The organism is Roseibium sediminis, assembly GCF_008711325.1.
GTDB classification, from domain to species: domain Bacteria; phylum Pseudomonadota; class Alphaproteobacteria; order Rhizobiales; family Stappiaceae; genus Roseibium; species Roseibium sediminis.
In genome coordinates this window covers 1-57492 of sequence record NZ_VXDB01000019.1, presented here as the reverse complement: position 1 = coordinate 57492, position 57492 = coordinate 1, and the positions used below count along the sequence as shown (strand labels likewise).

At 56.5% G+C, this 57492-nt stretch carries 53 protein-coding genes and 1 tRNA gene (1 of these 54 only partly in view); 17 read left to right on the top strand and 37 right to left on the bottom strand.

Going from position 1 to position 57492, the window contains the following annotated elements:
* The 15 genes from F0155_RS17575 to F0155_RS17505 all read right to left on the bottom strand — a co-directional run.
* Positions 1-1671, bottom strand: partial view of a putative bifunctional diguanylate cyclase/phosphodiesterase gene (locus tag F0155_RS17575; RefSeq protein WP_150525855.1) — the 5' portion only. Its footprint begins 240 nt before the window's first position; 1671 of the gene's 1911 nt are visible here — the first part of the coding sequence; it begins with the start codon at positions 1669-1671; its stop codon lies off the left edge, out of view.
* Positions 1672-1902: 231 nt separating this feature from the next.
* The gene (locus F0155_RS17570) at positions 1903-3855 is read right to left on the bottom strand and encodes a putative bifunctional diguanylate cyclase/phosphodiesterase (protein ID WP_150525854.1); all 1953 of its coding nucleotides are present in this window, start codon (positions 3853-3855) and stop codon (positions 1903-1905) included.
* An 18-nt stretch (positions 3856-3873) separates the two neighbouring features.
* Entirely contained in the window at positions 3874-4359 is a 486-nt protein-coding gene (locus F0155_RS17565; RefSeq protein ID WP_150525853.1) for a putative pterin-binding protein, read from the bottom strand.
* 237 nt (positions 4360-4596) lie between these two features.
* Positions 4597-5661 (bottom strand): BMP family ABC transporter substrate-binding protein, encoded by a 1065-nt coding sequence (locus F0155_RS17560; RefSeq protein WP_150525852.1) that lies wholly within the window; start codon positions 5659-5661, stop codon positions 4597-4599.
* 59 nt (positions 5662-5720) lie between these two features.
* Positions 5721-6635 carry an ABC transporter permease gene (locus F0155_RS17555; RefSeq protein WP_150525851.1) on the bottom strand — a complete coding sequence of 305 codons (915 nt, stop codon included), beginning with the start codon at positions 6633-6635 and terminating at the stop codon, positions 5721-5723.
* Positions 6628-7722 (bottom strand): ABC transporter permease, encoded by a 1095-nt coding sequence (locus F0155_RS17550; RefSeq protein ID WP_150525850.1) that lies wholly within the window; start codon positions 7720-7722, stop codon positions 6628-6630. Before F0155_RS17550 ends, F0155_RS17555 begins: the two co-directional genes overlap by 8 nt.
* On the bottom strand, positions 7722-9296 hold the full coding sequence (locus F0155_RS17545; RefSeq protein WP_208999343.1) for an ABC transporter ATP-binding protein: 1575 nt from the start codon (positions 9294-9296) through the stop codon (positions 7722-7724). Before F0155_RS17545 ends, F0155_RS17550 begins: the two co-directional genes overlap by 1 nt.
* Before the next feature lie 35 nt (positions 9297-9331).
* Positions 9332-10324 carry a xanthine dehydrogenase accessory protein XdhC gene (gene xdhC / locus F0155_RS17540; protein ID WP_150525849.1) on the bottom strand — a complete coding sequence of 331 codons (993 nt, stop codon included), beginning with the start codon at positions 10322-10324 and terminating at the stop codon, positions 9332-9334.
* On the bottom strand, positions 10324-12684 hold the full coding sequence (gene xdhB, locus F0155_RS17535; protein WP_150525848.1) for a xanthine dehydrogenase molybdopterin binding subunit: 2361 nt from the start codon (positions 12682-12684) through the stop codon (positions 10324-10326). The genes xdhC and xdhB overlap by 1 nt, the downstream gene beginning before the upstream one ends.
* Positions 12668-14149: a xanthine dehydrogenase small subunit gene (gene xdhA / locus F0155_RS17530; RefSeq protein ID WP_150525847.1), complete on the bottom strand. Its 1482-nt coding sequence runs from the start codon at positions 14147-14149 to the stop codon at positions 12668-12670. The genes xdhB and xdhA overlap by 17 nt, the downstream gene beginning before the upstream one ends.
* 3 nt (positions 14150-14152) lie before the next feature.
* Positions 14153-14503, bottom strand: coding sequence for a hydroxyisourate hydrolase (gene uraH, locus F0155_RS17525; RefSeq protein WP_150525846.1), 351 nt, complete (start codon positions 14501-14503; stop codon positions 14153-14155).
* 214 nt (positions 14504-14717) lie between these two features.
* On the bottom strand, positions 14718-15674 hold the full coding sequence (locus F0155_RS17520; protein ID WP_150525845.1) for a LysR family transcriptional regulator: 957 nt from the start codon (positions 15672-15674) through the stop codon (positions 14718-14720).
* Between the two features lie 5 nt (positions 15675-15679).
* Positions 15680-16657 (bottom strand): quinone oxidoreductase family protein, encoded by a 978-nt coding sequence (locus F0155_RS17515; protein ID WP_150525844.1) that lies wholly within the window; start codon positions 16655-16657, stop codon positions 15680-15682.
* Positions 16658-16790: 133 nt separating this feature from the next.
* The gene (locus F0155_RS17510; protein ID WP_150525843.1) at positions 16791-17507 is read right to left on the bottom strand and encodes a CDP-alcohol phosphatidyltransferase family protein; all 717 of its coding nucleotides are present in this window, start codon (positions 17505-17507) and stop codon (positions 16791-16793) included.
* A 237-nt stretch (positions 17508-17744) separates the two neighbouring features.
* A complete protein-coding gene (locus F0155_RS17505) occupies positions 17745-18695 on the bottom strand; it encodes a DUF2182 domain-containing protein (RefSeq protein WP_208999341.1) in 951 nt (316 codons plus the stop codon).
* 197 nt (positions 18696-18892) lie between these two features.
* Between F0155_RS17505 and F0155_RS17500 the strand changes: the two genes are divergently transcribed.
* Positions 18893-20107: a UbiH/UbiF family hydroxylase gene (locus tag F0155_RS17500; RefSeq protein ID WP_150525842.1), complete on the top strand. Its 1215-nt coding sequence runs from the start codon at positions 18893-18895 to the stop codon at positions 20105-20107.
* Between the two features lie 55 nt (positions 20108-20162).
* Here F0155_RS17500 and F0155_RS17495 read toward each other — a convergent pair whose 3' ends face one another.
* Both F0155_RS17495 and F0155_RS23450 read right to left on the bottom strand, forming a co-directional pair.
* On the bottom strand, positions 20163-21107 hold the full coding sequence (locus F0155_RS17495) for an AEC family transporter (protein WP_150525841.1): 945 nt from the start codon (positions 21105-21107) through the stop codon (positions 20163-20165).
* Positions 21108-21124: 17 nt separating this feature from the next.
* Positions 21125-21268, bottom strand: a complete 144-nt coding sequence (locus F0155_RS23450) for a hypothetical protein (RefSeq protein ID WP_161599830.1) — start codon at positions 21266-21268, stop codon at positions 21125-21127.
* Positions 21269-21421: 153 nt separating this feature from the next.
* Here F0155_RS23450 and F0155_RS17490 point away from each other — a divergent pair, with 153 nt between their 5' ends.
* The 3 genes from F0155_RS17490 (at position 21422) to hspQ (ending at position 23879) form a co-directional block, all read left to right on the top strand.
* Entirely contained in the window at positions 21422-22312 is an 891-nt protein-coding gene (locus F0155_RS17490; protein WP_150525840.1) for an LpxL/LpxP family acyltransferase, read from the top strand.
* Positions 22313-22411: 99 nt separating this feature from the next.
* Positions 22412-23452, top strand: a complete 1041-nt coding sequence (locus tag F0155_RS17485) for an HpcH/HpaI aldolase/citrate lyase family protein (protein WP_150525839.1) — start codon at positions 22412-22414, stop codon at positions 23450-23452.
* 103 nt (positions 23453-23555) lie between these two features.
* Positions 23556-23879 carry a heat shock protein HspQ gene (gene hspQ, locus F0155_RS17480; protein ID WP_150525838.1) on the top strand — a complete coding sequence of 108 codons (324 nt, stop codon included), beginning with the start codon at positions 23556-23558 and terminating at the stop codon, positions 23877-23879.
* A 74-nt stretch (positions 23880-23953) separates the two neighbouring features.
* Here hspQ and F0155_RS17475 read toward each other — a convergent pair whose 3' ends face one another.
* The gene (locus F0155_RS17475; protein WP_150525837.1) at positions 23954-24559 is read right to left on the bottom strand and encodes an invasion associated locus B family protein; all 606 of its coding nucleotides are present in this window, start codon (positions 24557-24559) and stop codon (positions 23954-23956) included.
* Positions 24560-24822: 263 nt separating this feature from the next.
* On the opposite strand from F0155_RS17475, the gene F0155_RS17470 reads away from it, so the two are divergent.
* The 4 genes from F0155_RS17470 (at position 24823) to F0155_RS17455 (ending at position 30287) form a co-directional block, all read left to right on the top strand.
* Positions 24823-26685, top strand: a complete 1863-nt coding sequence (locus tag F0155_RS17470) for an extracellular solute-binding protein (RefSeq protein ID WP_150525836.1) — start codon at positions 24823-24825, stop codon at positions 26683-26685.
* 20 nt (positions 26686-26705) lie between these two features.
* Positions 26706-28334 (top strand): class I adenylate-forming enzyme family protein, encoded by a 1629-nt coding sequence (locus tag F0155_RS17465; protein WP_150525835.1) that lies wholly within the window; start codon positions 26706-26708, stop codon positions 28332-28334.
* Between the two features lie 13 nt (positions 28335-28347).
* Positions 28348-29529 carry a PleD family two-component system response regulator gene (locus F0155_RS17460; RefSeq protein WP_150525834.1) on the top strand — a complete coding sequence of 394 codons (1182 nt, stop codon included), beginning with the start codon at positions 28348-28350 and terminating at the stop codon, positions 29527-29529.
* Positions 29530-29624: 95 nt separating this feature from the next.
* Positions 29625-30287 (top strand): DsbA family oxidoreductase, encoded by a 663-nt coding sequence (locus tag F0155_RS17455; RefSeq protein WP_150525833.1) that lies wholly within the window; start codon positions 29625-29627, stop codon positions 30285-30287.
* An 87-nt stretch (positions 30288-30374) separates the two neighbouring features.
* Here F0155_RS17455 and eno read toward each other — a convergent pair whose 3' ends face one another.
* Both eno and kdsA read right to left on the bottom strand, forming a co-directional pair.
* On the bottom strand, positions 30375-31649 hold the full coding sequence (gene eno / locus F0155_RS17450) for a phosphopyruvate hydratase (protein WP_150525832.1): 1275 nt from the start codon (positions 31647-31649) through the stop codon (positions 30375-30377).
* A gap of 122 nt (positions 31650-31771) precedes the next feature.
* A complete protein-coding gene (gene kdsA / locus F0155_RS17445) occupies positions 31772-32620 on the bottom strand; it encodes a 3-deoxy-8-phosphooctulonate synthase (protein ID WP_150525831.1) in 849 nt (282 codons plus the stop codon).
* A 322-nt stretch (positions 32621-32942) separates the two neighbouring features.
* On the opposite strand from kdsA, the gene galU reads away from it, so the two are divergent.
* The 3 genes from galU to F0155_RS17430 all read left to right on the top strand — a co-directional run bounded on the left by galU (position 32943) and on the right by F0155_RS17430 (position 35769).
* Positions 32943-33836, top strand: coding sequence for a UTP--glucose-1-phosphate uridylyltransferase GalU (galU, locus tag F0155_RS17440; RefSeq protein WP_150525830.1), 894 nt, complete (start codon positions 32943-32945; stop codon positions 33834-33836).
* A gap of 82 nt (positions 33837-33918) precedes the next feature.
* Positions 33919-35220, top strand: a complete 1302-nt coding sequence (locus F0155_RS17435; protein WP_150525829.1) for a nucleotide sugar dehydrogenase — start codon at positions 33919-33921, stop codon at positions 35218-35220.
* Positions 35221-35316: 96 nt separating this feature from the next.
* Positions 35317-35769, top strand: a complete 453-nt coding sequence (locus F0155_RS17430; protein ID WP_150525828.1) for a DUF4864 domain-containing protein — start codon at positions 35317-35319, stop codon at positions 35767-35769.
* A 3-nt stretch (positions 35770-35772) separates the two neighbouring features.
* Here the strand turns inward: F0155_RS17430 and tgt are convergent, their stop codons facing one another.
* The 6 genes from tgt to gyrA form a co-directional block, all read right to left on the bottom strand.
* Positions 35773-36924, bottom strand: a complete 1152-nt coding sequence (gene tgt / locus F0155_RS17425) for a tRNA guanosine(34) transglycosylase Tgt (RefSeq protein WP_150525827.1) — start codon at positions 36922-36924, stop codon at positions 35773-35775.
* A 17-nt stretch (positions 36925-36941) separates the two neighbouring features.
* Entirely contained in the window at positions 36942-38009 is a 1068-nt protein-coding gene (gene queA / locus F0155_RS17420) for a tRNA preQ1(34) S-adenosylmethionine ribosyltransferase-isomerase QueA (protein WP_150525826.1), read from the bottom strand.
* 168 nt (positions 38010-38177) lie between these two features.
* Entirely contained in the window at positions 38178-38651 is a 474-nt protein-coding gene (locus tag F0155_RS17415; RefSeq protein WP_150525825.1) for a peptidylprolyl isomerase, read from the bottom strand.
* Between the two features lie 42 nt (positions 38652-38693).
* The gene (locus tag F0155_RS17410) at positions 38694-39233 is read right to left on the bottom strand and encodes a peptidylprolyl isomerase (protein WP_150525824.1); all 540 of its coding nucleotides are present in this window, start codon (positions 39231-39233) and stop codon (positions 38694-38696) included.
* A gap of 48 nt (positions 39234-39281) precedes the next feature.
* A complete protein-coding gene (gene coaD, locus F0155_RS17405; RefSeq protein ID WP_150525823.1) occupies positions 39282-39782 on the bottom strand; it encodes a pantetheine-phosphate adenylyltransferase in 501 nt (166 codons plus the stop codon).
* A gap of 145 nt (positions 39783-39927) precedes the next feature.
* Positions 39928-42642 (bottom strand): DNA gyrase subunit A, encoded by a 2715-nt coding sequence (gene gyrA, locus F0155_RS17400; RefSeq protein WP_244303540.1) that lies wholly within the window; start codon positions 42640-42642, stop codon positions 39928-39930.
* Positions 42643-42942: 300 nt separating this feature from the next.
* Here gyrA and F0155_RS17395 point away from each other — a divergent pair, with 300 nt between their 5' ends.
* The gene (locus F0155_RS17395; RefSeq protein ID WP_150525821.1) at positions 42943-43581 is read left to right on the top strand and encodes a MarC family protein; all 639 of its coding nucleotides are present in this window, start codon (positions 42943-42945) and stop codon (positions 43579-43581) included.
* Positions 43582-43592: 11 nt separating this feature from the next.
* On the opposite strand, the gene F0155_RS17390 is transcribed toward F0155_RS17395, so the two are convergent.
* Entirely contained in the window at positions 43593-43958 is a 366-nt protein-coding gene (locus F0155_RS17390) for a hypothetical protein (RefSeq protein ID WP_192913835.1), read from the bottom strand.
* A 157-nt stretch (positions 43959-44115) separates the two neighbouring features.
* Here F0155_RS17390 and F0155_RS17385 point away from each other — a divergent pair, with 157 nt between their 5' ends.
* Entirely contained in the window at positions 44116-44442 is a 327-nt protein-coding gene (locus F0155_RS17385) for a TraR/DksA family transcriptional regulator (protein WP_150525820.1), read from the top strand.
* 6 nt (positions 44443-44448) lie between these two features.
* Here F0155_RS17385 and F0155_RS17380 read toward each other — a convergent pair whose 3' ends face one another.
* The 6 genes from F0155_RS17380 to guaA all read right to left on the bottom strand — a co-directional run bounded on the left by F0155_RS17380 (position 44449) and on the right by guaA (position 49596).
* Entirely contained in the window at positions 44449-44961 is a 513-nt protein-coding gene (locus tag F0155_RS17380) for a hypothetical protein (RefSeq protein ID WP_208999339.1), read from the bottom strand.
* 32 nt (positions 44962-44993) lie between these two features.
* A complete protein-coding gene (locus tag F0155_RS17375) occupies positions 44994-45470 on the bottom strand; it encodes a GNAT family acetyltransferase (RefSeq protein ID WP_208999338.1) in 477 nt (158 codons plus the stop codon).
* Between the two features lie 82 nt (positions 45471-45552).
* Positions 45553-46221 carry a phytanoyl-CoA dioxygenase family protein gene (locus F0155_RS17370; protein ID WP_150525819.1) on the bottom strand — a complete coding sequence of 223 codons (669 nt, stop codon included), beginning with the start codon at positions 46219-46221 and terminating at the stop codon, positions 45553-45555.
* 17 nt (positions 46222-46238) lie between these two features.
* Complete coding sequence (locus tag F0155_RS17365; RefSeq protein WP_161599829.1) at positions 46239-47015, bottom strand: TylF/MycF/NovP-related O-methyltransferase; 777 nt, start codon at positions 47013-47015, stop codon at positions 46239-46241.
* A gap of 171 nt (positions 47016-47186) precedes the next feature.
* A complete protein-coding gene (locus tag F0155_RS17360; RefSeq protein WP_150525817.1) occupies positions 47187-47972 on the bottom strand; it encodes an FkbM family methyltransferase in 786 nt (261 codons plus the stop codon).
* A 73-nt stretch (positions 47973-48045) separates the two neighbouring features.
* Positions 48046-49596: a glutamine-hydrolyzing GMP synthase gene (gene guaA, locus F0155_RS17355; protein ID WP_150525816.1), complete on the bottom strand. Its 1551-nt coding sequence runs from the start codon at positions 49594-49596 to the stop codon at positions 48046-48048.
* Positions 49597-49857: 261 nt separating this feature from the next.
* Between guaA and F0155_RS17350 the strand changes: the two genes are divergently transcribed.
* A complete protein-coding gene (locus F0155_RS17350; RefSeq protein WP_150525815.1) occupies positions 49858-50970 on the top strand; it encodes a tetratricopeptide repeat protein in 1113 nt (370 codons plus the stop codon).
* Between the two features lie 9 nt (positions 50971-50979).
* Here F0155_RS17350 and F0155_RS17345 read toward each other — a convergent pair whose 3' ends face one another.
* The 4 genes from F0155_RS17345 to F0155_RS17330 all read right to left on the bottom strand — a co-directional run bounded on the left by F0155_RS17345 (position 50980) and on the right by F0155_RS17330 (position 56231).
* Positions 50980-52272, bottom strand: coding sequence for an RsmB/NOP family class I SAM-dependent RNA methyltransferase (locus F0155_RS17345; protein WP_150525814.1), 1293 nt, complete (start codon positions 52270-52272; stop codon positions 50980-50982).
* Positions 52273-52321: 49 nt separating this feature from the next.
* Positions 52322-53824: an IMP dehydrogenase gene (guaB, locus tag F0155_RS17340; protein ID WP_150525813.1), complete on the bottom strand. Its 1503-nt coding sequence runs from the start codon at positions 53822-53824 to the stop codon at positions 52322-52324.
* 173 nt (positions 53825-53997) lie between these two features.
* On the bottom strand, positions 53998-54699 hold the full coding sequence (locus F0155_RS17335; protein ID WP_150525812.1) for an RlmE family RNA methyltransferase: 702 nt from the start codon (positions 54697-54699) through the stop codon (positions 53998-54000).
* Positions 54696-56231 (bottom strand): Ppx/GppA phosphatase family protein, encoded by a 1536-nt coding sequence (locus tag F0155_RS17330; RefSeq protein WP_425299984.1) that lies wholly within the window; start codon positions 56229-56231, stop codon positions 54696-54698. The genes F0155_RS17335 and F0155_RS17330 overlap by 4 nt, the downstream gene beginning before the upstream one ends.
* Before the next feature lie 477 nt (positions 56232-56708).
* Between F0155_RS17330 and F0155_RS17325 the strand changes: the two genes are divergently transcribed.
* The 3 genes from F0155_RS17325 to F0155_RS24120 all read left to right on the top strand — a co-directional run.
* Positions 56709-56782, top strand: a tRNA-Gln gene (locus F0155_RS17325).
* Between the two features lie 112 nt (positions 56783-56894).
* A complete protein-coding gene (locus tag F0155_RS17320; RefSeq protein WP_342212483.1) occupies positions 56895-57248 on the top strand; it encodes a DUF6538 domain-containing protein in 354 nt (117 codons plus the stop codon).
* A 51-nt stretch (positions 57249-57299) separates the two neighbouring features.
* The coding region (locus tag F0155_RS24120) for a transposase (RefSeq protein WP_425299983.1) at positions 57300-57492 on the top strand (193 nt) is incomplete at its 3' end.

Here is a 57492-nt window from a genome sequence, read left to right as displayed (position 1 = left end):
ATTCCAACGGATCTGCAGGATATCTCTTATCCGTCCAGCCCCGGTTCCAAAATCCCCAAGCGAAATCTGAACCCCAAGGGCCTGAAGAGATGACAGCACATGGCGCGCATTGAACGGATCACTCAGCAACGACTGTTCCTGAATTTCCAGCGTCAGGCGGGAAGCGGGCAAACCGTTCCGGACAAGAGCATCACGTACGACGCTGACAAAGTCGCTTTCCATGAGCTGGGCAAATGAAACATTCACCGTCATCACGAGGTCTGGGCGCATCTGTGCAGCATCAGCGCAGGCCTGTTCCAGAATAAGCTTCCCAAGCTTGACGATGTCGCCACTTGCTTCCGCGACCGGAATAAACTCCTCAGCCGCCACCTGTCCGAAGTCGGGATGGTTCCATCGAGCCAGAGCTTCAGCGCCAATGAGGCGTCCCGTGGCGAGGTCAAACTGGGGCTGATAAAATGGCAGGATATGCCTGTGTTCAATTGCGATTTCGAGATCGGACTCAATTTTTAGCCGCCGCTTTAATCCCTCCATCATGGTTGGATGAAACGCACGCGCAGCTCCCGTACCGGAGCGTTTGGCATCCATCAAAGCAAGGTCCGCCTCGGTGAGCAGAACGGCAGGTTCGCGATGTTCAGAGCTTACGACCGTATATCCGACAGACCCTCCCGCCTTGATGTGACCGAATTCGGTCTCAAATGGCCTTTGCAATTCTGAACACAGTCGAGATGCAATGCGGCGCGGGTCTGCAACGCCGGTCTGAAGATGAAGCAGAATGACGAATTCATCGCCACCGGTTCTAGCGACGATGTTTCGGCTATCCAGGTTCCTGACTATGTTCTTCAGGCGCCCGGCAATCGATTTCAGCAGGGCATCTCCGCCATCATGACCGAGTGTATCATTCACTGCCTTGAACCCGTCGAGATCAAGCGCAAGAACCACGAGGGTCTCGTCTTCGTCCCAAGCAATCAGCGCAGACGACAGAATTTCCTCAAAATGCAGCCGATTTGCCAAACCCGTAAGAGAATCCCGCCGCGCAAGCCGAGAATACATTTGAGCGTTTTCGGTTATTTTCGCATTCGCCGCCAACAGCCAATTGTTCTGCAGCAGCGTCATCACGATCAAGCCGGACGCAACGGTCAGGATGACGAAGAAAATTGCATTCTTTGCTTGCCCGCGCGAAACGAAATCGGATCTAACCTCGGCGAGCCGCTGGACACCGCTGGTCTCCAGTTCAGAGCGAATTTCCTTGAAGGCAGACTGAAGAGAACGCACTTCCGGGCTCGTGAGAGGTTCATTTTTTAGAACCTCGCCTTCCCGCGTTCCGACCCTTTCGATGATCGGCGATATATCCTCAAGAAGCGGTGACACAGTCTCTGCGGAGGATGAAAAGATCCGTGACCCCAAATTCCATGTTTCCAGGGTCGCCATCAGCTCGTCATTCGCCGTTGACGGCTGGGGGTCTGCAGGATCCAGAACCCTCATTGTTCCGGACAAAACTTCATCAGTCAGTCGAATGAAGAATGGAGCCCCTGTCTCCTGGGCAACGCCAATCAGATTATCAAGCGCATCTTCCTCGGAGCGATCAAGGATCGAGTGGACAAGGAACGTGACCACAACGAAAACAAGTCCCAAACTGGCAATCAAGTTCCAGGAGCTTGTTCGTTCCATCATGAAATAACTTTCGCTCCGCCACGAAGGCCCAGTTAAACGAACCGACCACAATGAGCCGAAACCCACCCACCAGAAACAATTGTAAAATGAAAATCATAACGCGGGAGCGGGAGGCCCCGTGGATCGAGTTATAGTTAACATCGCGCCCGAGGGCCTTCACAAGCTGATTACGGTGATTTGCCGTTACGTAATTCCAGTATGTGAAAATATTTCAATGCCTTGGCAGTTTCACTAAACCGCGTAAAGGCGGCGGAGAGACCCACCATGATAGATCTCCAGAATCGCGTCGGCAGACATCGGTCGACCGAAGAGGTAGCCCTGCCCGATCTGGCAGCCTCTGCTCCAGAAGATGCTCTCCTGACGGTGCGTCTCCAGCCCTTCGGCAACAAGGCGTGCGTTAAGCTTTCCCGAGACGCTTTGCACCAGATCGACGATCGCTAGCGTGAGATCATCCGCTTCGCAATTCTCGACGAAAAACTTGTCGATCTTCAATTCATCCCATCGGAAACGGCTGAGCTGTGACAGCGCAGAATAGCCCGTTCCAAAGTCGTCCAAGGAGATCGAGACTCCCAGTCGCTGAAGCTCACCAAGATTCTGCAGGACCTTGTTGGGATCGCTCATGACGAGACTCTCAGTGACCTCCAGCGTCAACCGAGCCGGATTCAGACCACTTTCCCGCAAGACCTGCTCGACCTTTCGTACCAACCTGTCACTGAGCAACTGGGCCACGGAGAGGTTCACGGCAACGCGGGCTGATCTGGAGAAACGCTGAACATCCCGGCAGGCGGTGGCGAGAACTTCCTCCCCGATCCAGGAAATATCGCCATTGCATTCCGCGATAGGAATGAAGTTCTCGGGGATCATGAATCCAAGCTGCGGATGCTCCCAGCGAGCGAGCGCTTCGTATCCGACGATCTCCCCGGTTTCAAGGTCAAACTGTGGTTGATAGAACGGCTTGATCTGTCCGGTCCCGCGGGCGCGTTTCAGTTCGTTTTCAATCCGCAGCCGGGCTTCAAGGTTCTCGCGCATTCCCCGTTCGAAACTGACGACCGTCCCCTTGCCTTCCCTTTTGGCCGCTATCAGGGCCAGGTCGGAATTGGTAACGGCTTTCTGCAGCCCGATTTCCCGCCCTGCCACGGGGGCAATTCCGATGGAAACACCGACGGTAAGGCTTCCGTAGTCAGTTTCGAAGGGACGTTCGAACTCGAGCAACAAGGCCCTCCCCAGCCTTTCGAATTCGAGCGAACTCCCGCGGGAAATAGCCAGAATGAGAAATTCATCACCGCCGACACGGGCTACCATATTTCTCTGATCAGATTGGGCCATGAACCTGGTTAGCCGATCCGCTACGGACAAAAGCAACGCATCTCCACCAGCATGGCCCAATGCATCATTGATGGATTTGAAACCGTCCAGATCAAGCGCCATGACAGCAACGCTCTCGCGGTCGCTCAACCGTCTCGTGACGAGCTTGAGATGATCGTCGAAGCTGGCCCGATTGGGTAACCCGGTCAGGCTGTCGTGGTTCGCAAGCCGCGCCAATTCGCCGGCCTTCGCTTCGATTTCGCGGTTTGCCTGCAGCAGCGAACGGTTCTGCAACAATGCCCCGAACAGAAGTCCGGCCGACACCATGACAAGGACGACGATGAAAATCTTTTCCTGCAGCTGGGTATTCTGGATATCGGAGCGAATAAGGGCGCTTTCGCTGATATTGTGCTGGTAGATCTCGATGGCGATCCGGTCCACATCAGCAAGAAGGGTGTCCACTTTCGCAAGAAGGATTCGGGCCGAAGTCTCATCCTTCAGCTCCATGACCAGCTGCTCCAGGCTCTCCGCATTGACCTTCAGCCGGTTGAAGACGCGCACCAGCTTCGGGTCCTTGTCCAGATACTGGCGGAACCAGGCCATGTCCCACATATAGATGCGGCCCAGAAATATTTCGTAGGCAATCTCGACCTTGTTTTGATGATCCTGGTCCGGAGTTTCGGCGTATTGGTTCAGAGAAACATAAAAACTGTAGATTTCGGCGCGTCCATTTGAAGAAGACCATGCAGCCTCGTGGCGCAACGACCGCTCCATCGCGTCGCCGGAAGCTTCTTCGATCATCACGTGTATGCCGTATAAAAATCCGACAAACATCAGGGCGACGATGGCAGACAGCTGCCAAAATGGACGTTTTTTCATCACGGTATCCAGTTGCACCTAGTGCACGTGAATTTCCCTCACCTGCCATACAGAGCGGGAGAAATAAATCTCGTTATTGATCGACGGGTAATCATCAAAGGGAAAGACGATGAACAGCGGGCCACGGTTTCTGACCTTCATGAACCGGCCGTTTTCCTTGAGAGCAAGAATGGGTTTGTAGTTATGGATGTCGGAAACAGGTATCCGCGCCCGAAATCCGTTTAACGCGATGACTTCCAGCTCCTCGCCGCAACCACCTGTTAGATCCAGAACATCCAAAAGAAGCGGCCCTTCGAACCGGGTTCGGCCACTGATCCAGGGCGTTGAGGTTTCGATTGTTACCTGGTCCAGGGAGGACAGTCCGCTTCTGTTGAACTCGTGAGGTTGGGGGCCGTCACAGTCACGAAAGACAGAAAGAATGGTGCTTCCCTGCGCAAATGCCCCACCCCCTGCCATGAGAAGGCAAACAAACAAGGCGAAGACAGTTTTTGCCAGTCCACCCATCCTGGTCTCCTCACAGAACATGATCGAGAAGGGATTATCATTAATCACAACGGATAACTGGCGTAGCGGGAAGTAATGTCAGCAAATCTTACGGTAACCCGAAAAACCCCAACACAAGCATATGTTTTAATTGATATTTTTTGAAGAGATTGATTTTTGCAGGCATCGAACAAAATAAAAATGGCTCCGAACCGCTTGGGTTCGGAGCCTCGACTTGTTAACGAGTTTTACTGACGCTTACTGCGGCAGCTTGTCGTCAACGCCCTTGACGTACCAGTTCATGCCAAGAATTGCGCCGTCTTCCAGACGGACGCCATCAGCCGCAGCCTCGGTTCCGTCCTGCTTGGTGATCGGCCCGGTGAAAGGCTCCCAGCCGCCGGAAATCTTGGCTTCGGTTTCCTTTGCCATGGCGACAACGTCATCCGGCAGGTTGGTGTACGGAGCCATGACGACGTGGCCGTGGGAGATACCCTGCCACGTGCTTTCCGAATGCCACTTGCCATCAAGAACCGCCTGAACGCGTTCGATGTAGTACGGTGCCCAATCGTCAATGATTGCGGTCAGCTGGGCATCCTTGGCGAAGTTGATCATGTCGGAGGCCTGACCAAAGCCATGCACGCCGCGCTCCTGAGCCACCTGAAGCGGCGCCGTGGAGTCCGTGTGCTGGGTAATGATGTCCGCGCCCTGATCGATAAGAGCCTTGGCAGCATCAGCTTCCTTGCCCGGGTCGAACCAGGAGTTGACCCACACCACTTTCAATTTGAAGTCAGGATTGACGGACTGCGCTCCGAGCATGAAAGCGTTGATGCCGGACACGACTTCCGGGATCGGGAAAGACGCGATGTAACCAGCCACACCTGACTTGGACTGCTTGCCGGCGATCTGACCGATGATGTAGCGGCCTTCATGGAACTTGGAGTTATAGGTCGCAACGTTGTCGGCGGTCTTGTAACCGGTTGCATGCTCAAACTTCACATCCGGGAACTTCTTGGCGACCTTGATGGTCGGGTTCATGTAGCCGAAGGACGTCGTGAAGATGAGGCCACAGCCTTCACGGGCAAAACGCTCGATCGCACGTTCCGCATCCGGGCCTTCCGGCACGCTTTCCAGATAGGCTGTCTCGACACGATCACCGAAGTGCTTTTCGACTGCCAGACGGCCCTGATCATGCTGGTAGGACCAGCCGAAGTCGCCCACCGGGCCAACATAGACGAAACAGGCCTTGAGGTCTGCGGCCTGTGCCGCTGAACCTGCGGCAGCAAGCGCGAGCGCTGCAACAGCGGATTTCAGGATAGATTTCATGACGTCATTCCCCTTTTAGTACTTTCACTACACCGGCCAAAAGCCGACCGAGGTTGAAGTTAACGATCCGGAACGAAAGGCTTGCCGAGACAAGCCGGCGTATTGACGAGAGTCAGCCTGCGGTTAGCTGAAATCAACACCAAGACAGCGATAGTTGCAAGATATGGCAAGCTTGAGAGGAACTGGGACGGTATTCCAAGCCCCTGTGCCTGCGCATGGAAGGTAAGCACGGTCACGGCGCCGAACAGATAGGCACCAGCCACAACGCGGAACGGCAACCAGGACGCAAACACCACCAGCGCCAACGCGATCCAGCCTCGTCCTGCCGTCATGTTTTCAACCCACTGCGGCGTATAAGCCAGAGACATATACGCTCCGGCCAACCCTGCGCAGGCTCCGCCAAACAGGATGGCAAGGAAGCGAACTCGCACAACCGAGTAGCCGAGCGCATGGGCGGAGGTGTGGTTGTCTCCGACAGCGCGTAGCACCAGCCCTGCCCTTGTCTTGAACAACACGTAGCTGACGGCAAACACCAGCGCGAAGCCAAGATACACCACCGCATCCTGCTGGAAAAACACTGGCCCGATGAACGGAATTTCCGAGAGGACCGGAATATAGAGTTCCGGCAATCTCAGCCCCGGAACACCGATGAAGGCCTCACCGATCATGCCCGAAAGGCCAAGACCAAGGATCGTCAAGGACAGGCCGCTGGCCACCTGATTGGTGACAAGCACCAGAACCAGAAACCCGAACAGGGCTGACATCGCCATTCCGGCTATGATTGCAGCAACGACGCCAAGGGTTCCAGATCCAGTCTGGTTGGCGACGGCAAAGCCGACGACAGCCCCCATGATCATCATGCCCTCAACACCGAGATTGAGTACGCCGGAGCGTTCAACCACCAGCTCGCCGATCGCAGCGATCAGGAGCGGCGTGGCAGCGGTGATGACCGTCAGAAGAACAGCTTCAAACATGGGACGCCTCCCCGATTGCAACAGCCTTGCGCTTCTTGACGAAGCGAAGCTTGTAAAGAATGAACGTGTCACAGGCGAGCACGAAGAACAGCAGCAGCCCCTGAATGACGCTCGCGATTTTGTCGGACACGCCCATCGACGCCTGCACGGCTTCGCCGCCGATATAGGACAGCGCCAGAACAAACCCGGCAATCAGGATACCGACCGGATTCAACCGTCCGAGGAAGGCAACGATGATCGCTGTGAAGCCATACCCCGGCGAGATCGACGGCAACAGCTGGTTCAGCGACCCGGAGACTTCCATTGTTCCGGCAACCCCGGCCAGCGCGCCGGAAAGCGCAAAGGCGAAAATGGTCAGTCGCTTGGCAGAAAACCCGGCGAAACTACCCGCACGCGGGCTTTCACCCATGACGCGGATTTCGAAACCCTTCAAGGTCTTGGCAAGGACCACCGCCAACACGATCACCACGATAACGGCGATCGGAGCGGAGATGCTCATACGTCCGTCACCGATTACCGGAAGCGTTGCCGCATCGGAGAAGATCCGCGATTCCGGGAAGTTGTAGCCACCCGGATCACGCCACGGACCACGCACCAGATAATCAAGTAGCAACCCGGCCACATACACAAGCATCAGGCTTGTCAGGATCTCGTTGGTGTTGAATCGCGTCTTCAAGAGTGCCGGGATCATCGCCCACGCCGCACCGCCCGCCGCTCCGAAGAGCAACATCATCGGCAGGGTTGCGCCATTGGCAAACTCCGGAAAGATCACCGGAAGGAAGGAACCGCAAAGCGCTCCGAAGACGAATTGGCCTTCCGCTCCAATGTTCCAGTTGTTGGACAGGTAGCAGACCGAAAGACCACAGGCGATCAGCACAAGGGGTGTCGCCTTGACGATGATTTCCTGCAGGGACCACGTATCTGTCAGCGGCTCGATGAAGAACTTGTAGAGACCGAGCAACGGATCCTTGCCGCTGATGGTGAAGAGTATTGCGGCAGCGACAAGCGTGAGCCCAACAGCCACCAGCGGCGAGAGCAAGGTCATCAGCGAACTGTGTTCCTTGCGTTTGACGAGTTCGATACGCATCACGCTGCCCCCGCTGTCGTTTCCGCCCCACCGGCCATCAAAAGGCCGATGCGTTCGCGGGTCATTTTTCTGGCGTCTTCCGGTTCCGAAAGATAGCCGCGCGATATCACGGCAATCCGGTCGGCAATCTCAAAGATCTCATCCAGATCCTGACTGATGACAAGGACGGCTGAACCGGACCGGGCGAGATCGATCAACGCCTGACGGATCAGTGCAGCCGCACCAGCGTCCACGCCCCATGTCGGCTGGTTTACAACCAGAACACCCGGCTTTCGATCGAGCTCTCGGCCGACCACAAACTTCTGCAGGTTGCCGCCGGAAAGGGAGCGCGCTTCCGGATCATCATGGCTCATACGCACGTCGTATTTGGCCTTGATCCGCTGTTCCATTTCGCCGGCCTTGGCCGTGGAGACGAAGCCTCCGCTGGCAAGTCCGTCACCAGTCCCGTGGCGGGTCAGGACAATGTTCTCCGAAAGTTTCATGCCGGGTACGGCACCATGCCCCAGACGCTCCTCGGGCACAAAAGCAGCGTTCTTGCGCCGCCGCCAATTAACTCCACGATGGCCACAAGCTTCGTCATCAAGTCGGATCATGTCGCGGCCCACCGGCATTTCGCCGGATATGGCATCAAACAATTCGCCCTGTCCATTGCCAGCAACACCTGCAATCGCAATCACTTCACCAGCGCGAACGCCGAGGTTAATGCTGCGAAGCTCGGTCGCAAAAGGAGTACCGGGTTTTGCACTGAGGTTGGAAATTCCAAGGCGAACGGCACCACCGGAGGCCTGATGCGCCCCTAGCGAAACGCCCATGACCTCGGTACCAACCATCATGCGCGCAAGCGATGCCGGTGTTTCCTTGGACGGATCGCATTCGCGAACGACCTTGCCATGGCGCAGGATTGTCGCGTGATGGCAAATCCGTTGAACTTCTTCCAAACGGTGAGAAATGTAGAGGACCGCACAGCCCTCGCTCGCAAGCCGCTGCAAGGTCAGAAAGAGCTTGTCGGCTTCTTGCGGTGTCAGAACCGATGTCGGTTCATCCATGATGATGAGGCGCGGTTCTTGAAGAAGACACCGTACGATTTCAATACGTTGACGAATGCCCACGGGCAAGTCGGCAACAACCGCGTTCGGGTCGAGAGGCAGGCCATATTCCGTAGAGACATCCTCGATACGTTGCGCCAGTGCCTTCATGTCGCCAGCGCCTTCGAGCGCCAACGCAATATTCTCGACCACGGTGAGGGCTTCAAACAACGAGAAGTGCTGAAACACCATGCCAATGCCGAGCGATCGTGCGACGGCGGGACTGGTGATCGTGACCCTTTCCCCTTGCCAGTTGATTGCACCGGCATCAGGCTCAAGGGATCCGTAAAACATTTTGACCAAGGTCGATTTGCCCGCCCCGTTTTCACCGAGCAAGGCATGTATTTCCCCCTTGTTGATCGCAAGATCTACAAGGTCATTCGCCAGAATGTCCCCGAAGCGCTTGGTCAACCCGCGCGCATCGAGCAACGTTCCCGTTTCAGAACGCTTCCGGACCTCGGCGCGGTTCTCCTCCCCCGCCATTGACATGTCTGTCACCTGGTCACCCCCAATTGTTTGCCGAGTTATCGGCTGAAAGTTCTTATGTTTTCAAGTCCCTCTGGTTGGTCCGCCTGTTGATGAGCGGTTTCCTCCCGTTGCAACAAATCGACCGCAATGCCTGCTGCTATCGCCGCCGGATGCTTGGATCTGATCGTTGGCACCCCGATCGGGCAGACCATTTCGGACAGAAGACTGTCGGAAAGTCCGCGCTGTTTCAGACGTTTTCTGAACCGCGCACGTTTTGTCTTGCTGCCAATGACCCCGCATAACGCGAAGCGCTGCTGCATCAACGCCGCCGCCATGATCTCCTCATCCATGGCGTGGCAATGGGTCATGGCCAGTACGAAAGCACCATCCGGAGCGCTCTCCAGCGCGCATTCCGGACGAGACTGATGGACCATTTGTACATTTGCAGGCACAGCAGCCGGAAAGATCTCTATCCGGGAATCGATCCAGGTCACCCGAAACGGCAAGGGAGCGAGCGCGAGGACCACAGCCTTGCCGACATGCCCTGCACCAAACAGAAACACCGACTGACGTTTTTGCCCAAAGGTTTCAGTCAGATCACCGTCCTTGAGCGTAAACCGGGATTTCGTTCCCGTTTCAGCTACAAGGCCTCGGATAAGTGGTCCATCTGCCACCTTGGCGACGGTCGAGAACTCGCCGCCCAGATATTCAAGCTCTGCAAATTGGCGTGCAGCTTCCAGCTGAGAAGCCTTCACAACTTCGAAGGCCATCTCCACGGAGCCGCCACAACATTGGCCAAGATCCGGTCCAAGGGACATACGTCTGATCCGCAGTCCCGTTTCCTGCTGCCGCAAGGCTTCCCGTGCGATGCGGATTGCTTCGAACTCCAGTGTTCCGCCGCCGATCGTGCCGTGATAGCCACCGTCTTCCCGCACAATCATGCGGGCCCCGACTTCGCGCGGCGTAGACCCCGCGACAGAGGCAACGGTTACGAGGACACACGCCGGTTGCTGCTCAAGAAGTCTGGCAATGTGTCCCCAAACGATCATCACTCGGCTCCACCTTCGGCATGAGCAGATACCTTGGCAGTCCTCATGTAGCGAACGGCCTTCATGATGGCTTCCGGAGTGGCAGGTGCATTGAGGTCCGGCACAACACCGGGTTTGAGGCTGGCGACAGCATCGTTGATGGCGCAGAAGACCGCGTTGGCCAGCATGACCGGCGGTTCCCCGACTGCCTTGGACCGATAGATCGTCTCCTGCGGATTTCCGCGTCCCTGATAGAGATTGACATTGAAGTCTGCAGGTATGTCCGATGCCGTCGGGATCTTGTAGGTAGACGGCGCGTGGGTGCGCAAACGCCCCTGCTCGTCCCACCACAGTTCCTCGGTGGTCAGCCAGCCCATACCCTGCACAAAGCCGCCTTCAATCTGCCCAATGTCGATGGCCGGGTTCAGCGAATGTCCGACGTCATGCAGGATGTCGACACGATCCACCGTCATTTCGCCGGTCATCGTGTCGATGGTGACCTCGGCGCAGGCTCCGCCAAACGCAAAGTAATAGAATGGGCGCCCGGTAATCGTCTCACGATCCCAGGTGATCCCCGGCGTCGCATAGAACCCCGCATGGGACATCTGGATGCGCGCCATATGAGCAGCCTTTGCCACTTCCGCCAGGCGGAAGGACTTTTCGCCCACAATCACCTTGTTGTTTTCAAAACGCACCAGATCTGGCGTGACTTTGTGCTCAGCGCACAGGAACTCGACCAGACGCCCCTTGATCACTTCTGCGGCCTTTTTTGCCGCCATGGCATTGAGATCGGTTCCGGAGGACGCAGCTGTCGGACCGGTGTTCGGCACCTTGGACGTGTTGGTCGCGGTGATCCGCACCTTGTCCAACGTGACACCGAACTCATCTGCAACGACCTGGGCAACCTTCTGGTAAAGGCCCTGCCCCATCTCGGTGCCGCCGTGGTTCAGGTGAATCGACCCATCCGTGTAGAGATGAACGAGCGCGCCCGCCTGATTGAGATGCTTCAGCGTGAATGAAATACCGAATTTGACCGGTGTAAGCGCCAGCCCTTTCTTCAGAACCGGACTATTGGCGTTGAACGCTTTCACGGCCTCGCGGCGCGCCCGGTAATCGGAACTTGCCTCAAGCTTGTCGATGAGGTCATGCATGACCTCATGCTCTTCCACCGGCATGCCGTAAGGCGTGACGTTGCGCTCGCCATCATAGAAATTGAGCTTGCGAACATCCAGCGGGTCCTTGCCAAGCGTGATCGCAATGGCATCGATCAACCGTTCAGCTGCGAGCATGCCTTGCGGACCGCCAAAACCCCGGAACGCCGTGTTCGAACAGGTGTCCGTTTTCAGACGGCGGCTGCGAATTGAGGCGTCGGGATAGAAATAGCTGGAATCTGCGTGAAACAGCGTCCGATCATTCACTCCGAGAGACAGGTCCGCAGAATATCCGCATCGAGACAGGAAATTGAGGTCAACAGCGCGAATGCGCCCTTCACGGTCATGCCCGACCTGCCATTCAACCCGGAAATCGTGCCGCTTGCCGGTCATGATCATATCGTCATCACGATCAAGGCGCATCTTGCAGGCCCGGCCAGTTTTCGCCGCGGCGAGCGATGCCAGCGCAGCCCACTGATTTGCCTGGGATTCCTTGCCCCCAAACCCGCCGCCCATACGGCGCACTTCGGCAGTGACGGCCGCGTCGGGAACGCCAAGAACCTTGGCCACCGTATGCTGAACTTCGGTCGGATGCTGGGTGGAAGTATGGACGAACATACCGCCATCTTCCTGAGGAATGGCCATGGCAATCTGGCCCTCCAGGTAGAAGTGCTCCTGACCGCCAATCCGCATCACTCCGGAGAGATTGTGCTCGGCTCCGGTCAAACCGGTTTCCGGAGACCCGCGACGGAACTGATAGTCCGGCAACACGGTCGTGTCTGCAGCTACGGCATCTTCCTGGGTCAAGATCGGCGTCATTGGTTCGAACGCGATGTCGACCAGAAGCGCGGCGCGCCGTGCGATGTCCCGCGTCTCGGCGACGATGGCACAAACGGCCTGACCAAAGAACTGGATCTCGCCCTCCGCCAACACAGGATCATCTCCCATAGCAGCAGAGCAATCGTTGATACCGGGAATGTCGTCCTTCGTCAGGATGGCGACCACGCCCGGAACCTGAATCGCCTTCTCAACATTTACCGACAAGATATTGGCGCGTATCGCCTTTTTCGACCAAACCGGAACAACATGAAGCGTTCCTTCCGGCTCGGGAATATCATCGATATAGGTCGCTGTTCCCGCAACATGCTTGTCAGCGCTATCGTGTTTCAGCGATTTGCGCACATGGGCTAGGTTTTCATCCGAAGCGGTCATGTTATGCGGCGCGGTCATTTTCAGCCTCCCGCCGCTTGAGAACATTGAGCCCAGCCGGATCAGTGCCGTCAGCCTCCATCAGCGCCTTCACCAGAAGTGCCCGGGCCGTTTCCTGCCGGTATTCATTGGAGGCTCGCATATCCGTCATGGGAGTGTAGTCCGATTGAAGGACCTGCAAGGCAGACGCCCACGAGGATGCATCCTCAACCCGCGCGCCAATCAGGGCCCTCTCGGTTTCCATTGCCCGTTTCGGCGTGCCGGCCATGCCGCCAAAGGCGATCCGCGCTTCCGTAATCACGCCATCTGACAAGGTGAAGCGGAATGCACCCATGACCGACGAGATGTCCTGATCGAAGCGCTTGGAAATCTTGTAGCAGCGGAAAACCTGATTGATGGTTGGTCTGGGAACGAACACGCCGGTTACGAATTCACCAACCTGCCTGTCCTGCCGACCATATTCCATGAAGAAATCTTCAAGCGGCAAGGTCCGCGACGTGCCACCGTTTTGCAGTTCCAAAGTCGCGCCAAGGGCTATCAGGGCCGGCGGAGTATCGCCAATTGGAGACCCGTTAGCGATATTGCCGCCAATGGTGCCCGAAGCACGGACCTGTTTGGATCCGATGCGCCGCCAGAGTTCGCCCAAATCCGGTGACAAGGAAGTCACAGCATCATGGCTTGCCTGATAGGTCGCTGTCGCACCAATCAAAAGGCCGGATGCAGTTTCTTCTACCCGGTCAAGCGCCTCGACCCGGCCAAGCCAGATGACTTTGGGAAGAGAGCGCAGGTGTTTGGTAATCCAAAGGCCAACATCGGTCGCACCGCCGACCAAAGTCGCGTCGGGATGCTGCGCATAGATGGCCGCAAGTCCTTCGATTGAAGCTGGCGACGCAAAAAAACCATCCCCATAGGGAAGATAAACGTCCCGGTCATCATCGAGCGACTGCAGCAACTCGGCCGTCTGCGAACTGCGGCGGGAAAAGCAGTCATCTGCCGTTTCAAAACAGCTGGTCAGTGCGGCCTCGATAATCGGACGATACCCCGTGCAGCGACACAAGTTTCCGGCAAGCCAGTCGGTGACAGCCTTGCGGCTCTTTTCCGCTCCATTGGAATGGTAAAGCGTGAACATGGACATGACAAAGCCGGGAGTGCAGAACCCGCATTGCGAGCCATGCAAATCAACCAGAGCCTGTTGGACCGGATGAAGGCGATTATCCTCGGCAAGGTCTTCGACCGTTACCAGCTCAGCGCCATCAATCATGCCAAGCAACAAAATGCAGCTGTTAACGGGCTGGTAGACCACCCGGTCACCGGACAGGCGGCCAAGAGCAACGGTGCAGGCACCACAATCTCCCTCGCCGCAACCTTCCTTGGTGCCGGTCTTGCGTTTTCTGAGGCGCAGATAATCCAGCACCGTTTCTGTCGGCTTGACGTCTGTCAGCTCGACTACCTGTCCGTTCTGGAGAAACCGGATGGTTTCACGCATCAATCAACTCCCCCGATAGGTCGAATAGCCAAAGGCGGATAAAAGCAATGGAACATGATAATGGGCGCCTTCGTCTGCTATGCCAAAGCGGATCGGCACAATGTCCAGAAATAATGGATCGGGAAGTGCCTGCCCGCTGGCCTTCAGATAGTCACCAGCATGGAACCGAAGCTCATAAACGCCGCGCTTGAGAGCTGATCCTTCAAGGATCGGCGCGTCTACACGCCCGTCATCATTGGTCACATGGGTTGAAACCCGTTCTCCGGTTCCCTCAACCGACCAAAGTTCGATCTTCAGTCCCTGAGCCGGACGGCCAAGTGCCGTATCCAGAACGTGGGTGGTCAAACGCCCCATGGGTAACTTCCTCTCCCTTGAAGCATCGGGCGTTTTGCTGGAAACGCCCAAAGATGCTCGTTCACTGCTGGAGCGATCAGCTTTGGGCGCTCAATCGATTCTCATGTAGCGCCCGCTGATCTAGGAAAGTACAGAAGTGCCCATACCTTCCCCTTGTCAAAAATGATTGCACCAAACAAAAAGGATCGATAGCGCCGATTTGCGCCAGCATTGATCACTTTTCGGCATCAAGCCCGGACAAGTGAGCGCTCAATGTCTCCACAGCGTGCTCAAAGAATCGCGCAGGAGCAAGACCCAATGCCCGAAGGGAAGACGTTACAATGCAGAGCCGGTCCGCCTGTAAGGGTTCGTCTTCAAGCGGTTTGAAGACAAGAATACCTGAAGCCAGATCCTCTTCGCAGCCCACTCTCGTCTGAAACCCGATCACTTCGCCGGACCGCACGAGGGTCCTCAGAAACTTGAGAGAATCCGCCTCCACATACACGGCCGGATCATGGGACTGGGACCGGCGAGCAGCATCAAGCCGACTTCTCAGCGACAAGCCCTTGGAAGGCAGGGCGATGGGATAGTCAAGGCATTGTGCCAGCGAGAGCTTCTTCGACGCAGCGAGCGGATGATCCGGACGCATCAGGGCGCCGATAACCAGGTCATGCCGAAACGCAACTGAAAGACTGGAGGTTTCCGGAGGGTCGAATGTAAAGCCGACATCCGCCTCCCCGGCTTCCACAAGCTTTGCTGCCCCATGAGAAGAGGACATGACCACCTTCAGATGGATGTCGGGAAACTGGTCGCGAAAGCTGTTTATCACCCTTGGCAGAAGAACCTCTGACACGCTTTCGACCGTGGCAATTGTCACCGTGCCCCGGCGCAGTCCCTTGAGCGCCTCAAGCTCTGCCATGGTCCCGTCGAAGTCGGAATAGGTTCGCCTGACATGGGCAAGCAGAACTTCGCCTGCCTCAGACAGTTTCAATCGGCGGCCGACACGTTCAAACAACTGCAGCCCAAGGGAATCTTCCAGCCACAACACTTGCCGGTTGACGGCAGACGAGGCGACATTCAGCTCACGGGACGCCGCCCGTATGGATCCGGCCTCCGCCACTTTCGCGAAGTACCGCATCGCGGGCGCATAGAGGTTGCGGGCCTTGTCCTGCCCGCTTCTGGGAGATGCCATATCGCTTACGGGACCAGAACCGAAGCGCCTGTAGTCTTCCGCCCTTCCAGTTCCTCGTGGGATCTGGCAGCGTCAGAAAGTCCATATTCCTGATTGATCGCAATATTCACCGCGCCGGAGCGAACCACGGAGAACAGATCGGAAGCCGTCTGTTCGAGCTTTTCATGCGTCGCGATATAGGTGAACAGTGTCGGGCGGGTTGCAAAGAGCGACCCCTTCTGAGCGAGAAGGCCGAGATTGAAATCCTGGATCGGTCCGGAGGACTGGCCAAAACTTGCCCACAAACCAAGCGGTTTCAGGCAGTCCAGACTGCCGGGATAAGTGTCTTTGCCCACGGAATCGTAGACAACATCGCACCCCTTGCCGCCGGTAATCTCCTTCACCCGTTCAACAAAGTTCTCGGTCCGATAATTGATGACATGGGCATAGCCGTTCGCCCGCGCCAACTCCGCCTTTTCTTCCGAGCCGACAGTGCCGATCACCGTCGCGCCCAAATGCGCCGCCCATTGACCGGCAATAAGGCCGACGCCTCCCGCAGCGGCGTGAAACAGAAGCGTTGTTTCAGGCCCGACCTTGTAGGTCTGCCTGAGAAGATATTGGGCCGTCATGCCCTTCAGCATCATTGCCGCGGCGCTCTTGTCATCAATACCCTCAGGAACCTTGACCACGCGATCAGCTGCGATGACCCGTTCCTCACTGTAAGACCCGATCGGCCCTGCATAAGCGACCCGATCTCCTTCCCTCAGGCCAGATACACCTTCACCGACAGCAACGACTTCCCCTGCACCTTCGTTGCCTGGGATGAATGGAAGCCCGTTCGGCGCCGGATAGAGCCCGGTGCGAAAATAGGTATCTATGAAATTGAGACCGATGGCGGTGTGCCGGATCCGGATTTCGCCCGCTGCGGGAGCCGGAACATCGACGGTTTCCCAAGTCAGAACCTCGGGCCCGCCAGTCTTGTGAACGCGAATTGCGTGAACCATGTCTTCCGCCTCATGCTTGTCTTTGCGACAAGATTAGGCACACGAAAAAGGCTCCGACAAGGGAGCCTTCAGCAAAAACACTGTCATTTTGTCAGATAGAATACCTGATCAGATTGTCAGATAGAATACCTGATCAGAGGTAGCGCTCAAGAAACTGCTGAACGGCAGACACACTGAAGAGATAAAGGCTCGCAGCAGTAAAGACACTTGCCGCCATTCCCTCCAGAACCATCCCGTGCGAGACAGCTACACCGGCGAGCCCGAGCCAGACAAATGTGATCGGCAACGTCACCGCGCGCCAGCGTTTCACACGCACCGGGTGACTGAAACGGATCGGCAGAAATGTCAGAACACAGCAGAAAAGCACGAAGAAGATCGTGAAGGCCTGAGATGGCGAGAGCACCATCAGTCCAAAGATCACCATGTTCCAGACCGCAGGAAAGCCCTTGAATGACCCGTCCGGCGTCTTCATGCCGTTATCGGCGAAATACAGCGCTCCGGTAAACACGACAAGACCGCCGCAAATCCAGTTCCACGGCTGGCCAAGCATCCCGCTTGCTGACAATGCAAAGGCAGGCAGAAAAACGTAAGTGGCATAGTCGATGACAAAATCGAGCGATGCACCCGACCATCGTGGCAGTCGTTCGGCAACGTTGAACTTGCGGGCAAGCGGTCCGTCTATTCCGTCGACGACCAGCGCCAGTCCCAGCCAGGCGAACATTTCACCCCATTTCCCCTGCGCACCGGCAAGAAGCGCAATGAGCGCAATCGGAGCGCCTGACGCGGTCAGGATATGGATTAGGAACAGCGCAGATTCCTTGCTGTCCTTCTCTGGGGTAATGTCGGTCACGGGGCTTCCGGATCCCTAAATGTCAATTACGCGCGATACAGCTCATACCAACGCCGACCCGTATTACCGGTGGTTTGACCTGGCGAATGGTTCGGGGCACGCTGCCATCCGTCACTATTTCAGTTTTGTGACAGGCTGAACAGTGCTTTTGCGCCCTATTTGTCCGCAGGTCAAGATTGTAGGCCTGTCCCCGGCCAATTATGTGGCGGAAACAAAATTGCACAACAGTCGGGTAGCTCAGGACTGAACCATCAAAAGATAGCTGAGCGCACCGCCCCAGGCCAGCAACAGTATCCCAAGCGCTCGGGAGAACCAGCGGGACGGAAACGTCTTTTCAAGCGCCATCAATACACCAAGAGCTGCGACCCAAAGGACATTCATCAGGCCGACGGCGAACATGAGGGTCATCATCGCCCAGCAACAGCCAAGGCATGCCATTCCCTGCATGAGCCCTTCCCTGAATGCCGCGCCTGTCTCTTTTTCTTCGTGTCGCAAATTCAGGAACAACCATCTCGGATACCAACAGCGATAGAGGCAAGCCTGCTTTGCGGGCGTAAACTGGTAAAGACCGGCAACAACAAGGACACTTGCCGTTAAGGCAAGATGCACCGGGGCCATCATCCCCCCTAAAAGCCCAAGCTTCGACAATCCCCATTGAGCCAGCGTCGCCACGACAGAATAGGCCACCCAAATGACGAGGTATCCAACGGCGACAAGCAGCGTCGACAGGACAGGAGTATCGATTTGCGACCCTGCCTTGACAAAATAGGCCCGCAACATTGGGACGGCACTCGGCAGCATCATCGCAAGGGCCATCATCAGCCACATCCAGAACACAAGCCCTAGATCGACAAGCCCCCATTCAGCGCCCGGCATTCCGAAAGTGGCAACAGACGTTGGAAGGCAAAGGGCCGCCAGAGCAGCACGAGCCTCCGCGGGTAATCCTGCGAAATCATTGAACAGATTGAACAGCCCCATCCCGGGGCCCGCCTCGGTCATATCCATGACCGGCACCATGTCGGCAACCATCAGACCCAGATAGATCCAGCCAGACAGGCACAAGGCTGCAAGGCAGGCAACGACCAACGGCCACCCCCGCTGGGTGGTCTGATCAACAGTCAGGGTGTCTTTTGCACCTTGCGACATCAAGATGTCTGCACCGACAGGGTCAGCGGTATCTCTTCCCATGAAATACAGGTTTCCTGCTGAGTTCTCGCTCGCCCTTGTAGCAGTTTCATTTGAACCCCGATTTGATCTGGCGCATGGCCGGGCATGGCAAAAGCCTGAAATGTCGAACCGATTGCGGTTCATGAGGCGACATGCCGCCTTGCAAACATGACCAAATGATACAATTAAACAGCAAGCGTCACGAATGCGAGAATGCAATGGCCAAGCAACAGACCAAGGTTCAATCACACGAAGTCGCCGTGATCGGCGGCGGTCCCTCCGGCCTGACGGCGGCCATTTTGCTCGCGCGCCAGGGTCTTGCGACTGTCCTGATCACCCCGGAAGTGAACCTTTCAGATGGGCGAACAACCGCTCTTTGGGAAGATTCCATCAGCATGTTGGAACGCACCAGCATCTGGGACGATCTCAAGCCATTGACCGCTCCGATTTCACGCCTTCGGATGATCGACGATACAGGGCGTCTTATTCGCGCACCTGAGGTCACCTTTGAAAGTGCGGAAATCGATCTCGACGCGTTCGGATACAACATCCTGAACAAGGATCTGAACGCGGCCCTCGACAAGACCGCGCGGGAAACAGCGGGCCTTACAATCATTCACGATATGGCTGAGAGCTATGATCTGGGTGAGGACAAGGTTCGAGTTACGACAACTTCTGGCTCCGTGCATGAGGTTCGCTTGGCAGTCGCAGCGGACGGGCGAAACTCGAAGCTTCGCGAACAGGCCGGTATACCCGTCGAGCGCTGGACTTATCCGCAGGTCGCCGTTGTCCTGAACCTGTCCCATGAGCGCCCGCACGATCAGGTTTCGACGGAGTTCCACAAGAAAACCGGTCCAACTGCATTGGTACCGTTGCCGGGTCGAAACTCCTCCCTCGTCTGTGTTGAAACGCCGGAAGGTGCGCTTCGCCTTGGCGAAATGAGCGACGAAGCCCTTGGAGCGGAAATTGAGCGACGTGTTCACTCGATCTACGGGCGCATGAAGGTTGAAACACGCCGCCAGATGTATCCGTTGGCAGGCATGATGGCCAAGAGCTTTGCCGCCCGGCGCGTGATGCTGATCGGCGAAACAGCGCATGTGTTTCCGCCAATCGGCGCGCAGGGTCTCAACCTCTCTCTTCGCGACGTTGCCAGCCTTCTGGACGTTGTCAGCAGTGCCCATGCGCTGGGCGAGGACGTTGGCAGCGCGTCCGTTCTTCAAAAATATGATCGCAAGCGCCAGCCGGATATCGTGACGCGCACAAATGCAGTCCACCTGTTGAATCGCTCGCTCCTGAGCGAACTGGTTCCTGTGCAGATGGCGCGCAGCGCGGGCATGCACCTTGCCAGCAAGGTATCGCCCTTCCGCAAGTTCCTGATGAAGGAAGGGGTAACCCCCCATCTGACCGGATTATTGCCGGTCCCATTCAGGTGAACCGCTTGTGTATCGAAGACTGAGAACCAAGGGGACGCTCCAGAGCGTCCCTTTTTCATATCAAGCCGTGGGTGATCGCCCAGATAAAGCCCGTCACGGTCAATACAGACGCGATAGTCCCGATCAGTACGAAACTGGCGGCACGCTGGACATAGACTCCATACTGCTGCGCGATGACAAAAACATTCGTCGCAGGCGGAAGACAGGCCATCAAAACGGCCGTCGCGATCCAGATCGGATCGAAGCCGCCGATCCAGATCAAAAGCATGTAGATCAGCACCGGGTGAACGATCAGCTTCACGACAAGAACGGCAGGTAGTTCGAATGGAACGCGGCCCACCGGGCGCAGCGCAACGGTCACCCCCATTGCAAACAACGCGCAGGGCGCGGCAGCTCCGCTCAAATAGGTCAGCATCTTGTCAATCGCCTGTGGCGGCTCAAACTGGAATGCGGCCGCCGTTACTCCGGCAATGGTTGCCAGAATGAACGGATGGCTGAAGACGCGCCAGAGGATGCGCAGAAGTGTTCGGCCTATCGGCTCCTTGTCCGTTCCCCCAAGCGCCATCATCAACGGCGCAAGAATGAAAAACAGCGCGTTGTCGAAACACAAGATCAACGCTGTCGGTACAGTTGCCGCAGGTCCAAGAACGGCGAGCGTCAAACCCGGCCCCATGTAGCCGACATTTGAATAGGCTCCAGCGATTCCAAGGATTGTTGATTCCGAGATGCTGCCCCGTGTCGCCACGACACCGATACAGAACGCGATCGCAAAGACCGAGTAGGTCGCGAATGTCGTTGCCGAGATAAAGCTGAGATTTGTGAGCTCTTCGATTGGCGTTTCTGAAAGCAGCCGGAAGAACATGGATGGAAGTGCGATATAGACGATGAAAAAATTCATCCACGCCAGACCGCTTTCAGGGATATTCTTCAACTTCCCGGCCAGAAAGCCGAGAAATATCAATCCGAAGAACGGAAATGCGAGCGAAATGACGTCCTGCATCTAGAGCGCAATTCCAGTTAAGGCTGCAACCGGCTGTGCATCCGGATTGACGTTGACGACTTGCCCGCGCTGATGATGACGGCTCGATATTCGAACCACTTCTGACGGGCACCCTTGAGAGCAATATCGGCCTTGTTCGCACACGGCAATGTGTTTGCCATTCAAAGCAATCACTTGCATCATGCGTCGACCTTGGATACTGACGCCTAGCTTGGAATTGTACTTCGGTCAATCAACCACCCGACCCAAACGGTACGGTTGCACCAAACAATTCCGCCCAAGCCGAACACGGACCAACGCCGCGCCAGATTTAGATGTCAGACAGGCCAAAGCTCTCTTTTCTCAAATCCCTTCAATACCGGCTGGAAGCAATTCTCCTTTCGTCGGTCATCTTCCTGTTCCGTCTCATCCCGGTAGATGCGGCATCCGCAATGATGGGCTTTTTGTGGCGCACGATTGCCCCCTGGACATTGAGACATGGCCGCGCCCTGCGACATCTGGAAAAGGCCTTTCCGGAAAAGTCGCTTGAAGAGCGGGAGAAAATCCTGCGAAGCATGTGGGAAAACCTTGGCCGCGTTGCCGCTGAAACGTTCTTCATTGATCGCCTGTTGCAGCAGGACGAACGATTTGAGGTGGTTGCAGATGAGGGCGCACGGGAAATTCTGGACAAGAACCTACCCAGTCTGTTTGTTTCCCTGCACTCCGGCTGCTGGGAGCTTACTGTCCAGCCAGCGGTCGCAAAAGACATCGAGATCGCCGGAGTTTATCAAGCCCTCAAGAACCCGAGCGCCGAGACAATCCTGAAGAACATGCGCCTGTCGCTCTACAAGGGTGGGCTTCACTCCAAGAGCCACCAGACCGCGCGATTGCTGTTGGCTACGCTGCGGCGCGGCGGAACCGTCGCCATGATGGGCGACCTGCGCGAACGCCGGGGTGTCGAGGTCAGTTTCTTCGGTCAATCGGCCTTTGCAACACCGGTTCCCGCCTCTCTCGCCCGCTCTGCCGATGTTCCTATTGTTCTGGGGCGGGTGATCCGCAAGAACGGCTGCAATTTCAGGGTTGAAGGGCGTATTCTGACGCCTGTAACCACGGATGATCGAAAGGCGGATATCGCCGCGACGACCCAATCTATCCACGACGTCTTCGAAGAATGGATTCGTGAACATCCCGAACAGTGGATGTGGATCCACCGCAAGTGGGACTGATTGCATTTAGACGATTGGCCTATCGGAGAATGGTTGCACTGCAGCAAAGCCGGTATAGCATGAAGCCTTCGGATGCCATCAGCACGAAAGGGTCTCTTCATGAAAACGCCGCGCGCCTTTTATCAACCTCTTGCTATTGGCGCCCCTGCCCCGTTTCGTGAACCGCCGATCAAGCTGGAGCGGATGATCCACTTCGTTCCGCCGCATATCGAAAAGATGCGCCAGAAGGTTCCAGCTCTCATCTCGCAAGTTGATGTTGTGCTGGGCAATCTTGAAGACGCCATCCCCGCCGACGCAAAGATCGATGCCCGTCGCGGCTTTATCCAGATGGCCCAGGAAAACAGTTTCGGTGATACCGGCCTGTGGACCCGCGTGAACTGCCTAAACAGCCCATGGTTCCTGGATGATCTTCTGGAGATCGTACCCGCTGTCGGCAACAAGCTCGATGTGATCATGCTCCCCAAGGTCGAAGGGCTGTGGGACATTCATTACCTTGACCAGCTTCTGGCACAGCTGGAGGCCAAGGCCGGCATTTCCAAGCCGATCCAGATCCACGCAATCCTTGAAACCGCTGAAGGCGTGAAGAACGTCGAGGACATTGCAGCTGCAAGCCCGCGCATGCACGGCATGAGCCTTGGACCGGCAGATCTTGCAGCCTCCCGTGGCATGAAGACGACCCGTGTCGGCGGTGGTCATCCAGATTATGTGGTCCTGGCTGACGCCCGTGAGAACGAACCCCGCACTGGGTACCAGCAGGATCTCTGGCACTATACGGTCGCCAAGATGGTGGATGCTTGCCTGTCTTACGGACTTAAGCCGTTCTATGGTCCCTTTGGCGACTTCTCTGATCCGGCAGCGTGCGAAGCTCAGTTTCGCAACGCCTTCCTGATGGGATGCCTTGGCGCCTGGTCTCTGCATCCGACACAAATTGAAATCGCCAAGCAAGTCTTCAGCCCGGAACCGGGAGAAGTCGCCTTTGCGCGCAAGATCCTGGACGCAATGCCGGATGGAACCGGGGCTGTGATGATCGATGGAAAGATGCAGGACGACGCAACCTGGAAACAGGCCAAGGTCATTGTTGACCTTGCGCGTCAGGTTGCAGCCAAAGACCGTGATCTCGCAGAAGTTTACGGTCTTTAGACGAACCCTGATATATAGTGGTTCGATGAGAAAAGACGAACTCTTGCAAGACTATAACCCAAGCGTTATTTCAGCCGTTCAAGAGCCAATCGGACCAACTAATATGCGGACGGCAAAATTCAACATCGGTCAGGTGGTTCGGCATCGAATTTACCCGTTCAGGGGTGTGATTTTTGATGTCGACCCCACATTTTCGAATACTGAAGAATGGTGGGAAGCCATTCCGGAAGATGTGCGTCCGGTGCGTGACCAGCCCTTCTATCACTTGCTCGCGGAAAACGAGGAAACCGAATACGTTGCCTATGTGAGCGAGCAGAACCTGGAGTTGGATACGACCGGCGAACCAATCCGCCATCCTCAGGTTGATGAGATCTTCGAGGAGCAGTCCGACGGCTCCTATCTGCCGCGAGACGTTGAACTTCACTGATCTTGATTTAGTCATGAAAAAGGCCGCGAATTTCGCGGCCTTTTCTGGTTTTGGCGATTGGGCAGTCAGATTGGTTACTGGCTGGCCTTTTGAGCTTCGATCAGCTTCTGGCGTGCCTCGTCAGCACGGCGCTGCAGCTCATCCTGAAGCTGCTTCTGCTTTTCCTCGATCTGGGCGACGTCCATCGGCTCGCCATCATAGATCTTGGTGAAACCAATCAGCGTCAGCTCGAACGGCACGGCTTTCGCCTGCTGGTTCAGAGCGGTGACGATCAGCTTTCCACCTTGCTTCATGCCGGCGACAAAGGTGTCGTCGATGACCAGTTCGGAATAGCAGGCATTCGGGAAACAAATGCCGTATTTGGCTTCTGTCTGCTTGCCAGCATCGACCTGTACGCGCAGACCCGGCTGGATCAGCATGCCGGTCGGAACGGCCATGAGAAGGGTCTTGCGGGCTTCACCCTCGATTTCACGAACTGCAACCGACGACAGGAACTGACCGGTGGAGGTCCGCAATTCCTGTGTGATCAGGCAAACCTGCTTGTTTGCCTTCGGGTCCTTGTTGCAGACCTTGATCCACGGAGATTCCTGCTCTTGCGCATTGACCCCAAGAGCGGAAGAGGACAGTGCCAGCGCCGCAAACGCACAGCCCATCAGTCCTCTTTTCAACACATCAAACATTCGTAACTTCCTCAATCATGCGACGGCAGCTATTTGGCGCTGTTCTGCGTCAAACCTGAAAGAAACTCAAGGCCTGAGACGCTCCGAATCCAATGCTCGTGACGTAACACGTCGATTGCGGCGAGAGGGTGGCCATAATGCAACGCTTTTCAATCCTGAATTGAATCCTGAATATCGGTCCGATTTCTACTGCATCCCAAGCGAAACGCGTGACCTTGTGTTAGTCTTCTTGTCAAGAATCAACTTTCAGGGCCAGTTGTTCCATGCGCTTGTTCCGTATCCCGACCGCCATTTCGAGGTCTTGCATCGTCTTCAGTGCACTTGTTGCAGTTTCTCTTTTTTCTGCATCAGGCGCTGTCAATGCAAATGACGACAATGTGCCGTGGAAGCACGGGATTGCTATGCATGGAGAACCTGCGCTCCCTGAGGATTATGTTTCCCTCCCTTACGCAAATCCGGACGCACCCAAGGGCGGTGTCCTGACCCTTGGCGTTCAGGGCACCTTCGACAGTCTCAACCAGTTCATCGTCCAGGGTGGCTGGACGTCTGCCCGTGGGATGCGCGAGCGTGATTTCGGCAGCAATATCTTTGAAAGCCTGCTGGCCCGCTCCTATGCCGAACCCTTCAGCCTATACACCCATGTCGCCCAACGTGTTCGCATGCCGGATAGCCGCGAATGGATCGAGTTCGAGCTCAATCCGAACGCGAAGTTCTCGGACGGAACGCCACTGACAGTGGAAGACGTTATCTTCTCGCTGGAAATCATCCGCGACAAGGGACGCCCACCTTTCAGCAACTGGTATGGCGAAATCGTCAAGAAGGAAGTCACCGGCGAAAACCGCTTGAAGCTGACCTTCAAGAATGGCGAAAACCGCGAGCTTCCGCTCCTGATTGCCCTTGCCCCCATCTTGTCAAAGAAACACACCGACGCGGAGAATTTCGACAAGTCGACACTCACACCGCCGGTCGGTTCCGGACCTTATGTCTTTGACACGATCGAACCGGGACGCCGGGTCATCTACAAGAAAAACCCCGACTATTGGGCAAAGGACCTGCCGATCAAGGCCGGTTTCGACAATTTCGATGAGATCCGGATCGAGTACTTCCGCGATGAAACAACCTTGCAGGAAGCCTTCAAGAAGGGCCTGATTGACGCCTTGAAATTCGGAGATCCGGCTCGTTGGTCGACTGGCTTTGACTTCCCGGCAGCTCAGGAAGGCAAGGTCAAGAAACTTGCCATCACGAAGGGAATACCCGCGCCTGCTCAAGGCATTGCCTTCAACACGCGCCGTGACGCATTCAAGGATGCTTCCGTACGCCGTGCTCTGGCAATGCTGTTTGATTTCGAGTGGATCAACAAGAACCTTTACTTCGGGCTCTACAAGCGGACCGCCGGATACTGGGACAACTCCGTCCTGTCTTCCATCGGACAACCTGCAACAGAAGCTGAAAAAAACCTACTTGCGAACTTCCCGGGCATCGTGCGTGACGACGTCATGAATGGCGAATGGTTCCCGGCGCAAGCCGACGGCTCCGGCCGGGACAGAAAGATCCTCAAGGCTGCCCTCGAAGAGTTCAAGAAGGCCGGATATGACCTCAAGGACCGCAAGCTGGTGAACACCGCCACAGGTGCCCCGCTGGCCTTTGAGATCATGACCAAAAATGAGGACGAAGAGAAAGTCGCCCTCAACTATGTGCGTACCCTCGAACTTCTCGGGATCGACGTTTCTGTGCGTACCGTCGACCCGTCCCAGTTCGAGGATCGCCGGATCAAGCGCGAATTCGACATGGTGTTCAACACCTGGTACGCCTCCCTTTCTCCGGGAGCCGAACAATATGGCCGCTGGTCCACCAAATCTGCAGACGCCGAAGGATCGTGGAACGTTGTCGGGGCAAAGGAACCTGCCATCGACGCAATGATCGATTCGATCGTCGGCGCCCGCACCAAGGAAGACTTTACCGCTGCCGTTCGAGCCCTTGACCGGGTGCTGATTTCTGGCTCGTACGTCGTTCCCCTTTATCATCTGCCTGACGACTGGGTCGCCCATTGGGAGCGTATCGTGCCCCCGGCCCAGCATTCCCTTTACGGGCACCAATTCGATGTGTGGTGGTCAGCTGAAAAATAACCGGTGCAACGGAACAACAGATGAAGACAACACCCGAGACCCTTGTGGCCGGCTATCGTGAAGCCGGCGCGTGGGGCGATGACACTCTGGACAGTCTGCTGGCGTCTCATGCCCAGACCCATCCTGATCGTATCGCCCTTGTAGACGCCCCAAACCGGGATGGCTGGACCAGCGGTTCACCGCGATCCCTGACCTATGCCGAGGTCAACGCCGAAGTCGAGAAACTGGCTGCCTTTTTCCGTACACTGGGTTTGGCCGCAGATCATGTTCTTGGGTTGCAGGCGCCGAACACCGTTGATGCGGTCATCGCTCTCCTTGCAGGTCTGAGAGCCGATCTCGTTGTCTCACCGTTGCCGCTTCACTGGCGACAGGCAAACGTTCTGGAGTCCCTCAATCAGGTTGGGGCCAAGGCCCTTGTGTCCGCCGACCGATTGGAAACGCGCGCCATTGCGGAAACGGCTCGCGATGTTGCTGCGGAACTGTTCAGCCTGCGTTTCGTTTTCGGGCTCGGCAAGGACATCCCGGACGGCCTGATTGATCTTGGGCCCATGCTACAGGAAATGGGCGACGAACTGCCGCCGCTCGAAGACCGGCGTGCTGAAGCTGCTGATCATACGGCAACCATCAGCTGGAGCCGCAGCAGCGGTGAAATCGTGCCCGTGGTGAGAACGCATAACCATTGGCTCGCAACAGCCCGGCTGGTTCAAGCAGAAGCGGAGCTTGAGGACGGATGTCGGCTGGTGATGCCCTATTCTCTGGGCGGTCTTACCGGTCTTGGCGGTGGTCTTGCGCCGTGGCTTCTGGCTGCCGGAACGTTGCACTTGCATCATCCGACATCCCTGAACAGCCTGACCAAGCACGCCAATGACGTGAAGGCCAATTGCATCCTGACACCGGGTCCGCTGGCCCCACTGGTAGACCGGCGTCTCAGCGGCAAGAAAACCACGATCCTCGCCGCATGGAACATCGCCTCTCCATCTCCAGGTGCGTTCGCTCCAACCCACCGTATTGTGGATCTTCACGTCGCCGACGAATTCTCTCTGGTTGCCAAGGCGCGAGGTCCCTCGGCCAAAGCGCTCCCGGTCGCCGTGGGGGAGTATAACGGGTCAAACGGGTGCGAAAGCGGGCCAGCCCTACTGGAATTGAAAACCAAGTCCCACAAGGAGAACGGAGAAGAAAAGCTCCTTCTTGTCCGCGGCCCGTCCGTTCCAGATATCGGTTGGCGCACAATGGCTGCTCCCCCGCTGGAAACCGACACCGAAGGTTTTCTGGATACCGGCATTCCGGTTGAGGAAATTCAGGGCGGAATATCGGGTTTTGGTATTCCCGGCACAGCAGCCCATGGCGTAGGCCCGCTGACCTCTGTCGACGAGATCTATTCAACCTATGAAGGCGTAAGAGAAGCCGCAGCCTTTCTGGTGGAGGACCCTCTTCTCGGTGCGCGGCTTTATGCAGCGCTTGTTCCCGATGTCGGAACTGTCCCTGATGCAAAGGCCTTTTTTGCCTATCTGGATGCATCCGGAGTGGACCTTGCCAAAATCCCGCACCGGGTTCTCGTCTTGCAATCGCTTCCGCGTAATGAAGATGGTACCGTCAACCGGGAACGATTGACCCTAAGAACACAAAGGCTACCCGCTGCGGTCGCCTGAAACGGCATATAGTATGGAATTTGTCAGTTCATTGATGTGGCACGGGCCCGTTTGGAGCCTAGGCGTAGAGCCACCTGCTCAGGTGCCCGGCTCTCTGTTTTCAAACGTTGTCGACCTGTCGCCACTTGTTCGCGACAGCGCATTCGCCCTGCCGCAGACACCTCTGCCATCGGCCATTTTGGTGAAGGTGGACGATGTTGAAAGTCAGCAATCTCCCTTCTGGTCGGCGCTTGCTGACCTTATGAAGGACTTGCCGTGTGAAGTGCCGCTCGTGTTTCTCGCCGGGCCGCATAGCACGTTTCCGAATGAACCATTGCCCCATGCGGTGGTAAGCGACAACATCACTCCCTTGCATCTTTTCCAGATCATGTGCGATCTGCAGCGGACGATGCTGCGCACGGAAGAAGCCGAAATCCGCCAGTCTGTCTTTGGGCGCGTGGAAAATTACGGCACGGTGCCCCATCGCGAAGGACCAAGCAGCCTGCTGATCATCGGGCTTGGCGAACGGTTCCTTGAAATCCAGAACCTGAGTTCAGACCAGGTCGACGTTATTGGCGCGTTCAATCAGAACATTGCCGAGGATTTCCTGACCAGCAAGGGATTTGACGCGGTCATTCTGGACGCCCATCTCGCAGACAATCTGGAAAACCTCCGCGAACTGCGCATGGATGCAAGATTTGCGACCTTGCCTGCACTTGTCTTTGCAGATCACCCTGTTGATCGCCCAACCCTGTTTGATTTGGGAGCAACGGATGTACTGTCGCCCGACATCACGCCGGAAAACCTGAAATACCGGATCAGCACGGCCGTTCGCACGGGGGAACGACGCCGCATCACCGACAGCTATCTCGCCGAAAGTCACCGCTGGCTGGTGGAGGCAAACCCGTCAGGCGGCATTACGAGAGACCTGTATGATCGCTATCTGGACCGCGCCCGTTCGTTCCTGAAACAGCGGGGCCTGGATATTCACGAGCTTCGACTTCTGCCACAGGAATTCACCTCCTCCCCACTTGCCTTCAATGCATCTGACAATATCTGGACAACAGTCCTTTCCATCGCCAATGCGGCAAGCCGGGAAGAAGATCTCATTTGCGTCGTGGACGGACTAGGTCCTGTAGCCGTGTTGAAAAATGAGCAGGGCAAGGCCACTTTGAAGGCCCGGATCAACGCAATTCTCTCGCACACCATCTTGTAAACAGGCAAAGCTTATGTGCCAGCGGTTTATTTGCTTTAGCAAATCAATTCCCCTAGGCTTGAACAAAGTAAACTGAGGCGGTGAAAGGAACCGGAATGGCAGAAGAGACAGCAATCACGGTAGACGTCATTTCAGATGTCATGTGCCCGTGGTGCTATATCGGCAAACGTCATCTGGAAGCCGCGCTAAAGACTATTCCTGATGTACCTGTGGATGTAAGATGGCATCCCTATCAGCTTGATCCGACGCTGCCGCGCGAAGGCAAGGACCGCACGCAATATCTGTCTGACAAGTTCGGCGGCATCGAAAAGGCACGCGAGATCTACGCGAATATCGAGGCGGCCGGAAAAGCTGCGGGGATTCCATTTGCCTTTGACAAGATCAAGCTGTCACCGAACACGCTCGATTGCCACCGCCTGATCCTCTGGTCCAAATCCGACGATGTTCAGGACGATGTGGTGGAGCGCCTGTTCAAGGCGTATTTCATTGACGGCGAAGACCTCACGAAAGCCGAGACGCTTGTGCGGATCTCCGCCGATGCCGGCATGCAATCCGATCTGGTGGAGCAGTTACTCGAAACGGATTCCGATATGCAGAAGATGGTCAAACAGATCGAACAGGCACAGGAGATGGGTGTCACCGGCGTACCCTGTTTTATCGTCGATCAGAGATTTGCTCTCTCGGGCGCAGAAAAGCCGGAAACGTTGGCCGCAGCCATTTTGCATGCCGTGGAAACAAAGACCAACGAAACGGCCTGAGACAGACTCAATTTCAAATACAAAGGCCTGCCGATCAGCACCGATCGGCAGGCCTTTTCATTTTTTCTTTTCTAGCAGAAAGCCGGATCAGCCGCGCAGGATAGAGCGACCTGCATAGATTGCCTGTGCACCCAGCTCTTCCTCGATGCGGATCAGCTGGTTGTACTTTGCAAGTCTGTCCGAACGCGCCAGCGAGCCGGTCTTGATCTGACCGCAGTTGGTGGCAACCGCGAGGTCGGCAATCGTGCTGTCTTCAGTTTCACCGGAGCGGTGCGACATGACTGCGGTGTAACCGGCCTTGTGAGCCGTTTCGACGGCGTCCAGCGTTTCGGACAGGGTGCCGATCTGGTTCACCTTGATCAGGATGGAGTTGGCAACACCCTGCTGGATACCCTGGCGCAGACGCTTGGAGTTGGTCACGAACAGGTCGTCACCGACAAGCTGGCACTTGTTGCCGAAGAAATCGGTAGCGGCCTTCCAGCCTGCCCAATCGTCTTCCGCCAAACCATCTTCAATCGAAATGATCGGGTAGCGGTTGACAAGGTCTTCCAGATAACGAGCCATTTCTTCCGGAGCAAGGGTCTTGCCTTCGCCAGCAAGCACATACTTGCCGTCCTTGAAGAACTCGGTGGACGCGGCATCCAGCGCCAGGAACATGTCCTCGCCCGGCTTGTAACCGGCCGTCTCGATGGCCTTCATGACAAAGCCGATAGCGGCATCTGTCGATTCAAGGTTCGGCGCAAAGCCACCTTCGTCACCAACATTGGTGTTGTGACCGGCAGCGTTCAGCGCCTTCTTCAACGTGTGGAAGACTTCAGCACCCATCCGCACGGCTTCGGAAAGGCTTTCCGCGCCAACCGGCATGATCATGAATTCCTGAAAATCAATCGGGTTATCCGCGTGCGCGCCGCCGTTGATGATGTTCATCATCGGAACCGGCAGCGTGCGGGCAGATGTGCCGCCAACATAGCGATACAGCGGCAGGCCGGATGCCTGAGCGGCAGCACGTGCAACAGCGAGCGACACACCGAGGATCGCGTTAGCACCAAGGCGGCTCTTGTTTTCCGTGCCGTCCAGATCAATCATCGCCTGATCGATTTTCAGTTGGTCTTCGGCATCAAGACCACCAACCGTTTCGAAAATCTCGCCATTAACCGCATCGACGGCCTGACGAACGCCCTTACCGAGGAAACGGGAACCGCCATCACGCAGCTCAACCGCCTCATGGGCGCCAGTGGATGCGCCAGACGGAACCGCAGCGCGGCCAAAAGAACCGTCTTCCAGAAACACGTCGACTTCCACGGTCGGATTGCCGCGGCTGTCGAGGATTTCGCGTCCAACCATGTCGATGATTGCAGTCATGCCAATTCACTCCTTCGGATGGGCGATCGCAGCGCCCCATTTTCAGTTGCGCACCGGGGAGGCCGGTGCAGAATTTCGAACTCGCGTCCGAACAACGAAAAGGCCGCAAAAGCGGCCCTCCGTCACGCGGCCGGAGCCACAGAAGATTTTACAACAGCGTCCAGCGCCTTCAATTGAGCCAGCAATGCGCCAAGGTCTTTCAGAGGCACCATGTTGGGACCATCTGACGGAGCATTGTCGGGGTCCGGATGGGTTTCGATGAAAAGCCCCGCAACACCGACTGCCACTGCAGCACGGCTGAGAACCGGAACCATGGTGCGGTCACCGCCGCTGGAAGCCCCCTGCCCACCTGGTTGCTGGACCGAGTGAGTGGCGTCGAATACGACTGGCGCTCCCGTCGCTGCCATGATCGGCAAAGACCGCATATCGCTTACAAGCGTGTTGTAGCCAAAGCTGGCACCACGTTCCGTTAGCAACACATTCGGGTTGCCCGATTGCGTCACCTTCTCCATGACATTCTTCATATCCCAAGGAGCAAGGAACTGACCTTTTTTCACGTTCACAACTGCGCCAGTATTTGCTGCGGCAATCAGCAGATCCGTCTGACGGCAGAGGAAAGCTGGGATCTGCAGGATATCAACCACTTCTGCCACTGGCGCACATTGCTCGGCTGAATGGATATCTGTCAGGACCGGCAAACCGTACTTTTCCTTGATTTCGGCGAAAACCGGCAATGCATCGGACAGACCAACGCCGCGTTTGCCAGAGAGTGAAGTCCGGTTTGCCTTGTCAAAGGACGCCTTGAAGACGACCTGAATATCCAGACCGCCCGCAATTTCCTTCACCGCAGCCGCGCATTCCAGCGCATGCTCGCGGCTTTCCATCTGACAGGGGCCTGCAATCAGACTGAAAGGACGGGAATTGGAGAACGTGACATTTCCGACCTGCACCACAGAGTTCGGCTGAGACATTCTGAAACCACCTTCCGGAATAGAAAAAGACATTGAAGGCACATGGTAAGGGGCAAAATCGCCCCGCCATCTGACGCGCCCAGTCATTAGCCCCCTTTTGACCCGTTCGCAACTGGCGAAGGACATTTCAGTCGCGCATCAAATGCATGGGTCGCAACCTGTCCGTCCCGCTGACACGGGCGCACTCCATATTGCGGTGCATGCAAAAGAACTTTATCAAATATCTACGTAATATTTACAATTCTACTTGATTAGTCTTGGCAAGCACACCTGTCATGGATATGCAGGACCGTAACGCCAGACAATTGAGGCAGAACTTCCAATGAACAAGCCGATCAGAAAAGCCATTTTGCCCGTCGCAGGTCTTGGAACCCGCTTCCTGCCGGCTACCAAGGCTGTTCCGAAGGAAATGCTGACAATCGTCGACCGCCCAATCGTACAGTATGTAGTGGACGAGGCGCGAGCTGCCGGGATCGAACACATCGTCTTTGTTACGGGCCGCAACAAGCAGGTGATCGAGGATCATTTCGATCGTGCCTATGAGCTGGAAGATACGCTCCAGTCCCGGTCCAAGAAGGAAGCGCTAGAGCTCCTGGAAAAGATCCGTCCCACGCCGGGAGCGACCAGCTTCACCCGTCAGCAGGATCCGCTTGGTCTGGGCCATGCAATCTGGTGCGCCCGCGACATCATTGGCCGTGAACCATTTGCGATTCTGCTCCCTGACGTGATCATCAAATCCCACACGAGCTGTCTGAAGCAGATGGTCGACCTCTATGACCGGATCGGCGGCAACATCATCGCCGTGGAAGAGGTTCCCGATGACCAGACACAGAATTACGGGATCGTTGCGCTGGGTGACAAGATCGATGATCGGGCCAGCCAGATTGCCAACATGGTCGAAAAGCCCGCTCGCGGAACAGCACCGTCCAATCTGCAGATCACCGGTCGCTATATTCTCCAGCCGGAGATCTTCGATCTTCTGTCCGAACAGGGACAAGGTGCCGGTGGCGAGATCCAGCTGACCGACAGCATGCTGAAACTTCTGGAAACCCAGCCGTTCGCTTCCCTGAAATATGAGGGCAAAAGCTACGACTGCGGTTCAAAGGCGGGTTTCCTCAGCGCCAACATCGCCTATGCGCTTGACGACAGCAAACTGGCCAGCGAATTGATCCCGCTTCTCAATGACATGTTGAAACATCCCCTCGCTGCGGAGTAGAACGGGGCGCACAGGCGCTTGGCAAACCAAACAAGGATGAGGTTGGCCGAACGGCCAACCTTTTTGCATTTCAGGACAGTTCATGCCCACCTCCCCGTCGAAGCTCTCTCTTGCAATTATTGGACTTGGGTATGTCGGGCTTCCTGTCGCCTGCGCATTTGCAAAGGCAGGGTATCGGGTAACTGGCTTTGATATCAACGCGGCACGATTGAACAGTCTGAAAGCAGGCCACGACGAGACGGGATCCGTCACTTCTGCTGACCTTGCTTCGGAAAATCTCATTCTGTCTGACGATCCACGCAGCCTATCTGAGGCTGATGTGTTGATCGTCGCGGTTCCAACCCCCGTCGACAAGGCAAAGCGCCCCGATCTAACCCCCTTTTCAAAAGCGGCAGAAACTGTGGGCGCCCACATGAAGCGTGGCGCAGTCGTCGTCTTTGAAAGCACCGTGTTTCCCGGCGCAACAGAAGACGTTGCCGTGCCTATTTTGGAAGAAAAATCCGGTTTCAAACTCGGGCAAGACTTCGAGGTTGGGTATTCGCCGGAACGCATCAACCCCGGCGACAAGGTCAACGAGTTTGCCACGATCACGAAAATCGTATCCGGCAGCTCACCGGAAACCACCCGCTTGCTCGCCGACCTTTATGGGAGCGTGGTAACGGCCGGTATTCACATTGCCCCGTCGATAAAGGCCGCCGAAGCTTCAAAGGTGATAGAGAACACGCAGAGGGATCTGAACATTGCCCTCATGAACGAATTGTCCATTTTGTTCCATGCAATGGGGATCGACACTCGCGATGTCTTGGCAGGCGCCTCTACCAAATGGAACTTCCTTCCCTTTCAGCCCGGTCTGGTTGGCGGACACTGTATCGGCGTTGATCCCTATTACCTGACACACAAGGCGCATGAAATCGGCCTTACGCCGCAGGTGATTCTGGCCGGTCGCGGCACGAATGAAGCCATGCCCGCCTTTATCGCAGGAAAAATCATTCAAGCCTGCGTGAAACTCGGAGGCAGAATGCCGCCGAAAGTCGCGATATTGGGCGTGACCTACAAGGCAAATGTACCCGACATTCGCAACTCCAAAGTCTTCGACCTCATCAAGGAGTTGCAGGACTTTGGTGCTGACGTGAAGGCTTACGACCCCTTTGCGCAATCAAGCGAAGTGCTCGCCGAATATGGCGTGCAAATGTCTGTAAAAGAAGACTTATTCGACGCTGACGCGGTGGTTCTCGCAGTCCCCCATGATCAGCTTTTGGCCGGAAGCGACCCATGGTCCATCCCCCTGTCATTTTTGAAGGACGGCAAGGGTTTGGTCGCCGACATACCGGCCCTTCTTCCGCGCGAGACCAAGCCCGACAGCATCATCTTGTGGCGGCTCTAAAAGTGTAAAACAAGATCATTGCGATTTTTCGCATCAATCCTTTTTGAATATTTCAACGTATACTGATCTGACAGCCACGACCGATGGAGTGCATGGATGCAGATCTCAAGGTTCTTTTCCGCGTTGGGTTTCGGGCTATTGCTGGCAACGGGCGTTTCCGCTCCAGCTACTTTATGGCCTCAGGCAGCTCAGGCCGACGCGCTGGATGGGCAGGCTTTCCGGTCCCTTATCAGCAGTCAGATAAAGGCTTTCCAGTCTGGTGACGCAGCAAAGGCGTTTTCCCTTGCCACCCCCACACTGCAAAAGCGTTTTCAGACGCCGGAAATCTTCATTCACATGGTGAAGAACGGCTACAAGCCGGTCTACAAACCAAACAGCGTGACATTCGGGCTTTCACGGGAAACCCCGCATGGACCGATGCAGGAAGTCTATGTGACGGATCAGGATGGGGCCAGCTGGCTTGCCGTCTACAGCTTCGAACGCCAGCCGGATGACAGCTGGCGCATCTCCGGGTGCTACCTGAAGAAGGACGAGGGGTTCAGCGCCTGACGATCAGAGCGCGTCGATATCCCCCTTTGCCCAGTCCGCCTTGGTCTTGAGCCGGAAGTCCTCAAAGGTTCCGGCTTCGATGGCATCTCGCATGCCTTTCATCAGGAACTGGTAATAGGCCAGATTGTTCCAGGTGAGCAGCATGCCAGCCAGACCTTCGCCGGCCCGCACCAGATGGTGCAAATACGCGCGGGAATATGTGCTCGTTGCCGGGCAATCGCTCTCCTCGTCAAGCGGACGATGATCCTCCGCATGACGGGCATTCTTCAGGTTCACCTTGCCAAAGCGGGTATAGGCCAGTCCGTGCCGCCCGGCCCGCGTCGGCATCACGCAGTCAAACTGGTCGATCCCGCGCGCGACGCTTTCCAGCAGATCATCTGGTGTCCCGACGCCCATCAGATACCGCGGCTTGTCGGTTGGCATCACCGGTGTGGTGACTTCCAGCATCCGCAGCATAACCTCCTGCGGTTCCCCGACCGCCAGTCCGCCAACGGAAAAACCTTCAAACGGCATCTCGCGCAGGCGTTCTGCTGACTGAACCCGCAGTTCGGGAACGTCGCCGCCCTGAACAATGCCATAAAGCCCCTGCCCCTTTGACGGCCCGTCCATTTTTTCGAACTGCACCCGCGAGCGCTCCGCCCACCGCAAGGAAAGCTCCATGGCCCTGCGAACTTCTTCCGGCGGTGACGGCAATTTGATGCACTCGTCCAGCTGCATCTGAATGTCCGAGCCCAAAAGCCCCTGGATTTCGACGGAGCGTTCCGGTGTCAGGTGATATTTCTGGCCATCGATATGGCTTTGAAAACGGACGCCGTCCTCGTCCAGCTTGCGAAGCTGCGCAAGGGACATGACCTGAAACCCACCGCTATCGGTCAGGATCGTATGCGGCCAATTCATGAACTTGTGCAAACCGCCGAGGCGGGCAACACGTTCCGCGCCTGGGCGCAACATCAGGTGATAGGTGTTGCCGAGCACCACTTCAGCACCAAGTTCGCGCACCTGTTCAGGATACATGGCCTTGACGGTTGCCTGCGTCCCAACTGGCATGAAGGCCGGTGTCTGAACGGTTCCGTGCGGCGTGGTGATTTCGCCGCGGCGAGCCATCCCGTCCGTGGTCTTCAGCTTGAATGCGAACTTCGGTGTTTCGGTGGACATGGAATTTCCTTCAGCGGCTACACAGTTTTCGGGAAAAGCAAGGACGCGTCGCCGTAGCTGTAGAACCGGTATTCTTTTTCAATTGCATGAGCATAGGCCTGACGCATTTCGTCAAGCCCAGAGAGCGCCGAAACCAGCATGAACAAGGTCGAGCGCGGCAGATGGAAATTCGTCATCAACGCGTCGATCGCCCGAAACCTGTAACCCGGCGTAATGAAGATCGATGTCTCGCCGGAAAATGCCTCAAGACCCTTCGGACCCTGCGCGGCGCTTTCCAGAATGCGCAAGGACGTGGTGCCAACGCTGACAACCTTGTTTCCCCGAGCCTTTACAGCCTGCAGTGCGGCGGCGGTTGCCTCGCTCACCTCACCCCATTCCGCATGCATCTGGTGATCAGCCGTATCGTCCACCTTCACCGGCAAAAAGGTTCCGGCCCCGACATGCAATGTCACCCGGTGCTGCTCGATCCCGCGATCATCTAGCGCTTTCAGGAGTTCAGGAGTGAAATGCAGGCCAGCGGTGGGAGCAGCAACCGCCCCATCCTTTTCTGCAAACATGGTTTGGTAGTCTGCCTTGTCCTGCTCGTCCTCACCGCGCTTTTGGGCGATATAGGGCGGCAATGGAACATGGCCGACAAGCGCAAGTGCTGCATCGAGGTCCGCACCAGAACAATCAAAGACGAGGAGAACATCACCAAGCGGCGACTTTTCTTGCGCAACCGCAGTTAAGCGGGCATCGCCATTTTCAAAAACCAGCGTATCGCCAAGCTGGACCTTCTTGCCGGGTCTTACAAACGCCTTCCAGCGATCTCCGCCGGTTCGCATGTGAAGGGTCGCACTGATCCCGGCCTCAATGTTCCCGCGCACGCGTTTGCCTTCCAACTGCGCTGGAATAACCTTCGTGTCATTGAACACCAGCGCGTCGCCGGGCTCCAGAAACATGGGCAGATCCCGAACGCCACGATCAGCCAGAAGGTCTCCCGCGCCCGGTTGCACGACTAGCATACGGGCGGCATCGCGTGGGCGCGCTGGCCTGAGCGCTATCCGTTCATTGGGCAGGTCAAAGTCAAATTCATCAACGCGCATTGGCTGATATGGGTCCGATTGAGAGGGTCAGGAAAGTCGGCAAGGTGGCCGGATGGTTCGCAGGCTTTTAGTCTTCTGCACTGACAGGGTCAATTCGCGGAAGTGCCAAAATAGAAACGGGCGCGAATGCACAAAGCACCCGCGCCCGGATCAGGAAATCGAAGCCGATCAGGCTGCGTCAGCCGCAACTTTCAGGGAAACGATCTTGTCCGGATTGGAGACCGGCTCGCCGCGCTTGATCTTGTCGACATGCTCCATGCCTTCAAGAACCTTGCCCCAGACCGTGTACTGGCCATCGAGGAAGGAAGCGTCGCCGAAGCAGATGAAGAACTGGCTGTCACCGGAATTCGGATCCATTGCACGGGCCATGGAACACACACCGCGCTGATGGCTTTCCTTGTTGAACTCGGCCTTCAGCTTCTTGCCGGAACCGCCAGTGCCGGTGCCGTGCGGACAGCCGGTTTGAGCCATGAAGCCGTCAATGACGCGGTGGAACACGATGCCGTCATAAAACCCGTCGCGAACCAGCTCCTTGATGCGAGCAACATGGTTCGGAGCAAGGTCCGGACGCATTTCGATGACCACTGCACCTTGCGTGGTTTCCATCAGCAAGGTGTTTTCTGGATCCTTGATATCAGCCATGGGGTCTCCCAGTCTTATTTGTGCCTAGCGGCAGTTGGAATATCAGCTCGCGTCTGCCGCAACCTGCATCTTGATGATCTTGTCCGGATTTGCCGGCGGTTCGCCGCGGGTAATGGCGTCGATATGCTCCATGCCGTCAACCACTTCACCCCAAACCGTATATTGTCCGTTCAACCAGCCTCCATCTGCAAACATGATGAAGAACTGTGAATTCGCGCTGTTCGGGTCGCCCGCACGGGCCATACCCAGCACTCCGCGCTTGAACGAAGCGTTGGAGAATTCTGCTTTCAGGTAGGGCTCGTCGGAACCGCCCATTCCCGTTCCGGTCGGATCGCCCGTCTGGGCCATGAAATTGTCGATGACCCGATGAAAGATGATGCCGTCATAGAACCCTTGGCGAGTCAGCTTCTTGATCCGCTCGACATGGTTCGGAGCAAGGTCCGGACGCAGCTTGATCGTTACCCGGCCATCTTTCAGATCCAGATAAATCGTGTTCTCCGGATCGAGATTTTCAGCACTGGCAGACATGGGCGCAACAAGCAGCGCAGCCAGCATAGCCAAAACAGTAAAAATGCGTGACATGGTCACTCCATTGATATGTGTAGTCCTATATGCCCCGCGCCTCGCGTACTACGCGGACGCCCGCTCCCGCAAGGGGGAGACAACGCATGGCGGAACAAAGGCGGTGATATCACCACCCATCTTCGCAATTTGCCGCACCAGAGTCGCCGTAATATGACGAACCGAAGGAGACGCGGGAAGAAAAACAGTCTTGATCCTGGGGCCCAAAGTTCCGTTCATTCCGGCCATCTGCATCTCGTAATCGAGATCAGTGCCATCACGAAGGCCACGTACCAGATAGGCAGCGCCAAGATCTGCCGCAATATCGACCACCAGATTTGAAAAGGAAATTACCTCGATCCGGTTGGCTTCCTTGGAACCAAAGGCCCCTTGGGCTGCCTGATGGATCAACTTCACCCGTTCCTCGAAGGAAAACAGGGGCGCCTTGCCCGGATGAATGCCAATTGCCACAACGACCTTGTCAGCAAGCGCTAGCGACTGGTCCAGAATGTCCAGATGGCCATTCGTGACCGGATCAAAGGAACCGGGATAAAGCGCAATTCTTGTCATGACCAATCAATACTCCGGCCTTGAAGCAGCGGCAACCCGGTGACCGACAACAAAAATCTGCCGCCGAACCTGACCACCCGTCTCATACGAAAGCGGCGCAGGGTGCCCCGCGCCGCAAATTGTCTCGTTGCTTTAGTGAGAGGTCTTAGCTGTCACCATCGGGAGCCGAGGCTTCTGGAGCATCGCCCTCACCGCCATTGGCTTCGCCTTCGCCCGTGATCTCACCGTCAGCAGCTTCGTCCTCGTCTTCATCGACTTCGCTGATGCGCTCAACGGCAACGACATTCTCGTCATCTGCAGTCTTGAAGACAATGACACCCTGAGTGGCGCGGCCGGCAATGCGAATGCCGTCCACCGGACAACGGATCAGCTGACCACCATCGGTCACCAGCATGATCTGGTCGCTCTCATCAACCGGGAAGGACGAGATCAGATGCCCGTTTCGGTCGTTGACCGCCATGGCCGTGATGCCCTTGCCGCCACGACCGGTGACACGGTACTCGAACGACGATGTCCGCTTGCCGTAGCCATTCTCGGAGATAGTCAGGATGATCTGCTCTGCAGCACTCATCTCTGCATAACGCTCCTGGCTCAGTTCACCTGCGGTCACACCTTCCTCGTCGGTCGACGCATCATCCGCCTCGCCGCGCATTGCACGGGAGTATTTCAGATAGGCTGCACGTTCCTCGGCACTGACATCGATGTGGTGGAGGATCTGCATGGAGATGATCTTGTCTCCGTCCGCCAGCCTGATGCCACGAACACCAACCGAGTTCCGGCCCGCAAAGACACGGACATCGTCAACCGGGAAGCGAATGCACTGGCCCGCTGCTGTCGTCAGCATGACGTCGTCATGTTCAGAGCACGTATCGACCCCAACGATGCCGTCGCCGTCTTCCAGCTTCATCGCGATCTTGCCGTTTCGGTTGATCTGCGTGAAATCGGACAGCTTGTTCCGACGCACGGTGCCGCGCACCGTGGAGAACATAACATCGAGGTTTGCCCAGCTGTCCTCATCCTCCGGCAACGGCATGATGGAGGAAATCTGCTCACCCTGCTCAAGCGGCAGCATGTTGATGAGTGCTTTGCCACGTGAGGTCGGTCCGCCCAGGGGCAGACGCCAGACCTTCATCTTGTAGCAGATGCCACGCGACGAGAAGAACAGCACCGGCGTGTGGGTATTGGCAACAAACAGACGGGTTACAAAATCCTCGTCCTTCGTCGCCATGCCCGAACGGCCCTTGCCGCCTCGGCGCTGCGCGCGATAGGTCGCCAGCGGAACGCGCTTGATATAGCCGCCATGGGACACGGTCACGACCATGTCCTCGCGCTGGATCAGGTCTTCGTCATCAAAGTCCGCGCCGCCATCGACAATCTCGGTCTTGCGCGGTGTCGCGAACTCTTCCTTGATCTCCAGCATCTCGGTGCGAATGATTTCCTGGATCCTTGCGCGTGACCGCAGGATATCGAGGAAATCGGAAATCTCGGCGCCGATCTTGCTGAGTTCGTCCGCGATTTCGTCGCGGCCAAGAGCCGTCAGGCGTTGCAGGCGCAAATCGAGGATCGCACGAGCCTGCTCTTCGGAGAGCTTGTAGGTGCCATCCTCCTGAACCATGTGCCTTGGATCATCGATCAGGCGGATCAACGGCTCAATGTCGCGCGCCGGCCAATCCCGTTCCATCAACTGCGCTCTTGCCGTCGATGGATCCGGAGCTGTTCTGATCAGGTGGATCACTTCATCAATATTGGCGACGGCAATGCCCAAGCCTACCAAGATATGCGCGCGATCGCGAGCTTTCTTCAGAAGGAATTTCGTTCTTCTTTGAACAACTTCCTCGCGGAAGCTCACAAACGCCTTCAAGACGTCCTGAATGTTCATCTGTTCCGGCTTGCCGCCGTTCAGAGCAACGATATTCGCCCCGAAAGACGTCTGCAGCTGTGAATAGCGGAACAGCTGATTGAGAACGACATCCGGAACGGCATCGCGCTTGAGTTCGATCACGACACGCATGCCGGACCGGTCGCTTTCATCGCGAATATCGGAGATGCCTTCAATCCGCTTGTCGCGAACAGCCTCGGCGATCTTCTCGATCATCGTGGACTTGTTCACCTGGTACGGGATCTCGGAAACGATCAGCGCATTGCGATCCTTGCGGATCTCTTCAACTTCGACCTTGCCGCGCATGACGATGGATCCACGGCCGGTTTCAAACGCCGAGCGGATGCCGGAGCGACCGAGAATGATACCGCCGGTCGGGAAATCCGGTCCCGGAACGATATCCATCAGTTCGGCGATCGTCATCGCCGGGTTTTCCATGAGCGCAATGGCTGCGTCGATCACTTCACCCAGGTTGTGCGGCGGAATGTTCGTCGCCATACCGACGGCGATGCCGCCTGCCCCGTTGACCAGAAGGTTCGGGAACTTGGCGGGAAGAACGACCGGTTCGCTTTCGGAGTTATCGTAGTTCTCCTGAAAGTCGACCGTATCCTTGTCGATATCGTCCAGCAGCTTGTGCGCCACCTTTTCCAGACGACATTCGGTGTAACGCATCGCAGCCGCGCGATCACCGTCAACGGAACCGAAGTTGCCCTGCCCGTCAATCAGCGGCAGTCGCAGGGAGAAATCCTGCGCCATGCGCACAAGGGCATCGTAAATCGCGCTGTCGCCATGAGGGTGATATTTACCCATGACGTCACCGACCACGCGGGCCGACTTGCGATAGGGCTTGTTCCACTCATAGCCATTCTCGTGCATCGAGTAGAGAATGCGGCGATGCACTGGTTTGAGACCATCACGAACATCGGGAAGAGCACGGCTCACGATCACGCTCATCGCGTAATCGAGATAGCTGCTCTTCATTTCATCGACGATCGAAATGGGCTTGATATCCGACGGTAGGCGACCCGTCGGCGTGCTGTTGTCCTGATCGGTCAAGGAGACGACTCATTCTTTGTTCTAGCTGCCCGCATTTATAGCCGATTCAGCCCGTTCAGCCAAATTTGAAGCTGAAATAAACAAGCTTTTTTCCTTAACGTTTTCAATTACTTGAAATCGAAAATATCAGAACTGAAAGAAGTACACAGACGAATTCGCTCGACCAGCGCCAAGGAGCCGTTAAAACGGCAGAGAAACGCTGGAGAAAGCGACCGCGATATGGCCATGTTCGACTATTACATAAACGCCTTTGCGACCCTGTTCGTTACCATCGATCCGGTTGGTCTGGCCCCCATGTTCCTTGCCCTGACAGCAGGCATGTCGCAGGCCAACAGACGACGTGTGGCGGTTCGCGCAACATTGACAGGCGGCGCCATTCTGGCCGTTTTCTATCTCACGGGGCAGACGTTCCTGAACGTGCTCGGCATCTCGGTTTCTGCATTCCGGATCGCAGGCGGCATCCTGCTTTTCCTGATCGCCGTCGAAATGGTGTTCGGCAAGCGTCAGGCACGCAAGGCTCAGACTGCAGAAAAAGCTGCCGAGACCGCTGAACAGGAACATCGCTCAATCCAGGAACTGGCCGTCTTTCCACTCGCCATCCCGCTCATCGCAGGCCCTGCGGCCATTTCGGCGATCATCCTGCTGTCAGGCGAAGCTCCCGATACCATCACCTATGCGGGCTTGGGCCTCGTAATCGCGACCATCGTTGCGGCCTGCCTTGGATCATTCCTTCTTGCAGACAAGATCGAACGCCGTCTGGGTGACACCGCGCAATTGATCATCACCCGCCTTCTCGGCGTCATCCTCGCGGCCCTGTCCGTGCAATTCGTAGCTGACGGTGTCCTGACGCTTATTCGCGGCTGAAGAACCAGAAGCTATCGGTTGAGGTCAACGCGATAGGTCTCCGGTGCGAAACCGTGGACTGTGTCCCTCGCGCGGATGACCACATGGTCCAACCCTTGCGGAATGACAATACCCGACTGTGTCCGTGTAAATGGCTGTTCGTCCACATGCGGGTGGGCCAGAACCCGCTCGCCCAAGACCGTGCCATCCGGGGCCAGAACCTGCCAAAGATCCGCATAGTGATCCCATCCGGTGTCCCCGTGACGAAGTGTGACCGCAAATCGCCAGGTCTCTCCCGACTGCTGCGCTTCGGCCCCGACAATCTCGACGTCACCGGCAAGCGCACCCGCCGTGGAGATCATCAAAGCTGCAAGCATTCCAACACTGCGTGAAATCATCTTTGCCCTCGCCAAAAATCGTCTGAGGTCAGTTTCTCAAGTTTGCCGCTGACATGACAATCACTTGCCTGTCAGCGTGCTCGTTACGTGAACCAGAATGCCAGATTTGCCAAGCAAGTTCCCGCGCAGTCATACTGGCGTCCTGGAGGACAAGCTCATGACACTGGCAGAGCGCAAGACCCAACTGTTGAAACTGAAAGAAGACCTGAACGACCTCCGGGAGATGTCTGAAGACGCGAGGGCACCTGTCATCCTCGATCAACAATCGGTCGGACGGTTGTCCCGAATGGACGCCTTGCAGGGGCAAGCCATGGCCGAGGCCACAGAGCGCCAGCGTCAAGCCGATCTGGTTCGGATCGAAAATGCCCTCCGCCGCATCGAGACGGGCGACTACGGCTTTTGCCTTGAGTGCGAGGAGGAGATCCCGGAAAAGCGGCTGGATATCGATCCTGCCGCAGCGCTTTGCGTCCGGTGCGCCGGCTAGAGAACCTCAGACATAGCCTCTGAGCGATTTCAGAAAGCTGCCCACTTCGCCGCACACCCGGTCGATGGGAAACGCCTCAAACGTGTCTTCCGTCCAGTCGACTGCAGGATTGAGGGTCTCGATCAAGCCATCAAGCTGTTCACGATGCCCGCCAGCGAGCGGCAACTGACCGGCGGCTTGAAGAAGGACCAGCTGTTCGTGGATACGGCGCAGAACGGAAAGCGCCGCTCCCATGCGATGGACAAGCGAGGGATCATTTCGCCAGTCACGACCTGCAAAAACATCCTGCGTCACCCGTTGCCCTGCCCCGTGACACGTGTAGGAAATGCAACCTTTGAAGCCGAGTTCAGCGCGGCCATCAAAGATGCGGCAGCCATTGTTGGCCATGAGGTTGGGACAGGCCTCGCCTGCTCCCTTGTCGATCCCAAAGGATTCCGAGCGATCAAATGCGAACACCACACAACACAAGGCGGCGCAGTTCGAACAGTCAGGTTCCAGGGATGGCAAGGAATTTGTCACCAGACTAACCGGCGAACGAATTTGGCATGTGACTATCCCTTTGGCCCATCCACAATCAACCGTTTGCCATAACTCAACGCATCATCCTGCGTATAGCCATTTGCAAGGTAGTAGGCGATGGCCTTGTGATTGTCCGAGCGGACCTGAAAGTTGATCTTGGGACATCCAAGGGCGAGAAGTGCAGTTTTTCCGTGCTCCAGGAGGATCTTGGAATATCCCTTGCCCTGATGGTCTGGATGAACCGCGAAATAATTCAGCCAACCCCGGTGTCCGTCGTATCCGAACATGGCAGATGAAATCACTGCGCCGCCCAGCTCCCCCACAAAGAACAAATCCGGCTGAAAGGACACCTTGCGCTGGATATCGAGATGCGGATTATTCCACGGTCGGGTCAACCCGCAAGCCTGCCAAAGGCCAACAACCGCATCCGTATCCCGTTCTTCAAATATCCGCACATGCATGGCGCAAATCTCTCCGTTCACCGCGCTTTTCGGGAACGAGCAACGCATCGCGACCTGCTCCCCGAAACAGCGAAACGAAGTTTCTAACCCGTCTCCGTCACATGTGGAAAGAGAAATGCACCTGCAATCGTCAGATCAGGCGACGGTCGGAAGCTCTCAGGAGAAAGGTCAGCCGAACGAGACTGGAACTGTTGATGCCGGATCTGTGACGTCGCAGAAAGTCGAAAACAACCGTGTCGCCGAAGCGCGTCTCTCCATAAACGACTTCCTCAGGCTCCGGACATTCCACCCGGAAAAAACGCTTGTTCTCCTCATCCATATATCTCGACGCATGGGGCATCGGTTCCGTTTCAGCCTCGGCGGAGAGAACCAGCGCCCCGTTTTCAGGTGCCGTATCGTGGAGATAGGTAGAGAGAACAATGCTTTCGACCGAGCAGTCCCCTTTAGGCAACCAGTAATCCAGTTCCTGATGCCACGGCAAAAGCATCTTCGTCTTGTCTTCCTTGAACGTATCCGGCAAGTCGACCCGAAAATGTGGAAAGACGATTTTGACCTGATCGGGCTCAATTTGCAGGCTTTCAGCAGCCATGGACACCCAGCCTTCGTGCTGGACAAGCTCCTTGAACCGGTCAGACGCGATAATCGCATCCTGTATTTCGGCCGCTGCATTTCGCCCGCCGGACTGAGCTGCCATCAATCTTTCTGAAAAGACCTTGTGGTCCTCTGCGTCCATCATGGAGAACACAAGCGCCTGCAGGTCGTGCAAAGCTTCCTGATCGGAAAAAGAACGGATTTCCATTCGCGAAACTCCTTCTTCTAAAGCCTCACATAGGCGGCCATCGATGCTTCCTTCACGCGGCGGAGCTCAATCGTCTCCAGCCCGATCGCTTCCATCACAGCAAGGGTTTCGCCCGGATAGTCCGCATGATTCAGCTCGTCGAAGATGATGATCGAGCCTTTGGCCATACGTTTTCGAACAGCCCTCAGCACATCCAGTGTTGGCTTGTAGAGGTCAAGGTCCATGTGAAGGAGGCCGATGACCGTCGCCGGATTGCGTTCCAGATAGGCAGGCAGCGTCTGGCTGATGTCGCCCTTCTCCAGAAAGACCTTCGGAATGTTGCCGATCATCCGGTTCTGGTCATAGAACCCGATGGCAGCTTGTAGATAGGCATGGCTGTCATAAGCCAGTCCGCCCGCCTTCATGTGTTTTGCACCGGAGCTCATGTCCTGCTCGGATGGCGGGGTAAAGCCCTCGAACGTATCGAAGCCAACAATCTTGCGCGTGTAGTGATGCGGCTCATAGATCGACGAGAAATGCGCCATTGCCATGAGGAACTCACCACCGGCGACACCGCACTCGAAAATGTCTCCCGGAATATCCTCGATCAGTTCCCAGTAGCGCAGGGTTTCAAGAAACCGCGTCACCCGCTGTCGGGGCGAAAACACTGGAAACGTGTCCACGAACCGGTCAGGTGACAGACCGCAAGTCGCAAAATAGTCGAGACGTTGTTCATACCAGCTCAACTGTGAAGCGGTGTTCCGGCTCGTCTCTATATTGTCGATGGTTTTTTCCGGTCGGCTGCTGTCCGCCATGCAGGTCTCCTTCGACATGAGGTCATCGCAAAAAAGGCATAGCGGCTCACCGATCCGAATCTGCCAAGCAGAAACAACCTTAACGAGAATGACCGTGATATCGAGCACCGTTTGACGTTAAGTCACAACAGATCGAAGCACCGAGGTTTGAAAGGGTTGCGGATTGGAGGTTCAGCTGGTCGCTGATTGATGAATATACCAGTCATCCACGATCTCGAGGGTTTCAAATACCCGGCGGTATCCCTTGGAGGCCAGAAGATTGTGAATGCGTTCCCTGTTTTCCGTGAAATTATGCTCACACGTGATCAGGCGAATGTCGTACTTGGAAAAATCGAAGGCATTGAGGATATCTAGCTCGGACCCTTCGGTGTCGAGTGAAAGGTAGTCGATCTCACGTGGCGCGTTGTGATCCCTCAAAAGGTCGTTAAGAGATACTGTCTCAACGTCGTAAGTCGTCCCGCCAAACCGGCGCGCGTGAGAATGCCGGTCCTTGTCCGCCAGATGTTCCATGGTTGATAGCTCGCCGACCAGAGCCTCGCGAAAGGCAAGCTTCGCACCGCTTTCCTTCCAAACACAGCGCGTATCAATCTTGGCCGTGCGGTTCTGTTCCAGAGCAGTGCTCCAGGAACGTGCTGGCTCGGCCAGAATGCCCGTCCAGCCGAATTCTTTTTCCAGAAGATGCGTGTTGGAAAAATCGACGCCGTTTGTGGCTCCGAACTCTACGAAATAGCCGCTTTCCCGGAAATTCAGCTGAGACAGCACAAAGAGGTCCTGGCGAAATTCGGCTTGTGATCGTTCGAGCAGATCAATGCATCTTGAGCGATGCGCCTCGCACACAGCTTTCAAAAAGCGGATATCGGTAATCGACTTCTTGTTGGCTTCGAAATGATCAAGCTTGGACTTGCGGGTAAGCCCGATGTCAAACTTCGCCAAAACATCAATGATGAGCTTTTTCACTCAATAATCCCAATAGAACGATATCCTCCAGCCGCGCGCCCCGCATGTCGCACGGCCTTTAGTCAAATGGGACTTATTCCCACTCGATGGTTCCCGGAGGCTTGGAGGTGATGTCGTAGGTCACCCGATTGATGCCACGCACTTCATTGATGATGCGCGTCGCGGTTTCACCGAGGAACTCGTGACTGAACGGATAATAGTCAGCCGTCATGCCGTCGACGGACGTCACCGCACGAAGCGCACAGGCATAATCGTAAGTCCGGCCATCGCCCATGACCCCGACCGTGCGAACAGGAAGGATCGCGACAAATGCCTGCCAGATATCATCATAGAGGCCGTGCTTGCGGATCTGGTCGATATAGACCGCATCAGCCTGACGCAGAATATCAAGCTTCTCGCGGGTGATTTCACCGGGGCAGCGGATCGCAAGGCCCGGTCCCGGGAACGGATGACGGCCGATGAAATGTTTCGGCAGACCCAGTTCCTCACCAAGGCGGCGAACTTCGTCCTTGAAGAGTTCACGCAGAGGCTCGACCAGTTTCAGGCCCATTTTTTCCGGCAAGCCACCCACGTTGTGGTGGGACTTGATCGTGACGGACGGACCACCAGAGAAGCTCACGCTCTCGATCACATCGGGATAAAGTGTTCCCTGCGCAAGAAATTCCGCGCCATCAATGTCGTTTGCGTGTTTCTGGAACACGTCAATAAACAGGCGGCCGATTGTCTTGCGTTTTTCCTCGGGATCGGACAACCCTTCGAGCGCACCAAGGAACAGCTCCTGTTCGTCGGCATGGATCAGCTGCATGTTGTAGTGATCACGGAACATGGTCACCACTTCCTGCGCTTCGCCGAGACGAAGAAGACCATGATCCACGAAAACGCAGGTCAGCTGATCCCCGATAGCTTCGTGAATGAGGACCGCGGCAACTGAACTGTCGACGCCACCGGACAGTCCGCAGATAACCTTCTTGTCACCAACCTGTTCACGGATCTTGGCAATGGCTTCCTCACGATAGGCGCCCATTGTCCAGTCGCGCTTGCAACCGGCCATGTCGATGAAGTTCTCGTAGAGCTTCCGTCCGTTCGGCGTGTGGTGAACTTCCGGATGGAACTGAACCGCAAAGAAGTTCCGCTCGACATCTGCCGTTATCGCAAAGGGAGCGTTGGGCGAAGTTCCGTAGACCTCAAAGCCCGGAGCAATGGCACTGACGTGATCGCCATGGCTCATCCAGACCTGTTCCCGACCTTCAGAGAACCATCCATCAAGCAGAGGCAGGTCGTGTACGGCGGGGCTCACATAGGCGCGGCCAAACTCGGCCGTCTTGTGACCGCGTTCCACTTTGCCGCCCAGCATGTGCATCATGACCTGCTGGCCGTAGCAAATGCCAAGAACAGGAATGCCCTTTTCGAAAATGGAATAGGGAGGACGAGGAGATCCATCATCAATGACCGAAGCCGGACCGCCCGACAGGATGATCGCCTTGGGCGCATAATCCGTCAAAAACGCGTCGGTGACTTTCTGGAACGGGTGAATCTCGCAGTACACATTCAGTTCGCGCAAGCGCCGCGCAATGAGCTGTGTAACCTGGGAGCCGAAGTCGATGATGAGAATGCGGTCTGTCATGGCGAGCTTCTATATCTTTCGCAGAAGAATTTGAACCCGTTTTTTCGCATTGGACATAGCCAATGCCCGCGCGGCTGGCCATCGCCGCTGCGCCAATACGCCCGCTACCCACAACTCTCTTGCCATCTGGCCGCCCTGCCCTTGTACCTTTTGCCGAAAGCTCCGTAGATTGTTGGTGGGATGAGGCAATCTACGATCGCGATTCGCGCTCTCCCGGCATCCGCTTCCAAGAGCGGTGCCCGTGTCGAGTAGGAGCAGTTCATGAACCCCGAAGCGCGCTCACATTTCGACAAGGCGCAAGCCCTCGAAAAAGAGGGCAAGTCGGATGTTGCCCTGACCGCCTATCTCACAGCTCTGGAGCTCGACCCGGAAAATCTGGACATTTCGTATCGAGCGGCAACCTCCATGCTGCGCAACGGGCATCTGGATGAGGCAGCGTCCCAGTTCAGGCGCATCGTGTTCATTGCTCCCGATCATTTGGCGGCACGGGCCAATCTCGGGAATTGCCAGCTTCTTCTTGGCGACCTGGACAATGCCGAGGCGAATTTCCAACAGGTACTGCAATCTTCTCCGGACAACCACAATGCGCTTTTCGGGCTTGGCTGTGTGCGGATGAAACTGGGCAAGGCAGACGAGGCCCGCGATCCGGCAGAACATCTTTTGCAGCTCATGCCGGAAAGCGTTGAAGCCCTGACGCTTTATGCTGAAACGCGCGCACGGGACAAACAGTCATCGGCCGCTGTCGCCGCCTTCAGAAAAGCACTGAGCCTTGACCAACGCTATGTCCCAGCCCTACTTGGCTTGGCTGACCTCCTGACCAAATCCAACCGTGCGAAGGAAGCTGTAGCGCTGGCAAAACGCGCCTGTGAACTGGATGCATCAAACCCGGCGGGTTTCCGGATACTGGGCGACGCCTATCAATTCGACGGCGACCATGACAAGGCCTATTACGCCTATGAAAAGGCCCGCACCCGCGCACCAAAGGACGTTGACCTGATCCTGCGTCTCAGCACTCTCCAGAGAAAACGGAAAAACCTCGATGAGGCCTTGGCACTGGCGCGTGAAGGATACCGGCAGGCCCCGAAGAACAAGGCCGTTGTCAGCGCAATCGGCACCGCACTGACATCACTTGGCCTCAGGTCTGTTGGGCGTGACGTCTTGAAACTTGCAGCTGAAGGCAAGCAGATTGATGACGATGCCTTGCAGCGTATTGACGAATTTCTGAAGAATTCCCGCGCCAAGCAAAAGGCGGCAAAGGACGCTGAAGACGCCTTGAAAGCCGCAGAGGCTGATCGAGAAGCGGATGAGACTGCAGAGCAATCTGCCGACGGAGATACAGAAATCTCCGCCGCAGAATCGAAAGACGAAAACTGACGTCTGAAATCAGGCCGTTTTTTCGAGCAACGCGCAGAAAAAGCCGTCCGTACCTGTTGAAGCAGGCGTCACGAGCACATCACCACGAGCATTGACGTATTTGGGGCCCTTCCGACCCGGGAAGGACTGAGCCCACACATCTGCAGCGGAAACCGAACTGAAATCGGAATGCTCTGTCAGGAACCAATCGATCTGCTTGTCGTTTTCCGTGGGCAGGATCGAGCAGGTGACATAGACGAGCCGCCCACCCGGCTTCACATAGGCGGCGGCCCGCTGAAGCACATTGCGTTGATCTTCAATGCGATCCTGCAAGGCTTTTTCCGTCAAACGCCACTTGGAATCCGGACGTCGGCGCCAAACGCCAGTCCCGGTGCACGGCGCATCCACAAAAACCAGATCCATTGCGCCTTCAAGGTCTGCAAGGTCTGTCGAGGCTGGATCACGAACCTGAATATTGCGAGCCCCTGCCCGCTGCAGGCGCTCATGAATGGGAGCCAGCCTTAGCCGATCCGCATCAAAGGCATAGATTTGACCCTTGTTCTGCATCTGGCCAGCCATGGCGAGGGTCTTGCCGCCGCCACCAGCGCAATAATCCAGGACCTGAAGACCCGGCTTGGCCCCGGACAACACGGATACAATCTGGCTTGCTTCATCCTGAAGCTCAAACCAGCCTTTCCGGTAGCCTTCCTCAGCCTGCACATGCGGCATGCGCAGAGAACCGGGCTTGGGCAGTATGCGAATGCCGGTTTCCGCGATCTCGGTGGACTGCGGCTGCACGTGAGACAGTTTCTCCAGCAGTTTGGCCCGATCGGATTTCAGCAGGTTGGCGCGCAGGTCAACCGGCGCACGGGCAGCAAGCCCCTGCCCTTCGACGATGGCGTCCTCCCCGAAAACTTCGAGAAACAGCGGCCAGATCCACTCAGGCACATCAGAAGCCGCCTGATCGGAAATGGCTGCAGACGCCAATCCTTCCAGCTTGGCCCGCTCCTCATCAGTCAAGACAGCCGGGGAATGACGATCACTGCCCAGTATTTCGTCCAGCTTTCCAAGACCATGGTCCCAGGAAAACATGTAGACGGCCAGAACCAGCAGGCGCGTATCGGACGTGCCGAGACGCGCGCTGAGGCTCGCCTTGTGACGAAGAACGTCAAAGACAAGATTGCCGATGGCCGTCCGATCGCCCGACCCGGCAAAACGATGCTGAGTGCCCCAGTCCCTAAGGGCCATTTGTGCAGGACGGTGGCGATTTTCGATATCATCGAGTACTTCGATCGCCGCTGCGAGACGTCCACCGTCTTTCATGCATGTCTCCTCGCGAAAGGCCGCCCCGCGGCCCCGCGTTACTTGTTACTTAGATATTGGACGGATAGTTCGGGCTTTCACGCGTAATCGTCACGTCATGAGCGTGGCTCTCGCGAAGACCGGCACCGGTAATGCGGACGAACCGCGCACGCTCCTGAAACTCCGGAATGGTTGCGCCGCCGACATACCCCATTGCCGCGCGCAGACCACCAGCAAGCTGATGCAATACGCTGGACAGCGGCCCCTTGTAAGGCACCTGACCTTCAATTCCTTCCGGGACAAGCTTCAGGCTGTCGCGCACTTCAGCCTGGAAATAGCGGTCGGCCGACCCACGCGCCATCGCACCAACAGACCCCATGCCGCGATAGGACTTGTAGGACCGTCCCTGATGCAGATAGACCTCACCCGGGCTTTCTTCCGTACCCGCCAGAAGCGAGCCAACCATGACAACGGAGGCACCGGCTGCAACTGCCTTGGCAAGGTCGCCGGAATACTTGATGCCGCCATCAGCGACGACCGGGATGTCCTGCTTGCTGGCTTCGGCAACGGCCTCAAGGATCGCAGTGAGCTGGGGAACACCAACGCCAGCCACGATACGCGTGGTACAGATGGAACCGGGGCCAATACCGACTTTGACGGCATCAGCACCAGCGTCAATCAATGCCTTGGTTGCTTCAGGAGTTGCAACGTTACCAGCGAGAACCTGTGTTGAGTTGGATGCCTTCTTCACGCGGCTGACCATCTCCAGAACACGAGCCGAATGCCCATGCGCAGTGTCCACCACTAGAAGGTCAACACCCGCGTCAATCAGGCGTTCAGCACGTTCAAAGCCTTCGTCGCCAACGCTTGTGGCAGCTGCAGCCAATAGGCGTCCCTGAGGATCCTTTGATGCATGCGGATTAAGCTGTGCCTTTTCAATGTCCTTGACGGTGATGAGGCCAATGCAGTTCTGGTCATTATCGACAACGAGAAGCTTTTCGATCCGGTTCTGGTGCAAGAGCCGCTTGGCTTCTGCCTGACTGACATTGTCGCGAACCGTGACAAGGTTCTCGCGGGTCATCAGCTCGTAGACCTTCTGATCCGGATTGGACGCAAAGCGCACATCGCGGTTGGTCAAAATACCGACCAGACGACCGGTGTGCTGGCCACCGCTGCCGCCGTTCTCAACGACCGGGATACCTGAAATGCCGTGATTTTTCATCAGGTCCAGAGCGTCCTGCAAGGTCGCATCGGGTCCGATGACCAGCGGGTTCACAACCATGCCGGATTCGAACTTTTTCACCCGGCGGACTTCTTCAGCCTGCTGATCAAGCGAGAGGTTCCGGTGAATGACGCCAATTCCACCTGCCTGAGCCATTGCGATGGCGAGACGCCCTTCAGTAACCGTGTCCATTGCAGAAGACAGGATCGGCAGGTTCAGTTCCAGCTCCTTGGTAACGCGGGACCGCAGATCCACCTGCCCCGGCATGACCTCGGAATGCCCCGGGATCAGCAGGACGTCATCGAAGGTCAGAGCTTCGGCACCGGTCGATGGAACGAAAAAGGAAGCCATTGCCAATTCCCCTTGTTAAAAATAGCTGCAGGGACGCAGGACCCAGGTGGTCTTGCATCCAGTCGAGTCGCTTCGGCGTTGCCGGAGAAGTTGGCGCGGGTCATTAACACGCAGGTGACGGATTGAAAAGGGCCTGACACATATTCAACAGGTCGTCATGGCCAATGCCGCCCTCACTCTTCGGGGTCTATCCCCCGAAATCCCTTCGCAATAACGTAGAGCTCGGGACTTTCCTTGCGGCTTGCAGGCGGTTTGATATGCGCAACCGTCTTGAAATCCCGCTTCAGTTCCGTAAGGAGCTGGTTTTCGGTGCCGCCGCGAAAGACCTTCGCAAGAAATGACCCACCGGGCACAAGATTTTGCTGGGCAAAATCGATGGCGACCTCGAAGAGATGCGTTGTCCTGAGATGGTCCGTCTGACGATGCCCCGTTGTCGGCGCAGCCATATCGGACAAGACCACATCCGGTTTGCCGCCGAGTGCAGCCATGATTGCATCCGGCGCATCGTCGTCCAGAAAATCCTTCTGCAGGAATGCAAGACCGGGCAGAAAGTCCATTTCGAGGTAGTCGATACCCACCACCTTGGGAGCGTCTTGGGTCGATTTCACCTTATCGACGGCCACCTGACACCAGCCACCCGGAGCAGCGCCAAGGTCCACAACGCGATATCCCGGCTTGAGCAACCGGTGCTTTTCATCGATTTCCAACAGCTTGTAGGCCGCGCGCGAGCGGTAGCCGTCCGCCTTCGCCCGTCGCACGTACGGATCATTGAGTTGGCGCTCCAGCCAGCGCGTGGAGGATTCCCGTCGTCCTGCTGCCGTCTTCACCCGCACATGCAGGCCACGGTCCCCGCTGCCCTTTTTCTCTCGGCTCATTGTCTGCCTCTGTTCCGGCTTCCAGCCCTGCGGGATCGACCGGTCTTGCGGTTCCAGACCCCGTCGGCTGCCATCATTTCGGTAAGGATCCCCTCGCGCAGGCCGCGATCGGCCACGCGCAGCTTTGAGCATGTCCAGCGCCTGCGGATCGCTTCCAGGATCGCGCAGCCGGCCAGCACCAGATCAGCGCGATCCGCGCCGATACAGGGGTTTTCCACGCGCTCCTCGTAGGACATATCGCGCAGTTGATCAATCATGGATGAGACCTGATCGTCCGTTAACCACGTTCCATCGACCCGGCGCCTGTCATAACGACGTAGTCCCAGATGGACACCGGCAAGCGTCGTCACGGTTCCCGAAGTGCCGAGCATATGCACTTCGCCTTCGGCGATTGCACGGCTGAGGTCATCTGCCAGATTGAAATGTTGCAAGTGACCAGCAACGTCCTGAACCATTTCCTCAAACACCTGCGGTGTCACATGAACGCCTCCATGGCGTTCGGAAAGGTTCACCACCCCAACCGGCAGTGAAATCCACGAGCGTATGAAACGAGTCAATGCATACCCACGCGCGCCGCAGCGGTTACGAAGGTCCAGCCAGACGATTTCGGACGAACCGCCACCGATATCGAAAAGAAGCACGCCTTCCGCGTTCGGATCTACCAGCGAGACACATCCTGCGACGGCCAAACGCGCCTCGGTTTCCCGGTCAACGATTTCGAGCGCAAGTCCGGTTTCCCGTCGCACCCGGTCAATGAATTCCACACCGTTCTCGGCGGCCCGGCAGGCTTCTGTCGCAATGAGGCGCGAACGCATTACCCCGCGTTCGGCCAGTTTGCGATGGCAATTGGCAAGAGCATCCACGGCCCTGTCCATCGCATCGTTGCCAAGACGGCGGTTGGCGCCGATACCCTCTCCAAGCCGCACAATGCGCGAATAGGCGTCGACCACACGAAAGCCGCGTTCTTCGGGCCGTGCGATCAGGAGGCGGCAATTGTTCGTCCCAAGGTCCAGCGCCGCATAGAGTTCATGCGGATCGATTGCTCCGGCTGAGTGCCGGATACGAACAGGAGCCGCTTCTGCAGAAACAACCGCAGAAGCCTCCGCCGGCAGCGGCGCAGGACGCGGGTGACTACCGACATCAGCGTCCCTGCGGACCTTTGCCTTTTGGCTCTGCCTGCCCTTGCGCCCATCTGCTGACCGCACACCTGCGGGCTTGATCTGGTCCCCGGCATGGGCTGCGACGGGATTGGCCTGATCAGACTCTTGTCCAGCAAGTCTCTTGCGGCGACGACGATTGCGTCGACGTCCAGCTTTCAGACCCTTGGCAGAGATCGAATCGATCCGATCGGCGCCAGCTAAATTGTCTGTTTCACTGTTGGTTTCGCCTGAAGATCCAGATCGCACAGCAGCTGCCGCATCACCAGCAGCCCGGCCAGCGGGAGCACCTTCATGAGCGCCGCCATTGCGCAGTCGTTTCTTCTGGCGGGAGCTCTTGCCACCGCCTTTTCCCTGCTGATCCGCAAATGGCACGGGATTCTGGCTGTCCAATAGCTGCTCTGCTGCTGTTGCAAAGGTCGCTGTTGGCCTCGCCTGTCCCTTCCCGTTTCGCCGGCGTCTCCGCCGCTTGCCTTTGCCCTGCCCCTTACCGGCAGGATTAGTCGCGGACACATCAGGGGCCCGACGCCCATTGGTGGGCGGTTCCTGACCTGACTGAGTCACTTATATGCCTTTCAGCGCGGCGCCAGCTTCTTTCGCTTATCCGAATCCAGCCGGTTCTTCGCGCTCTTTCGTCGTTGGGCAAACTGTAACAGCAAGAACCACCACGGCAAAGCGCTACCTACGCTGACAAGGCAAAACTTTTGCTGCGACGCCGAAGGGCAGTAACCTTTCCAAAAAAATCTTTATCTCGGGAGTTGCGTTTGCAGCCAAACCAGCTATATACGCTCCCACCTCACCGGGCACAGCGCTTCGCTGTCTCAGGATCACCTCCTGACCCGGACTGGCTTTTGGGGAATAGGTTAACGGTAGACCCGCGGACTCTGACTCCGTTAGTCCTGGTTCGAATCCAGGTTCCCCAGCCAAATTTCTGTAAGTCGCTCAATTAATTGACTTTATCACCCCAGCTGGGGCGACATTTTCCATTTGGCACACACGACTGGGACACGCATATGGGTCACCAGAGGTCGTGGGCAAATGGGCATATCGATAAACCTGTCACGAAGAGGCGCAGTCTACTATTGGCGGTGCCGCATTCCTTCGGCCCTTGCAACACGGATTGGTCTGTCTCATCTGAAGATGAGTATGAAGACCCGAGAACCGGATGAAGCAAGGTTTCTTGCCGCACAGCTTAACGCCACTGCCCGACAGGTATTTATGGAAGACACAAAGCACATCTCGAGAAGCCAGCTTGAAGAGCTGTTTCGAAAAAGCTTTCTCAAGCATAAAGAAAAACTCGACCTTCTGGCCGATAGTCAACGAATGTCTGGCACAATGAGTAGCTCAGACGCTCGGCAAATGGACCGGGCTATGGGGCATGCCTACAAGTGACCTTGCCCCGAGATCCCGGACCAGGGGTTAAATTAACCTTTGGAACGGGAGATGCTTATGACGAAGCAAACGAGACGACGGTTCACCCCAGAGTACAAGGAGCAAGCGGTGGCCCGTTTATCCGAGGACGGGGTCACATATGCCAGCCTTGCGTGTGAGCTTGGGGTGACGAGCGGTCAGCTGAAGAGCTGGCACCGTGACGAAGTGCCAGGGCATCTCCAAGGCGGGAAATTCTTGGGCGAGG

What these genes read in the sequence shown, in the direction of transcription:
- F0155_RS17570 (WP_150525854.1), bottom strand. Translation starts at nt 3,855, where the DNA reads ATGAAAAAACGTCCATTTTGGCAGCTGTCTGCCATCGTCGCCCTGATG.
- F0155_RS17565 (WP_150525853.1), bottom strand. Translation starts at nt 4,359, where the DNA reads ATGGGTGGACTGGCAAAAACTGTCTTCGCCTTGTTTGTTTGCCTTCTC.
- F0155_RS17560 (WP_150525852.1), bottom strand. Translation starts at nt 5,661, where the DNA reads ATGAAATCTATCCTGAAATCCGCTGTTGCAGCGCTCGCGCTTGCTGCC.
- F0155_RS17555 (WP_150525851.1), bottom strand. Translation starts at nt 6,635, where the DNA reads ATGTTTGAAGCTGTTCTTCTGACGGTCATCACCGCTGCCACGCCGCTC.
- F0155_RS17550 (WP_150525850.1), bottom strand. Translation starts at nt 7,722, where the DNA reads ATGCGTATCGAACTCGTCAAACGCAAGGAACACAGTTCGCTGATGACC.
- F0155_RS17545 (WP_208999343.1), bottom strand. Translation starts at nt 9,296, where the DNA reads ATGTCAATGGCGGGGGAGGAGAACCGCGCCGAGGTCCGGAAGCGTTCT.
- xdhC (WP_150525849.1), bottom strand. Translation starts at nt 10,324, where the DNA reads ATGATCGTTTGGGGACACATTGCCAGACTTCTTGAGCAGCAACCGGCG.
- xdhB (WP_150525848.1), bottom strand. Translation starts at nt 12,684, where the DNA reads ATGACCGCGCCGCATAACATGACCGCTTCGGATGAAAACCTAGCCCAT.
- xdhA (WP_150525847.1), bottom strand. Translation starts at nt 14,149, where the DNA reads ATGCGTGAAACCATCCGGTTTCTCCAGAACGGACAGGTAGTCGAGCTG.
- uraH (WP_150525846.1), bottom strand. Translation starts at nt 14,503, where the DNA reads ATGGGGCGTTTGACCACCCACGTTCTGGATACGGCACTTGGCCGTCCG.
- F0155_RS17520 (WP_150525845.1), bottom strand. Translation starts at nt 15,674, where the DNA reads ATGGCATCTCCCAGAAGCGGGCAGGACAAGGCCCGCAACCTCTATGCG.
- F0155_RS17515 (WP_150525844.1), bottom strand. Translation starts at nt 16,657, where the DNA reads ATGGTTCACGCAATTCGCGTTCACAAGACTGGCGGGCCCGAGGTTCTG.
- F0155_RS17505 (WP_208999341.1), bottom strand. Translation starts at nt 18,695, where the DNA reads ATGGGAAGAGATACCGCTGACCCTGTCGGTGCAGACATCTTGATGTCG.
- F0155_RS17500 (WP_150525842.1), top strand. Translation starts at nt 18,893, where the DNA reads ATGGCCAAGCAACAGACCAAGGTTCAATCACACGAAGTCGCCGTGATC.
- F0155_RS17495 (WP_150525841.1), bottom strand. Translation starts at nt 21,107, where the DNA reads ATGCAGGACGTCATTTCGCTCGCATTTCCGTTCTTCGGATTGATATTT.
- F0155_RS23450 (WP_161599830.1), bottom strand. Translation starts at nt 21,268, where the DNA reads ATGGCAAACACATTGCCGTGTGCGAACAAGGCCGATATTGCTCTCAAG.
- F0155_RS17490 (WP_150525840.1), top strand. Translation starts at nt 21,422, where the DNA reads ATGTCAGACAGGCCAAAGCTCTCTTTTCTCAAATCCCTTCAATACCGG.
- F0155_RS17485 (WP_150525839.1), top strand. Translation starts at nt 22,412, where the DNA reads ATGAAAACGCCGCGCGCCTTTTATCAACCTCTTGCTATTGGCGCCCCT.
- hspQ (WP_150525838.1), top strand. Translation starts at nt 23,556, where the DNA reads ATGCGGACGGCAAAATTCAACATCGGTCAGGTGGTTCGGCATCGAATT.
- F0155_RS17475 (WP_150525837.1), bottom strand. Translation starts at nt 24,559, where the DNA reads ATGTTTGATGTGTTGAAAAGAGGACTGATGGGCTGTGCGTTTGCGGCG.
- F0155_RS17470 (WP_150525836.1), top strand. Translation starts at nt 24,823, where the DNA reads ATGCGCTTGTTCCGTATCCCGACCGCCATTTCGAGGTCTTGCATCGTC.
- F0155_RS17465 (WP_150525835.1), top strand. Translation starts at nt 26,706, where the DNA reads ATGAAGACAACACCCGAGACCCTTGTGGCCGGCTATCGTGAAGCCGGC.
- F0155_RS17460 (WP_150525834.1), top strand. Translation starts at nt 28,348, where the DNA reads ATGGAATTTGTCAGTTCATTGATGTGGCACGGGCCCGTTTGGAGCCTA.
- F0155_RS17455 (WP_150525833.1), top strand. Translation starts at nt 29,625, where the DNA reads ATGGCAGAAGAGACAGCAATCACGGTAGACGTCATTTCAGATGTCATG.
- eno (WP_150525832.1), bottom strand. Translation starts at nt 31,649, where the DNA reads ATGACTGCAATCATCGACATGGTTGGACGCGAAATCCTCGACAGCCGC.
- kdsA (WP_150525831.1), bottom strand. Translation starts at nt 32,620, where the DNA reads ATGTCTCAGCCGAACTCTGTGGTGCAGGTCGGAAATGTCACGTTCTCC.
- galU (WP_150525830.1), top strand. Translation starts at nt 32,943, where the DNA reads ATGAACAAGCCGATCAGAAAAGCCATTTTGCCCGTCGCAGGTCTTGGA.
- F0155_RS17435 (WP_150525829.1), top strand. Translation starts at nt 33,919, where the DNA reads ATGCCCACCTCCCCGTCGAAGCTCTCTCTTGCAATTATTGGACTTGGG.
- F0155_RS17430 (WP_150525828.1), top strand. Translation starts at nt 35,317, where the DNA reads ATGCAGATCTCAAGGTTCTTTTCCGCGTTGGGTTTCGGGCTATTGCTG.
- tgt (WP_150525827.1), bottom strand. Translation starts at nt 36,924, where the DNA reads ATGTCCACCGAAACACCGAAGTTCGCATTCAAGCTGAAGACCACGGAC.
- queA (WP_150525826.1), bottom strand. Translation starts at nt 38,009, where the DNA reads ATGCGCGTTGATGAATTTGACTTTGACCTGCCCAATGAACGGATAGCG.
- F0155_RS17415 (WP_150525825.1), bottom strand. Translation starts at nt 38,651, where the DNA reads ATGGCTGATATCAAGGATCCAGAAAACACCTTGCTGATGGAAACCACG.
- F0155_RS17410 (WP_150525824.1), bottom strand. Translation starts at nt 39,233, where the DNA reads ATGTCACGCATTTTTACTGTTTTGGCTATGCTGGCTGCGCTGCTTGTT.
- coaD (WP_150525823.1), bottom strand. Translation starts at nt 39,782, where the DNA reads ATGACAAGAATTGCGCTTTATCCCGGTTCCTTTGATCCGGTCACGAAT.
- gyrA (WP_244303540.1), bottom strand. Translation starts at nt 42,642, where the DNA reads ATGAAGAGCAGCTATCTCGATTACGCGATGAGCGTGATCGTGAGCCGT.
- F0155_RS17395 (WP_150525821.1), top strand. Translation starts at nt 42,943, where the DNA reads ATGTTCGACTATTACATAAACGCCTTTGCGACCCTGTTCGTTACCATC.
- F0155_RS17390 (WP_192913835.1), bottom strand. Translation starts at nt 43,958, where the DNA reads ATGATTTCACGCAGTGTTGGAATGCTTGCAGCTTTGATGATCTCCACG.
- F0155_RS17385 (WP_150525820.1), top strand. Translation starts at nt 44,116, where the DNA reads ATGACACTGGCAGAGCGCAAGACCCAACTGTTGAAACTGAAAGAAGAC.
- F0155_RS17375 (WP_208999338.1), bottom strand. Translation starts at nt 45,470, where the DNA reads ATGCGTTGCTCGTTCCCGAAAAGCGCGGTGAACGGAGAGATTTGCGCC.
- F0155_RS17370 (WP_150525819.1), bottom strand. Translation starts at nt 46,221, where the DNA reads ATGGAAATCCGTTCTTTTTCCGATCAGGAAGCTTTGCACGACCTGCAG.
- F0155_RS17365 (WP_161599829.1), bottom strand. Translation starts at nt 47,015, where the DNA reads ATGGCGGACAGCAGCCGACCGGAAAAAACCATCGACAATATAGAGACG.
- guaA (WP_150525816.1), bottom strand. Translation starts at nt 49,596, where the DNA reads ATGACAGACCGCATTCTCATCATCGACTTCGGCTCCCAGGTTACACAG.
- F0155_RS17350 (WP_150525815.1), top strand. Translation starts at nt 49,858, where the DNA reads ATGAACCCCGAAGCGCGCTCACATTTCGACAAGGCGCAAGCCCTCGAA.
- F0155_RS17345 (WP_150525814.1), bottom strand. Translation starts at nt 52,272, where the DNA reads ATGAAAGACGGTGGACGTCTCGCAGCGGCGATCGAAGTACTCGATGAT.
- guaB (WP_150525813.1), bottom strand. Translation starts at nt 53,824, where the DNA reads ATGGCTTCCTTTTTCGTTCCATCGACCGGTGCCGAAGCTCTGACCTTC.
- F0155_RS17335 (WP_150525812.1), bottom strand. Translation starts at nt 54,699, where the DNA reads ATGAGCCGAGAGAAAAAGGGCAGCGGGGACCGTGGCCTGCATGTGCGG.
- F0155_RS17320 (WP_342212483.1), top strand. Translation starts at nt 56,895, where the DNA reads ATGGGCATATCGATAAACCTGTCACGAAGAGGCGCAGTCTACTATTGG.